Here is a 57671-nt window from a genome sequence, read left to right on the forward strand (position 1 = left end):
CGCATCGGTGCCGGTCGGACGACGTGACAGCACCACCACCTCGTTGCCCGCCGCGGCGAGTTCGGTGGCGAGATGGTGGACGTGTCTGCCCAGGCCGCCGACGACGACGGGTGGGTACTCCCATGAGACGAGCAGGATCTTCATCGCGGGCCTCCGTGGCGTCCGGGCAGTCGTCGGGCGTCGAGTCCTGGGAAGAGATTGTCGGCGCGGTTCCATCCGTCGGCCAGACGCTGTGCCGTCTCGGTGCGTCCGGAGTCGACCGCCTCGGCGATCTCACGCAGGGCATGGGCGTGTTTGTGCGCGCGGTCGCGGGCGTAGGCGGCGGCGGTGTCCTTGCTGACCATGAACGCCCAGTCGCTGGAGACCGTCAGCAGTGCTTCGCGCAGCATTTGGTCGTGCACGCGGTTACGGAGCGCGACCGACGACGTGCTCTGTTCGCGGGACTTGTCGATGCTGTCGAGGGTCGTGCGCACCACTTCGTCGTTGAGACGCACGAGATCGGCGACCTGGTCGCCGGCCCAGACCCGCCAGTCCTTGCCCGAACCCCACGACGAGTTCTCGAGATCGACGGAGGCGCCGACGTATCCGCGGTCGCGGGCATCGGCGAGGGTTCCCACCTCGATGCCGGCCTCGGGAAGAGCGCGGAGCAGTCGTTCGAGGAAGAGCGGTCCTTCGAACCACCAGTGGCCGAACAGTTCCGTGTCGAAGGCTGCGACGACGAGTGCGTCCCGGCCGATGCGGTCGGATTCGCTGCGCAGTCGCTGCCGGACGGTCTCGACGAAGTCGGCGACGTGCCGGTCGACGGCCTGCGACGCGAGTTCGGGATCGTAGGGGGCCTTCTCGTGGGAGGGCACCGTGCGGCCCGTGACGCGGGACGGCTTGAGTCCGGTGTCGTGGCAGTAGGTGTGGAAGTCGCGGTAGGCGGAGTGGCCGGGGTAGCCGGACTTCGGCGACCACACCCGGTACGAGACCTGCAGGTCGCGGCCGAAGCACACGACGTCGGAGTCGCGGACCGTGCGGCCGAGCGAGGTGTCGCCGCGCAGTGCGGGACCGTCGACCATGAAGTGCTCGACTCCCGCTGCGGCGTAACCGTTCTCCATGCCCGGCGTGTAACCGCACTCCGGACCCCAGATGCCGCGCGGGTGATGGTTCCAGCGGGCGTGGGCGTCGGCGAGGCCCTCGGACAGCGAGAAGGCGCGTAGTCGCGGGTCGAGGAGAGGCTGGAACGGATGGGCGAGAGGCCCACCGAGCAGTTCGATCGCGTCGGCGTCGATCAACTGCCGCACGACGGGGGATCCGCCGTGGCGCCAATGCGTTTCGAAGTCCTCCAGTGCCGCGGTGGCGGCGCGGTGCTCGCGGGCGCCGAGCGCGCGGTAGGACTCCTCCCGCATGCCGGCGGCCTCGTGCGCGCGCAGCTGCCAGTTGCCGAGCCAGTGGTGCATCCCGGCGAGGCAGTGCGGGTCGTCGAGTTGCGCGGCCAGTACCGGGGTGATGCCGAGTGTGAGCATCCGGGTCCGGCCTTCGGCGGCGAGTCGCCGCAGCACGTCGGTGACGGGCAGATAGGTCGCTGCCCACGACTGGTAGAGCCATTCCTCGCCGACGGGCCACCGGCCGTGATGGGCGAGCCAGGGGAGGTGGGAGTGGAGGACGAGCGCGAACATGCCGGGCTCACGGGACGATGCGGCACTCACGGCGCGGTGTCCTTCGCTGCGGGGTCCTTCACGGCGATCGCGACGAGATCGAGGCTCGCATCGATGCTCTCGGGGACGATGGTGAAGTCGTCGGTGGAGACCATGGCGACGTCGGCGGTGAGGTCGTCCGGCCACGGCTGCCCGGCGAGGGCGCGCTCGATCTGGGCGTCGATGAACGATCCGCCGTGCTTGGCATCGAGTGCGCGCAGCGCGGGGCCGTGGTGCACGCCGGTCATGAGTTCGACGCGGAAGCCGGCGTCCTCGAGAAGTTCGGCCAGTTCGGCGGCGTTCAGCTCGCGGGTGTGGAAGGGATTGAGCGGGGTGTCGCGGCCGGGGGAGAAGGTGATGCGGTTGGGGGTACTGATGAGCAACTCGCCGCCGGGAGTGAGAACGCGGTGACATTCACGTAGGAACTGTGTCTGATCCCACAGATGCTCGATCACCTGGAAGTTCACGACCGTATCGACCGAATCGTCCTCGAGGGGAAGCTCGGCGAGATTTCCGTGCCGCATGTCGACGCGGGGGTAGCGCGCGCGGATGTGTGCGACGGCGCTCTCGTCGTAGTCGAGGCCGATCACGCGCGTCGCGACGTCGGCGATCATGTCGGCTCCGTAGCCTTCGCCGGCACCGGCCTCGAGCACGGTCCGGTTCTCGCAACGGGGGAGAAAGTGCTGGTAGACGACCTCGTGACGTCGGAACCAATAGTTCTCCTCGGCGATGCCGGGGACCGTCCGTTCGCCGGTGAGGGGGAGGGTGTGCGCGTCGTCGGCGCGGGCGGGGGTGTCGCTCACCGCCACGACATTAGACCTCTCCCCGGAGGGGTGGTCTCCGGTGTTCCAGATCACAGGTTTCGTCGTCCTTCCGTACGGCTATGGTGAACCGGGAATCCCGTCAAGTTACTGACTGGTAACTTAGCGGCTGATAATCTATCGCACACGCCGTGCGAAAGACACGAGTGCTCGGTTCAGGCAGCGCCTTGCCGACCAAAGGCAGCTACACACAGGAGGTCGACGCAGACCCATGACGAACATCGTCGTTTTGATCAAGCAGGTCCCCGACACGTGGTCCGAGCGCAAGCTCAGCGACGGCGACTACACGCTCGACCGTGAGGCCGCCGACGCCGTGCTCGACGAGATCAACGAGCGCGCCGTCGAGGAAGCTCTGCTCATCAAGGAGCGCGACGGCGGCGAGGTCACCGTTCTGACCGCCGGCCCGGACCGCGCCACCGACGCCATCCGCAAGGCGCTGTCCATGGGCGCCGACAAGGCGATCCACCTCAACGATCCGGCCATGCACGGCTCGGACTCGATCCAGACCGCGTACGCGATCGCCGCTGCTCTCGGCCAGATCGAGGGTGTCGAGCTGGTCATCGCCGGTAACGAGGCCACCGATGGTCGCGTGGGCGCCGTGCCCGCGATCATCGCCGAGTACCTGGGCCTGCCCCACCTGACGCACCTGCGCAAGCTCACGATCGCGGACGGCAAGGCCACCGGCGAGCGCGAGACCGACGAGGGTGTCTTCGGCATCGAGGCTCCGCTCCCCGCCATCGTCTCGGTCACCGAGAAGATCAACGAGCCCCGCTTCCCCTCCTTCAAGGGCATCATGGCCGCCAAGAAGAAGGAAGTTCAGACCCTCACCCTCGCCGAGATCGGTCTCGATCCCGAGATCTTCGGTGTTGCCAACGCCGCGTCCACCGTCACCGGTGTGACCCCGAAGCCCCCGCGCACCGCGGGTGAGCGCGTCACCGACGAGGGCGACGGCGGCAGCAAGATCGCTCAGTACCTGGTCGGCCAGAAGATCATCTGATCGCGCCCCGCGACAACATCTGACATATCTAGGAGAGAAGTAGTAATGGCAGAAGTACTCGTGCTCGTCGAGCATGCCGAGGGCGCGCTCAAGAAGGTCAGCACCGAACTCATCACCGCCGCGCGTGTGCTCGGCGAGCCCTCCGCCGTCGTCGCGGGTGCCCCCGGCACCGCCGACGCGCTGCAGGACGCACTCGCCGCCGCCGGTGCGGTCAAGGTCTACGCCGCCGAGTCCGAAGACGTCGACAACTACCTGGTGACCCCGAAGGTCGACGTCCTCGCGTCGCTCGTCGAGTCCACCAGCCCCGCCGCCGTCATCACCGCCGCGTCCGTCGAGGGCAAGGAGGTGTCGGGCCGCCTCGCCGCCCGCATCGGCTCCGGTCTGCTCGTCGACGTCGTCGACGTCAAGGCCGACGGCTCCGCCGTGCACTCGATCTTCGGTGGCGCGTTCACCGTCGACGCCAAGGCCAACGGTGAGGTCCCCGTGATCTCCGTCCGCCCGGGCGCCATCGAGGCCAAGCCCGAGGCTGCGGCCGCCGAGCGCGTGGCCGTCGAGGTTCCGGCCCAGGAAGAGAACGCCGTGAAGATCGTCTCGCGCGATCCGATCGTCGGTGGCGACCGTCCGGAGCTCACCGAGGCGTCGATCGTCGTCTCCGGTGGCCGCGGTGTCGGTTCGGCCGACAAGTTCTCCGTCGTCGAGGAGCTCGCCGACTCGCTCGGTGCCGCCGTCGGTGCTTCCCGTGCCGCCGTCGACTCCGGCTACTACCCGGGCCAGTTCCAGGTCGGTCAGACCGGTAAGACGGTCTCCCCGCAGCTGTACGTCGCGCTCGGCATCTCCGGCGCCATCCAGCACCGCGCCGGCATGCAGACGTCGAAGACCATCGTCGCCGTCAACAAGGACGAAGAGGCCCCGATCTTCGAGATCGCGGACTACGGCGTCGTCGGCGACCTGTTCAACGTCGCTCCGCAGCTGACCGAAGAGGTCAAGAAGCACAAGGGCTGATCCGCTCCGGCAGATCGATCCCTGCGCGGCCCCGCTCCTTCGAAAGGAGCGGGGCCGCGTGCGTTCGGTGGGGTGTCCACCCGCTCGACCTGGGGTGTGCCGGATCTCGCCCGTTCGCCGACCCCCTGAGCGCGACGGGCACCTGCGTCGACCCGCTATCCTGGATCGGTCATGACCTCGCCCGCCGCCGGTCCCTCCGGTACCTCCACGACCGTCTACCTCGATCACGCCGCGACGACGCCGATGCTTCCTGCGGCCGTCGAGGCGATGACGTCGGTCCTCACCACCGTCGGAAACGCGTCCTCCCTGCACGGATCGGGGCGCGCAGCGCGCCGGCGCATCGAGGAGTCGCGGGAGTCGATCGCGGCCGCCCTCGGCGCCCGACCTTCCGAGGTGATCTTCGTCTCCGGTGGTACCGAGGGCGACAACCTCGCCGTCAAGGGCATCTACTGGGGCCGCCGCGCCCAGGATCCCCGGCGCCGCCGGATCCTCGCGAGCGCGGTCGAACACCACGCCGTGCTCGACGCCGTCGAATGGCTCGTCGAGCACGAGGACGCCCAGGTGACGTGGCTGCCGGTCGACGGGTCCGGCCGCGTCGATCCCACCACGCTCCGTGAGGAACTCACGCGCCACGCCGACGAGGTCGCCCTCGTGTCCGTGATGTGGGCGAACAACGAGGTCGGCACCGTCATGCCGATCGCCGAACTCGCTGCGGTCGCCGCCGAGTTCGACGTCCCGATGCACAGCGACGCCGTGCAGGCGGTCGCGCATCTGCCGGTCGACTTCACCGCGAGCGGACTGTCGGCTCTGACCCTGGCCGCCCACAAGTTCGGTGGGCCGCAGGGAGTGGGAGCGCTGCTGCTCGGCAGGCAGGTGCCGTGCGTGCCGCTCGCCCACGGCGGAGGCCACGAACGCGACGTGCGGTCCGGGACGCAGGACACCGCGTCCATCGTGGCGATGGCCGCCGCGCTGCGCGAGGTCACCTCGGATCTGCCCGGCCGCACCGCCGAACTCGCGCGCCTGCGCGATCTTCTCGTCGAGGGTGTCGAGGCGGCGATCCCCGATGCGATCCTCAACGGTCCTCGCGAGGCGGGGCGACTGCCCAACAACGCGCACTTCACCTTCCCCGGATGCGAAGGGGATTCGCTGCTGATGTTGCTCGACGCGGCCGGTATCGAATGCTCGACCGGGTCGGCGTGCACCGCCGGGGTCGCGCGGGCGAGTCACGTGCTCGTCGCGATGGGGGCGGACCCGATCACGGCACGCGGTTCGCTCCGATTTTCGTTGGGGCACACCACAACCCGTGATGACATCGAAAAACTGATCGAAACTCTCCCTTCCGTGGTGGACAGGGCTCGCGCCGCCGGACTGGCGAGCGCCGGTGGACGAGGAGGTGACCGGAGATGAGGATTCTTGCGGCAATGAGCGGCGGTGTGGACTCGGCGGTCGCCGCCGCCCGCATGGTCGAGGCCGGACACGACGTGGTGGGAGTGCATCTCGCGTTGTCGACCGCGCCGGGCACGCTGCGTACCGGTTCGCGCGGATGCTGCTCGAAGGAGGACGCCGGCGACGCCCGCCGCGCCGCCGACGTGCTCGGAATCCCGTTCTACGTCTGGGATTTCGCAGACCGCTTCAAGGAGGACGTGATCGACGACTTCGTCGCGTCCTACGCCGCGGGTGAGACCCCGAATCCGTGCCTGCGCTGCAACGAGAAGATCAAGTTCTCGGCGTTGGCCGACCGTGCCGTTGCGCTCGGCTTCGACGCCGTTGCCACCGGTCACTACGCGCAATTGAACGACGGAGTGCTGCGCCGCGCCGTCGACGCCGACAAGGACCAGTCGTACGTGCTGGCCGTGCTCACCGCGCAACAGTTGTCGCGTGCGGTGTTCCCCGTCGGCGACACCCCCAAGAGCCGGATCCGCGAGGAGGCCGCCGAACGCGGACTCGCCGTGGCGAACAAGCCCGACAGTCACGACATCTGCTTCATCCCGTCGGGCGACACCCGCGCCTTCCTCGGCGCCCGCATCGGTTTGCGTCCCGGCGCCGTCGTGGACGACCGTTCGGGTGAGGTGCTCGCGCAGCACGAGGGCGTGCACGGTTTCACCATCGGTCAGCGCAAGGGACTCGGCATCGCCGGGCCCGGACCGGACGGCCGCCCCCGCTACGTCACCGCGATCGAACCCGAGAGCGGCATCGTGCGGGTCGGCAGCGCCGAACAGCTGAAGGTCGAGTCGATCCGGGCCGAGCGTGCCGTGTGGACCTCCGGCACGGCCCCCGTCGGACCGATCGAGTGCGTCGTCCAGGTCCGCGCCCACGGTGGCCTGGCTCCGGCCGTCGCCGAAGCGGTGGGTTCGGGCATCGAGATCTCGCTGCGCGAACCGCTCACCGGTGTCGCCGCCGGTCAGGCCGCCGTGCTGTACCGGCCCGACGCTGCGGGCGACATCGTCCTCGGCAGCGGCACCATCACGGCAGGGGACCGGTGACGGCACCTGCCACCGGCCGCGAAGTGTGGTCCGGTCTCGCGACAGGCATCGGTTCGTGGCCCGGAACGGACCCGCGCGAAGCCGCGGCGGTCGTCCTCGGCGAACTCACCGACCTGCCCCACCTCGTCGAACTGCCGGCGCGCGGCCTCGGTGCCGACATGATCGGGCGGGTCAGCGCCCTGCTCGTCGACATGTACCTCGACACCTCCACCACCGGCTACCGCCTCGTGTCGCGACGCGGCGGCGTGGCCGCCCGGGCACGCGACCTGCTCGCCCAGGACCTCGATGCTCTCGAGGAGGCCTGGGAACGCGCCGGGCTGGACGCCGACCGTCCCGTGAAGGTGCAGGCCGCCGGACCGCTCACCCTCGCGGCCCACGTCGAACTCGCCACCGGACGACGGGTGCTCACCGACCGCGGCGCCGTCCGCGACCTGGCCGAATCGCTCGCGGAGGGCCTGGCACGACACGCCGCCGAGATCACCCGCCGGCTCGGGGTCCGGGTCGTCGCGCAACTCGACGAACCGTCGCTGCCGGACGTGCTCGCCGGAACGCTGAAGGGCCGGACCGTCCTCGAGACCGTCCCGGCCGTGCCGGACCCGGAAGCACTGGACGTGCTCGACACGACGATCCGTGGCACCGGGCTCTCCGTCGCCGTGCACTGCTGCGCGGGGACCTTCCCGGCCGACTTCCTGCGGCGCAGCGCTGCCGATGCGGTCGCCTTCGACGTCGGACGCGTACGACGCTCCGATCTGGACGGACTCGGCGAACTGTTCGACTCCGGCACGGTCCCGATCCTGGGACTCGTGCCCGCCACCGCGTCGGCCTCGACGGGCTGGCGCGAGTACGCGGCACCGGCCGTCGAGCTGATCGATCGGCTCGGGTTCCCTCGGAAGGTGCTGCAATCGGTGGCGGTGAGCCCGGTCTGCGGGCTGGCCTCGGCCTCCACGGAGAAAGCACGGGCCGCTCTGCGTTCGCTGCGCGACGTCGCGTCGGCCTTCGCCGAGGAAGCCGACACACTCTGAGCATTCCGGTCGGTCCCCTCGACTAGGCTTGCAGGCTGTGAGTGAACCGACGGACGCACCCATCACCGCTCCTCCGGAGGCGCGTGAGCGCTGGCAGGATCTCGCCGAACAGGTGCGCGAGCATCAGTTCCGCTACTACGTGCGCGACGCCCCCATCATCTCCGACGGTCAGTTCGATGCGCTTCTCGGCGAACTGCAGGCACTCGAGGAGCAGTACACCGAACTCCGCACGCCGGATTCGCCCACCCAGCTGGTCGGCGGCGGCTTCGCCACCGAGTTCGGTGCCGTCGCGCATCTCGAACGCATGCTCAGCCTCGACAACGTCTTCGACGAGGACGAACTGCGCGCGTGGCTCTCGCGCGCGGAGGTCGAGACCGGCACCCACCCAGATTATCTGTGCGAGGTGAAGATCGACGGTGTGGCACTGAGTCTCGTCTACGAGAACGGCAAACTCGTCCGCGCGGCCACCCGCGGCGACGGTCGCACGGGCGAGGACGTCACCCTCAACGCCCGCACGATCGACGACGTTCCCGAAAAGCTCACCGGCAGCGACGAATACCCGATTCCGACGTTGCTCGAAGTGCGCGGTGAGGTGTTCTTCCGGCTCGAGGACTTCCAGACCCTCAACGCCGGGCTGGTGGCCGAAGGCAAGCCGCCCTTCGCGAATCCCCGCAATTCCGCCGCGGGTTCCCTCCGGCAGAAGAACCCGGCCGTCACCGCGCGCCGGCGTCTGCGCATGTACTGCCACGGCTACGGTCGCATGGAGGGCTTCGAACCCCGCTCGCAGTCCGACGCCTACGCGGCCTTCGCGGCCTGGGGCCTGCCCGTCTCCCCGCACACCGTTCGCGTGCAGGGCGCCGAGGCGGTCGTCGAGCGGATGCGCTACTGGGGCGAACACCGCCACGACATCGAACACGAGATCGACGGCCTGGTGGTCAAGATCGACGACATGGGGCTGCACCGCCGCCTCGGTGCCACGTCCCGCGCCCCGCGGTGGGCGATCGCCTACAAGTATCCGCCGGAGGAGGTCACCACCAAGCTCCTCGACATCCGCGTCAGCGTCGGGCGCACGGGGCGCGTGACACCCTTCGCCTACATGGAACCGGTCACCGTCGCCGGGTCCACCGTCTCGCTGGCGACGCTCCACAATGCGTCCGAGGTCGAGCGCAAGGGCGTGCTCATCGGCGACACCGTGGTCATCCGCAAGGCCGGCGACGTGATCCCGGAAGTGCTCGGCCCGGTCGTCGACCTGCGCGACGGCTCCGAGTACGCCTTCGAGATGCCTTCGCAGTGCCCCGAATGCGGTACCACCCTCGCCCCGGCGAAGGAGGGCGACGTCGACCTGCGCTGCCCCAACTCGCAGTCGTGCCCGGCGCAATTGCGCGAACGGGTCTTCCACGTCGCGGGCCGGGGAGCGTTCGACATCGAAGCGCTCGGCTACGAGGCGGCCACGGCACTGCTCGAGGGGAAGATCATCGTCGACGAGGGCGACCTGTTCTCGCTCACGAAGGACGACCTCGAACGCATCCCGTTCTTCCGCACCACCAAGGGCGTGCTGTCGAAGAACGGCGAACGCCTGCTGCAGAACCTCGACAAGGCGAAGGAACAACCGCTCTGGCGCGTGCTCGTCGCCCTGTCCATCCGGCACGTCGGACCGACCGCTGCGCGTGCGCTGGCCACCGAGTTCGGCAGCCTCGACCGGATCCGGGCCGCGTCCGTCGACGAGCTCGCGGCCGTCGAGGGCGTCGGACCGACGATCGCCGCGGCGGTCACCGACTGGTTCACCGTCGATTGGCACGTCGCCATCGTCGACAAGTGGGCGACAGCGGGCGTGCGCATGGCCGACGAACGCGACGAATCCATTCCGCGGACCCTCGAAGGACTGTCGATCGTGGTCACGGGCACGCTCGCGGGATTCTCCCGCGATCAGGCCAAGGAGGCCGTCCTCGCGCGTGGAGGCAAGGCCGCCGGATCGGTGTCGAAGAAGACGGCTTTCGTCGTCATCGGCGACAATCCGGGTTCGAAGGCCGACAAGGCCGCCGATCTCGGAGTACCCGTGCTCGACGAGGACGGTTTCCGGATCCTGCTCGACGAGGGGCCCGACGCCGCTCGCGCCTATCTCGAAGGGCGCGAAGGGGAGAACTGAGACGCTCTCCGCCGGCAGGTGCCCTGCCGGCGGATTCTCAGGAGGCTGTTGCGGATTCGCGTTCCTCGGCGCTGCGCCTGCCGAGGAACACCGCCGCGGCGAGCAGGAAGCAGATCGCGCCGACGAACGTGCCGGTGTTGGCAAGGCTCGGATCGAGAGTGTTTCCGTCGTCGAGGACGAACGAACCGACGGCGGAGACCCCGAAAGCGATCGACCCGAGCATGTTCAGCCACCCGCTGATCCAGTCCTTCGAGCGCGGCGCCCAATGCGAGCCCGCTCGCCAGAGGACTGCACACGCGATCGCGCTCGACACCAGGAAGCACAGGGACCCTTCGAGATTGGGGTTCCACACCAGGTGCTTCTCACCCTTGACGGTGTGGGCGTGCAGTGCGGCTCCCGTGCTGACGTTGAACAGCAGCGTACCGATGAACTGGATCAGCGACGCGAGCCAGTCGGCGCGGATCGCCGGGCTGCCCTTGTCCGTGACGGTGGCCGGCCCACTGAGCATCAATTGGACGAATGCTGCACCCGTGAAGAACCAGGAACCCACGAAGAACGAAGTATTTGCACCGGCGGTGCCGAGAAGCCTCGCAATTCCGGGCGCCGAACCCAATGCGAACAGGACGGCCCCGATGACGAATCCCCAGGACTGCATGCGCAATGTCGGGTGAATCAGCATTGGCGCAGTATAAGTCCGAGATTGGAAATTTGTGCGTTTTCGGAAGAAACTGTCCGATCAGATAGGTGCAGGTCAGAGTATATTTCATAAAAAGGGTGAATGGCCGGGGTGAATTGGACCGGAAACTTGTCGGTTGGTAAGAAACCGTGTTCGATGCGCGTTAGCGTCCCAGCCATGACGGAGACCGGTAAGTCCACACATCGCCTCCTTTTTCGTAATGTGCGAGTTTTCGACGGAATTTCCGGAGAACTCGTCACCGGCGACGTACTGATCGACGGAGACCGCATCCTGGCCGTGTCCGCATCGCCGATCGGCGACGAACCCGGCCGCGAAACCGACGTGATCGACGGTGGCGGGCGGGTTCTCATGCCCGGCATGTCCGACGCGCACGTCCACCTCGTCGGCAACGCGAACTCCTATATCGACATGGTGATGGGCAGCGAAGCGCACATTGCGCTCAACGGCCTCGCGGAGGCCCGCAACATGCTGCTGCGCGGTTTCACCGCCGTCCGCGACATGGCCGGCGACACCGGCAGCATCAAGTCGGTGATCGACCGAGGACTGTTCGACGGACCCCGGATCTACCCGTCCCAGGCCGCGATCTCGCAGACGGCCGGGCACGGCGACTTCGGCTTCGTCTACGAATGCCCCACAGCCCTCGGTGGGGATCAGGCCCGCGCCGAACAGATCGGCTTCATGCGGGTCGCCGACGGTGAGGACCGGGTCCTCGCAGCCGTGCGCGAGCAGCTCAAGAAGGGCGCATCGCAGATCAAGCTGATGGTCGGCGGCGGAGCCGCGTCCATGTACGACCCGCTGTACACCGTCCAGTTCATCGACAAGGAACTGCGGGCCGCGGTCCAGGCGGCGTCCGACTACGGCACCTATGTGGCCACCCACGTCTACAACGTCACCGGGATCCGCCGCGCGGTCGCGGCCGGGGTGAAGTCGATCGAGCACGGCCACCTCGCCGACGAAGAGACCGTCGCGTTGCTCGCGGAGAAGGAGGTGTGGTTGTCGATGCAGCCCTTCGCGCTCGGCGATCACCACTATCCCGATCCGGACCGTGCGGAGAAGGACAAGCAGATCTGCACCGGCACCGACCACGTCTACGAGTGGGCACAGAAGCACGGCGTGAAGACGGCCTGGGGAACCGATCTGCTGCTCGAACCGCAGATCGCGCCACGGCAGAGCGAGATGGCCGCGCGGCTCGGCGACCACTACAGCAACCTCGACGCGCTGCGGATGCTCACCTCCGGCAACGCCGAACTGTTCCGGCTCGCCGGCGAACGCGATCCCTACCGGCAGGCCCGATGGGGTGTGATCGACAAGGGCGCCTGGGCGGACGTGCTCCTCGTCGATGGCAACCCGCTCGAGGACCTGAGCCTGATCGCCGATCCGGCAAAGAACCTGTCGGTCATCGTGAAGAACGGCCACGTCGTCAAGAACAGCCTGTGACCGTGGCGGCGCAGCGGACACGACACCACGCCCTACTCGTTCGGCGCAAGGACGGTCGGTGACTCACTACGGACAGCACAGCGACGCAGAAGCATGGGACGAGTTGTCGGACGAGCAACTCGAGGAGCCCTTCGTCGCGGACGGAAACTACGACGGAACACCGCTGGACACAGTCGAACCGGACGATCTCGAAACTCCGCCGTACGGCACTCCGGTCGTGCAGCAGGCAGTTGCCCGGCAGACCCCGGGCTCGCTCGTGTCGGCACGCGGAATCGAACTCCACGGGCCCTGGGGGCATGTCTTCGGCCCACTCGACCTGGATCTCGACGCCGGGGGAGTGACGGTCCTGGCCGCGCAGGCCGGTGCCGCGCGGACCGCGTTGCTCATGGCTCTGTGCGGTCGGATGCGGCTGACCCGGGGGTCGCTGACGGTTCTCGGCGAGGACAGGCCGCAGAAGATCATCGCGCGGTCGGCGATCGCCTGCATGAACGAGCTCGACGAGGTACGCCCCTCGGTCACCGTGCGCGACCTCGTCACCGAGCAGAAGCGGTGGGATTCCCCGTGGTACAAGTTCGTTCCGCGGGTCCGTGAGGACGGTGTCGCCGAGATGTGCGAGGAGATCTTCGGCGACGTACCGCTGCCACCGCTCGAGGCGTTCGTCGACGACCTCCCCGAACTCCAACAACTGCTGCTGCGGATCTCGGTGGCGAACACCCGGCGTCCTCCATTGCTGGTGGTGGGCCGGATCGATCGGATCGCCGACGACGTCGAACGCGCCACGCTTCTCGACCGGCTCGTCGCGCTCGGTGAGAACCAGTCGGTGATCATCGGCGACGTGAACCCCGTCGACCCCGGCATCGGGGTACGGGCCGTGGTGGACATGCACGATCTGCTCGGACCCGGTGACATCGGCGTCCTGACGAAGAGGAAGTGACGAGTGCTCGCAGGCGTCTCTCTCGGTAGCGACTCGAAGCGATACTTCCGCGGCACGATGCCGCGCATCGCGATCGCAACGATCATCCTCATGCCGTTGCTGTACGGCGCCATGTACCTGTGGGCCTTCTGGAATCCGTTCGGGGCGGTGAACAAGATCCCCGCGGCGATCGTCAACAACGACACCGGACGTTCGTCGACGGGGGAACAGGTCGATGCCGGCGATCAGGTCGTGAAGTCTCTCATCGCATCCGGTCAGCTCGATCTGGCAGAGGTGTCGGAGGAGGATGCCGTCTCGGGTCTGGCCGACGGAAAGTACTACTACACCATCACGATTCCGGAGAATTTCACCGAAGCGGTCGAATCCCCCAACGGTGACAACCCGGAGAAGGCGAATCTGGTCTTCACCTTCAACGACGCGAACAACTATCTCGCGACGATCATCGGGCAGGATGCGTCCGAACAGGTGATCGGGCAGGTGAACTCCACGATCGGGGCCCAAGGTGTCGGGACCGTGCTCACGGGTCTCGAGAGTGCCGGCTCGGGTCTGAAGCAGGCCGCCGACGGTGCCGGGCAACTTGCCGACGGCATCGACACGGCCAAGAGCGGAGCGGACCAGCTCGCCTCGGGATCGCAGGAGCTCGCGACGAACATGGTCACGGCGCGGGACGGGTCGGCGCAGCTCGCCGCCGGCGCGAACGAACTCGCGACCGCGATCGACGGCGTGACCGGTCCGCTGCTCAGCGCGCTCGACAGTGGTGCCCTCTCGGGTGTCGCGGGGCAGGCGGCGGAGCTGCGGGCCTCGCTCGACGCTCTCGAATCCCGGGTCCCGCAGACCACGCAGTCGACGGTGAACCAGGCCGTGCAGCAGGTCGTCGACATCCTGAACCGGAGTTCCGATCCGGTCGTGCAGCAGGCGATCACCGCGTTGACACCGCTGACGGCGCAGCAGGCGGCCTCCGATGCCGACGCCCTGCGCGCAGAGATCGTGCGTCTGCAGGCCGACGCCGAACAACTCGAATATCAACTCGGTAATCCGAACAGTCCGCTGCAGGGCGCCCTGGCGACGTTGTCGAGCGGCGGTCTGGCGGCGGAGGTGAACCAACTCCGCAGCGGTGTCGACGAACTGAGCTCCGGTGCCGCCACGTTGAACTCCGGTCTCGTCCAACTCACCGACGGTAGTTTCCAGCTGGCCGACGGGGCGGGAGAACTGTCCTCGGGCATGGTCGAGTTGCAATCGGGTTCGCAGGAACTCGCGCAGGCCTTGAGCCAGGGCGCCACCCAGGTGCCGAGCTGGACGGACGAACAGCGCACCGCCACCGCCGAGACGTTGTCGACTCCGGTTGCACTGCAACAGAACTACACCAACGAGGCGCCCACCTTCGGTACCGGTTTCGCGCCGTTCTTCCTGTCGCTCGCCCTGTTCGTCGGCGGCATCATCACCTGGATGCTGCTCACCCCGCTGCAGTCGCGGCCCACCGTCGCGGGACTGGGCGCCTACCGTACGGTCCTCGCGTCGTACTGGCCGGCGCTGCTGGTGGGCATCCTGCAGGTGGTCGTGATGTACACGGTCGTCCATTTCGGTGTCGGACTGGACGTGAAGCATGTGGTAGGGACGATCCTGTTCCTGATGTTGATCTCCGCGACGTATCTGGCCATGATCCAGGCGTTCAACGCGATCTTCGGTGTCGCCGTCGGCCGTGTGGTGACCTTGGCCTTCCTGATGCTGCAACTGGTCTCGGCGGGCGGTATCTACCCCGTGCCGACCACCGCCAAGCCGTTCCAGTACATCCATCCGTTCGACCCGATGACCTACACCGTCAACGGTCTGCGGCAGCTCACCGTCGCCGGGCACATCGATTCGCGGTTGTGGATCGCAATCGCTGTCCTGGCCGGAATCCTGCTCGTATCGTTGACTCTGAGTGCCCTGTCGGTCCGGCGCAACCGCCGCTACACGATGGAGAGGCTGTACCCGCCGATCGAGGTGTGAGAACCGCCCCGTATGTCCCGATGTCACCGGATCGACGAGTGTTCGATGCGGGAAATGGAGGAAACCATGTCAGAGTCCGACGCTCCAGGCGAGACACTCGCACCTGCCTTCACCGGCAGGCTCGGTACCGAACCGATTCCTGCTCTGCGGCTTCCCAAGTCGGAGACCGATCCGGAGGCGACCTACCAGTTCATCCACGACGAGCTGATGCTCGACGGCAGCTCGCGGCTCAACCTGGCGACCTTCGTCACCACGTGGATGGATCCGCAGGCGGGCCGAATCATGGCCGAGACATTCGACAAGAACATGATCGACAAGGACGAGTACCCCGCCACGGCGGAGATCGAGACCCGCTGCGTCAACATGGTCGCCGACCTGTTCAACGCGGACGACCTCGATCCGGCCGATCCGTCCTCGGCCACCGGTGTCTCGACGATCGGTTCGTCCGAGGCCGTCATGCTCGGTGGGCTCGCGCTCAAGTGGCGCTGGCGTGAGGCCCGCAAGGCCGCCGGCAAGGACGCGTCGAAGCCGAACCTGGTGCTCGGCAGCAACGTGCAGGTGGTGTGGGAGAAGTTCTGCCGCTACTTCGACGTCGAGCCGAAGTACCTGCCGATGGAGCCCGGCCGTTACGTCATCACCCCCGAGCAGGTCCGTGACGCGGTCGACGAGAACACCATCGGCGTCGTCGCGATCCTCGGCACCACCTTCACCGGTGAACTCGAGCCCGTCGCGGAGATCGCCGCCGCGCTCGACGAGCTCGCGGCCTCCGGCGGTCCCGACGTCCCGTTGCACGTCGACGCCGCCTCCGGTGGCTTCGTGGTGCCCTTCCTCCATCCGGACCTCGAATGGGACTTCCGTGTGCCGCGGGTCGTGTCCATCAACGTCAGTGGTCACAAGTACGGCATGACCTATCCGGGCATCGGTTTCGTCGTCTGGCGTTCGAAGGAACATCTGCCCGAGGACCTGGTCTTCCGGGTCAACTACCTCGGTGGCGACATGCCGACGTTCACACTGAACTTCTCGCGTCCTGGTAACCAGGTCATCGGCCAGTACTACAACTTCATCCGGCTCGGTGTCGCCGGCTACACGCAGATCATGGAGACCCTGCGCGACACCGCACTCATGCTGTCGAAGCAGATCTCCGAGATCGAGAACATGGCGATCATCACGGACGGCTCCGCCATCCCGGTCATCTCCTTCGAGGTGACGGGCGACCCCGGCTTCACGGTGTTCGACATCTCCCACGAATTGCGGGCCCGCGGATTCCAGGTTCCGGCCTACACGATGCCGGCCGACGCGGAGGACGTCGCGGTCCTGCGAATCGTGCTTCGCGAGGGCTTCAGCCGGGACATCGCCCACAAGCTCGGTGAAGACATCGCCGATGTAGTCGGATATCTCCGCGAGGGTGTCGGTCGCGGCCACACCGACCAGGCATTCGCACACTGAACGAAGTCGCAGCGGGGGAGAAGCTCACGGAGTTTCTCCCCCGCCGGCGTGAGATCCGTTCGTGGACCGTGTGAATGGAGGTGCGGAATTACTCCGATGTGATTCTCGACGCGTAATCGGAATTCCGGTGAAATCCGTCATTTCCCCCGCAGGCTGCTAATATTTGCACATATTTGTGAGTCCGTTTCGGGGACGATGCTGCCCGGATGCGAAAGGGATAGTGGACGTGCCGAGAACGCTGCCTTTGTCTCGTCGCCGATTGTTCTCCGTTCTGTCTGCACATTCCGAACTCGCCGTGATCCTCGGCGGCCCCTTCTCCGGCAAGACGACCCTCGTCGACACGTGGCTGGCGACCGACCCGTGCCCCGAGATGGTGCCGGTCGTGGTTCCCGAACCCGCGCACGATGTCGCACCCGAGACGTACTGGGCGACGGTGGCGTCGTCGCTGTGCAACTCCCTCGGCCTCGACGAACCCGTTGCGACGGAAGGCTCCTTCGACGCGATGTGTTCGGTGCTGGTCCGGCACGCCCGACCGGTGATGTTCGTGCTCGACGGTGTCCGGTCGGTCGAGGCGATCGAGGACCGGGTCGGGCAGTTGCTGCAGATCGGGCAGCAGGTGCGGGTCGTGGTGACCAGCAGGGCTGCGGGGTCGTGGGCCGAACATGTCGACGGACACCCGCGCAGGACGATCGTGGGCGCCGACGACCTCGCGTTCAGCGTGGACGAGACCGCTGCACTGTGCCGCCTCTTCGGACTCGCACGGGACGAACGCACCATCGAGTGGATCACCCGCCGCACCGAAGGATTCGCCGCTTTCGTCGCGGCCGTGTGCGCGACGCTGCGCGCCGAGAAGCCGCACCGGGCCCACGGTGCCGACGCCCTCGACGTCCTCGTCGACTCGGCCGTCGATCTCGTCGTCATGCACGTCGTGGCTGCGGATCCCTCTCTGGCACTGTCCTCCCGTTCGGTCCTCGTCTCCGCCGCACCGAACATGGTGACGGAGTCGTCGATCTCGGCCCTGCCGCACATCGACGACGGCGAGGCCTTTCTCTCCGCGCTGGCCGAGTCGGGACTGATCGAGGCCTGTTCGACGGACGAGGACTCGGCGGACGGCGAGCCCGCCTGGTGCTATCCCGAAGTCGTCCGCAGATCACTCCTGCGGGTCGGTGGCGCGGAATACCCGGAGGAGTTGTGGGATGCGCGGTCGGCTCTCATCGACTACTGGTTGCAGCGCTCGCGTCCGGACATCGCCCTCGAACATGCCGTGGAGCGGCGCGACTGGCGATGCGCGATCGACATCGTCGAGAAGAACTGGGTGGCACTGTACGGGAGCGGATCGCTCCGCGCCCTGGGGATCGTGCTGCTCGAGTTGCTCCCCGACGACATGGCGACCGACGATCGCACCGTCGCGTCGCTGCGGACGATCACCCGGGCCCGGAACGAGTCGGAAGAGCCGGGGGAGTGGTCCTTCCCGCAATCCTTCGAGACGGTCCTCCGCCTCGGAAGTCTGCGGATGCAGGGTGCCTACGACGAGGCGATGGAGGTGTGCGACGGCCTCGCCACCGAACCCGTGCCGGATTTCGAGACGCTGGACAGCACGACCCGGCACGCCCACGGGCTGAAATACCTCAACTTCGGCACCGTCTACCTCCTCGGCGGACGCACCACCGACGCCGGAACGATGCTGCGCCATGCCCACACGGCGGGTCGCGGTGTGTTCGTCGAGCGGGAGGCCGCAGGCAAACTCGCGCTCCTCGAAGCGCTCCGGGGCCGGACCCACGAGGCGACCCGGTGGATCGAGGAGGAACGCCGGCATCCACCGATCCTGGGAGAGGCCGAGGCCCTCGTCCGTACGGCGGGTCTGGCGGCCACCGCGCTCGTGGCACTCGATCGGCTCGACACCGGCACGGCCTTCCGTGCGCTCTCCGAACTCGGCACGCCCCGCCACACGGAGGAGCTGTGGGCGGCCGTCATGTACGTGCGGGGACGACTGGCGCTGTTGAGCGGTGTGCCTGCCGACGGCCTCCTGTACATCGATTCGGAATTGCAGCACTTCTCCCATCGCCTCACCGGTATCTCCGCGGTGCTGGTCGATGCCGCGCGTGCCGATCTGCACCTCGCGCTCGGCGAGGCCCGCGCGGCGCGCGAGTTGCTCGACGGCTCGACGCACCCCCTCACGGCTCCGGCCCGTGCGCGATTGCGTCTGCTCGGCGGCGATCCCGGAGGTGCCGAGGTGATCGTGCACCGCGGGGACGCCGCCCGTGAGCACTGTCCGGCCGTCGGTGCGGAACTCGCCCTGATCGGATCGGTGGCGGCGCTGCGACTCGGTCGCCGCACCGACGCGCGACGGCATCTCCAGCGGGCCGTGGTGCTGGCGGAACATGCCGGAGTGACGCGGCCGTTCGTCGGTGTCCCCCCGTCGGCCGTGCGCGACATCCTGTCCCTGGGTGTCGAACTGCCGATCGATCTCGACTCGGCGATGGCCGAGTACGGCATCTTCCGCGAGATCCGTGTCGTCGTACGACTGACCCCGCGCGAGCGCGCGGTCCTCGACGCATTGCTCGCCGGTGGCACGGCGAGCACGATCGCCAAGGAACAGTTCGTCACCCTCAACACCGTCAAGACCCAGTTGCGTTCCCTCTACAGGAAACTGGGCGTGCATTCACGGGAGGAAGCGATCGCGCAGGCACAGAGGCTCGTCGTCGGCTGAGGCCTGCGTCCGAGCGTCGGGGACTACCGGAGGACGGTGCCGACGATGCCCGCGAAGTAACCGACGCGTGCGATCTCGGAGGGACGGAACTCCGGTCCGCCGGGACGGCCGAGGACGAGGACGCGTTCGGGCGAGCCGAGGGGTGCGGCCGCGAGCATCGTGTCCATGTCGCGCCAGAGTTGCGGCACCCACTCACCGTCGTGGTCGAGCAGGGTGGCCTCGGCGAGCGGCATCCAGGGCACGCCGTTGAGGTGGGTCTCCGGCGAACCGGGGCTCCCCGCGATGCGGAAGATGCCGTTCGGGCCGACCCCGAGCACGGTCGCCCAACCCACCCGGAGCACCCGGGGAGCGCCGTCGACGAGGATCTGGATGCGGTCGTCGCGGGCGGCGGCGACGTGATCGATCAGTTCGAGTTCGCGATGGGTGTCGAGGATTCCGGCGTAGGGCCGGATGGAGTCGACCGTCACACCGGGCAGTGCCTCGGCCGCGGTGAGGAGCGTGTCGGGGAGCTTGCCCGGTTCGACGTCGACGACGAGATCGTCGATCGCGAAGTCCGTGCCGCGTTCGACGACGTCGAGCGACAGGATGTCGGCGCCGACCGAACCGAGCGCCAGGGCGAGCGAGCCGAGGCTACCGGGACGATCGGGGAGCCTGACACGCAAGAGGTACGACACGTGAGTCCTTTCCCCAGTCGGTTTCGTGCCGTCGACGAACGCCGCGTCGACGGCACGTGGTGCGCCGGCATCCGCATGCCGGCCCAGGGGCCCGTGTCGACCTCTGGCAGACCACATCCTTGCACCTCGTCGACGGCGTCAGGGACGGTGCAGACCCGAAAATATGCCGACCCCACCGAAAATCCCCGGTCGCGACGGGGCATGTCACACGAACGCAACACAGCGTTGCGAAGCTCGCAACATCGGCGGGTGGACGCGACGCCGACCGGGCGACGAGTGATGTCACCGAACCGCGTGCGCCGTCGCTTCCAGGACGCATTACCCTGGACAGGACGTTCACTCACCATCGGAAAGGGGCCATTCACGGTGCCTGCCATCTCCCGTGACGAGGTCGCGCATCTCGCCCGGTTGTCCCGGCTTGCGCTGACCGATGCCGAACTCGACGAGTTCGCCGGTCAGTTGGATTCGATCCTCAACCACGTCAAGGCGGTGTCGGAGGTGGCCGCGGACGATGTGGCTCCCATGGCGAACCCGAACGCCGTCACCAACGTGACGCGACCCGACGTCGTCGTCCCCGGTCTCACGCCCGAGCAGGCGCTCTCCGGTGCGCCGGCCGTCGAGGAGGACCGCTTCTCGGTCCCGCAGATCCTGGGAGAGGGCGAATGAGCACGGATACGACACGCCTCGACGCCGCGACCCTGGCGTCGAAGATCCACGCCGGCGAGCTGTCCTCGGTGGAGGTCACCCAGGCCCACCTCGATCGCATCGCCGAGGTCGACGGCGAGTACAACGCCTTCCTGCACGTCGCATCCGAGCAGGCGCTCGCCGCCGCGGCCGAGGTCGACCGGGCCGTCGCCGCGGGCGAGAAGCCGGCTTCGGCGCTCGCCGGTGTGCCGCTCGCGCTCAAGGACGTGTTCACCACCACGGACATGCCCACCACGTGCGGTTCGAAGATCCTCGAGGGTTGGGTCTCGCCCTACGACGCGACGCTCACCACGAAGCTGCGCGAGGCCGGCATCCCCATCCTCGGCAAGACCAACATGGACGAGTTCGCGATGGGGTCGTCCACCGAGAACTCGGCATACGGCCCCACCCGCAACCCGTGGGACACCAGCCGCATCCCGGGTGGCTCCGGTGGCGGTTCCGCTGCGGCGCTCGCGTCGTACCAGGCACCGCTCGCGATCGGCACCGATACCGGTGGCTCGATCCGCCAGCCCGCCGCCGTCACCGCCACCGTCGGCACCAAGCCCACCTACGGCACGGTCTCGCGGTACGGCCTGGTCGCCTGCGCGTCGTCGCTCGACCAGGGTGGCCCCTGCGGCCGCACCGTCCTCGACACGGCACTGCTGCACGAGGTCATCGCCGGGCACGACCCGCGCGACTCGACGTCGGTGAACGCCGCCGTGCGTCCCGTCGTGGAGGCGGCGCGCCAGGGTGCGGCCGGCGACCTGAAGGGCCTGAAGGTCGGCGTCGTCAAGGAGCTGCACTCCGACAGCTACCAGCCCGGCGTGCTCTCGTCGTTCGATGCCGCCGTCGAGACGCTCACGAAGCTCGGCGCGGAGGTCGTCGAGGTCTCGTGCCCGCACTTCGAATACGCACTCGCCTCGTACTATCTGATCCTGCCGTCGGAGGTCTCCTCCAACCTGGCCCGCTTCGACGCGATGCGGTACGGCATGCGCGTCGACGACGGCACGATGAGCGCCGAGCAGGTCATGGCCGCGACCCGCGCCGCCGGTTTCGGCAAGGAGGTCAAGCGCCGCATCATGATCGGCACCTACGCGCTGTCCTCCGGCTACTACGAGGCCTACTACGGTCAGGCCCTCAAGGTCCGGACCCTCATCGCGCAGGACTTCGACAAGGCCTACGAGCAGGTCGACGTGCTCGTCTCGCCCACGAGCCCGTTCACGCCGTGGAAGCTCGGCGAGAAGGTCGACGATCCGCTCGCGATGTACCTGTCCGATCTGTGCACGCTCCCGACCAACCTCGCGGGGCACTGCGCGATGTCCGTGCCGTCCGGCCTCTCGGCGGACGACGGTCTCCCCGTCGGCCTGCAGATCATGGCCCCGGCTCTCGCCGACGAGCGTCTGTACCGGGTGGGTGCGGCCTTCGAGGCGGCACGAGGACCCATCGTCGCCTGATCCCTTCCCACACCGCGACCCGTCGTGCCGTTCGTCGGCCGGCGGGTCGCGGTGTATCCGGGCGCCGATCCGTGTGGGCGCGATCTACCCGTCGGCGGAGGTGCACCGCGCCTGGTCGTCGCCGTAGCGATGGCCGTGACCGGGTGCCGCCTCGAGCGAGGTGAGCAGGTCGACCGTCGTGTTCACGAACGACACCAGCGGCAGCCACGGTGGGGTGGGGGCATCGGCGCGCGCATGCGACAGATCCGGTGGCGACCACAGCAGCGACGGCTGCCACCACACGACAGGGTCGGAGGTGTTCGCCCGGACACTCGCACCGTCGGTGCGGACCCCCGCGGGTGGCCCCGCGAGGAACAGTGCACACGGCTCCGGTTCGTCGTCGAAGACGGCGCTCGCGCCGGTCGCGCCCAGGGACTGCCCGTAGACGTGCAGAGCGGGGCGTCGCTCGTCGGGCAGCGTGGACAGGTGCGCTCGCAGTGCGGTGACCAGGGCGCGGGCCTCCTCCTCCGCGGCACCGCGGTCGAGGACGAAGGTCGCCCAGCTCGGCATGTCCGAGTACTGCTGGGCGACGATGGCGACGTCGTCACCCCACCGGTTCTCGAAACCGCGGACCGCAGCGGCATCGACCCAGCCCGAACCGGTCGGCTCGGCCACCACGAGATGCGGTCGATCGAAGGCTCTCGCCCGGCGGAGTTCGTCCACCGCGAACTCGGCGCGCGCAGACGGATCCGGTGCGGCCGACAACGGCACGTAGATCCGGATCGGTGACCCCTCGGCAGGCAGGGACACGAACTTCTGCCCCTCGCGGCCCAACCGGTTCCACGCCACCGCCGATCCCGCGCCCCCCGACAATCCCGCCGAGAGCGCGGTGGGGGAGGCGACCGTGTCGATCGTTCCTCCGGGTGAGGAGGCCACCGTGGCGGTGCCGATCCCGACCGTGACGCCGATCCCCAGCGTCGCGGCGACGGCCATTGCTACCCCGCGTCGCGACAGGAGATGCACGAGGCGCGGAACGGCGAGCAGCGCCGCGACCACCACGATCGCGACCGCCAGTGCCTCGAGCCACCAGCGCACATCCACAGCGGGGACCGACATCGCCTCCCGCAGACCGTTCTGCCACCGATGTGCACCGGCCGCCGCGATCAGCACGACGGACCCGCCGACGAGCGCGACCGGCACACGCAGTTCCGGCCTCGCGGGCCGTGGAGGTCGCCCGGTCCGCCGTCGCGCGACCACGACGAGACGGAGCACCGTCAGCGCGATCACGACGAACAAACCTGTGACGACACCCTGCACGACCGACTGCCGCGGCAGCAGGGGAGGGGCGAGGGAGATCACCGTCGCGAGAACCACCATGAGGACCGTCATCGCCGCACCTTTCGTGCCGTGAAACCCAGGGCTACCGACCCCGCAGCGACGGCCAAGGCCCACGGCGATTCCGCGACAGGCGTCCGGTGACCCTGTCGCCACGAGTTGAATTGCACTGCTGCAGAAGAGATCCCTGCGACCGGCGTGCACGACGTGATCTCGGGTTCGGAACGGCAGACGGTGTCGAGATGTCGCGCGAACAACCCGTCGAGGTCGCGCCGGGCATCGGTGCCCAGCTCGCCGCCGGTGGTGTGGGCGTACCGCAGGAGGTCGTACCCGAGATCGTGCACCCGGCATGCCGATTCGAACGCTGCCGGCAGCGGCACCGGGGTGGAGCAGTCGCCCTCCGGATCGGCGAGGACGGTCGTCCCGTCCGCCCACTGCTCGACGATCGGCGCGTACCCCATCACGGCGGCGAAATCGGCCGGCAGGGACGACAGCGCTCGCTCAGGGTCGTCGGCGACGAGCGCCGTCACCGTCGCCGCGGCCGCGGCGTCCTCCGTCGTGGTCGAGGCGGAACGGGCGAGCGCCCCCGGCACAGCGGCATATGCTGCGGTGGCGAGGAAGACGACCGACGCGACTCGGACCGCTGCGGATTTCACTGTCATGCCGGCGACGCTAGGAACGCACAGCCCTGCACCGGACCCCGCGACGGAGCGATCTCGCGGAGGCCGACACCACCTGCAGAGCCAGGCGGATCTCACCCTCAGGTATGAGGACAGTCGAGACCGGGGCTCCTAGCGTGGGTGAGGTGAAAGAGCTTGCGAAGTCCGGCGTGAGAACCGCGGGACGCCTGGGACGGGGACGGTGGAGCGTCGTCACCGTGGTCACCGTGACGTTGATCCTCTATGCGATCGCGTGGCCGACGCTGCCCCTGACCCACGACATCTCCCCGCCGCTGTTGCCGCTGATCTCGGGGATGGCGGTGTTCCCGTTCCTTTTCGTGCTCGTCCGGCCGGCTCTCGGGTGGGCGGTGGCCGCGGCGGCCGGACTCGTCATCCCGATAGCGTTCGACCTCGTTCCCGGCTACGACTATCCGTGGCAGGTCGTGCACATCCTGGTGATGCTCGCGCTGGTGTTCGCCGTTGCGATCCGCGAGGAGATCCGCCTCGTGCTGGTCGTGTGGATCGCGACCGTCCTGTTGTTCGCGGCATTCGTTCCCGGCCGCAACGGCTGGGGATGGGGCATCGGCATCACCGCCGTCGTCGTCTTCGGGTTGCTGGTGCGCTGGCTGCTGATCTCCCGACGGCAACTCGCCCAGGAGGAGGAGGTCAGCGAGCTCGAACGTGCGCGTCGCGCCATCCTCGAGGAGAAGGCGCACATCGCACGCGACCTGCACGACATCGTCGCCCACCACATGTCGATGATCGTCGTCCAGGCGCAGAGCGCTCCCTATCGGCTTCCGGACGTGAACGACGACGTGCGCGCCGAATTCGACGCCCTCGGTGCGACCGCACGGGAAGCGCTGAACGAGGTCCGCACCCTGCTCGGCGTGCTCCGCAGCGACGGGCAACTCCCCGAACACGAACCGCAGCCCGGCATCGACCGCATCGGCGAACTGTTCGAGTCGTCCCGCCGAGCCGGTATGACGCTCGAGACGGAGACGGTCGGCGTCCCCACACCTGTCTCCGACGGTGTCGGACTCACCGTCTACCGGATCCTGCAGGAGTCCCTGGCGAACGCGGCCCGGCACGCACCCGGTGCCCGCGTGTGCGCACGGCTGCAGTGGGAGCCGGCGAGCGTCACGGTGGAGGTGACCAACGGGCCGGCCTCGGCCGGTCAGGTCGACACCACCGTTCGGCCGTCGGACCGCAGCGGCGGCAACGGAATCCTCGGCATGGTCGAACGCGCGTCCGTCGTGGGCGGGCAGCTCGTCGCCCATCCCCGCCCCGGCGGCGGTTTCGAGGTCCGAGCGGTTCTCCCGGTGCTGACCGGGGCCTAAGGTGGGTGCCGATGACCGAACCGCACCCTCCCATCACCGTGTTCATCGCCGACGACCAGGCCATGGTCCGGCAAGGCTTCGGAGCGCTGCTCGGAGCCCAGCCCGACATCAGCGTCGTCGGCGATGCCCCCGACGGTCGAGCGGCCGTCTCGGAGGTCGCGCGACTGCGGCCCGACGTCGTCCTCATGGACGTGCGCATGCCCGAGATGAACGGCCTCGACGCGGCGCGGCACATCCTTGCCGACACCCGTGAGCCGCGGTCGAAGGTGCTCATGCTCACCACCTTCGACCTCGACGACTACGTCTACGAAGCGCTCGGGATGGGAGCGAGCGGGTTTCTGCTCAAGGACGCCCCCGCCGACGAACTCGTGCGAGCCGTGAGGGTGGTCGCCGATGGTCAGGCACTGCTCGCGCCGACCGTCACCCGCCGCCTGATCGCCGACGTCACCAGCCGACGCCGGCCGGCAAGAGGGCGCGACCGCGTCCTCGATCCGCTCACCCCACGCGAACGCGAGGTGCTCGAACTGATCGCGCACGGCCTGTCGAACACCGAGATCGCAGAACGATTGTTCGTCGCCGAGCAGACCGTGAAGACCCACGTCGGCAAGGTTCTCGCAAAACTGCACCTGCGCGACCGGGCACAGGCCGTGGTGCTCGCCTACGAGTCCGGTCTCGTCACACCCGGCTAGAGACATCGATACAGGTCGGTCGACATGGAGTGAAGACTCGATGATGTAGGTGTGCCTGTCAGGATTCGTCGTCGATCTTGTGGTGTATCAAGAGGTATGGCACGACGACGTGGGTTCTTCGCCGAACTCCAGCATCAACAGCGGCTGGCTGCGCAGCGACAAGCGCAACAGCAGAGGGCAGCAGTCCGGGAGCACAACCGGACCGTTGCTGCCATGCAACGAGCCGCACGTGAGCGAGAACGCGCCGAGGCAGCAGCACAGCGTGCGGCAGCTGCCGATCGTGCCAGGTTGGAGAAGGAAGCGAAGGCCGCATACGTAGCGCAGCGAGAGGCGGAGGCAGCCCAGGAGAACGCACTGATCGCCACGCAACTCCAGGACATCGAGGACTTGCTGGCAGCCACCCTCGACGTGGACGATTGGGTCGATCTCGAAGCGCTGAAACAGTCGGTCGAAAGGCGAAGCTTTCACCCTCCGGGCGAATTGCAGACGCCCACGCAGCAACCTCAGTACTTCGCACTACCCGATCAACCGCGCTTCGTGCCGCCGAGCAAGCCGTCGGGACTCGGCGCCGCGTTGGGAGGAAATCGCCGATACAACGCTGAACTCTCCGCGGCTGCAGAAGTCCACAGGGAGCACATGCGTGGCTGGTGGGATGCCTTCCAGGAGACATTCCGACAGAACGCAGTTCTACGTGACCGCTGGCGCACCTACGAACGCGAACGCTACCGGCGGCTCGAACAGTCGATGCGCGTGCACGAGGCCGCAGAAGAACGCCGTCTACGCGATGTGGAGGTTGCCAACGAGAAACTCGACAGATTGATCGCCGGGTTGCGCCGTCGCGAACCTGCCGCGCTGGAGGAGTACGTCGGTATCGTTCTGGCGAATTCGGCTTATCCCGAATGCTTCGACGTAGTGCACGAGTACAGCTACAACTCCGAGGATCGGGAACTGAAGGTTTCGGTTGCCGTTCCTGCACCTGAGGAGTTTCCGTCCACCAAATCGGTTCGATATGTGAAGGCGAGCGACGAGATCGTTCGGACTCCGCTCTCCGCGACCGACCTGAAGCGGCGGTACAACAACGCGGTGAATCAAGTGGCGCTGCGAACCGCACACGAAGTGGTCGAGGCAGACCGTGAAGCCGTGATCGACGCCGTGTCGCTCACCGTTGTGGCGGATGCCGTGGACCCCGCTACCGGGCGTGATGCCACAGTGGCACTCCTGCAATTGGCTGTGGACCGAGAAACGTTCATGGCTCTGGATCTGTCACGCGTGGAGCCCGCCCAGACGTTGAAGCATCTGTCTGCCGCAGTGTCGAAGAATCCGTACGGGCTGGTGCCCTTGGCCGGGACAGGAGTTCGAGGATGACCGACGCTCAGGAAACGATCACTGCTCTCCGTCGCACGTTGATCGCCAAGGAGCGGGAGGCGGCCGAACTCGTCGACCGGGTGGCGGAGTTGACCGCTCAATTGTCGGCGCGGCCCATTTCCCCACCACAAGGCGCACCGGTCGGAAGGGATCTTCCCTCGGACGATCGGTTGATCACCGTCGAAGACGCCCTCGTGCTTCAGGAGGTCGGTCTCTACGAATATCACCACCCATTGGAGAACGCCGCTGCCTACCAGGAGCGATTGAAGGATCTGCGGGACGAGATCCGGTCGTCGATCACAGACGGTCGTGCCATCGAGGTGGGCAAACAGTTCAGCTTCAACAATTCCCTCGCAGAAGGCCGTCGCCTCACTCGTGATCTCGGCAAGTTGATGCTGCGCGCATACAACGCAGAGGCCGAGAACTGTGTCCGCGCGATCCGGGCGGGGAATCTGCAGACCGCGATCAAGCGCCTGGACAAGGCCGCTACCGATATCGAGAAGTTGGGCGCCTCGATGCAGATGCGGATCGACCCGGCATATCACCGTCTCCGCATCACCGAGATCGAACTGACGGCCGACCATCAGATGAGACTCAGCGAGGAACGCGAGGCCGCACGAGAAGAGCGCGAACGACTTCGCGAAGAACGCAAGGTCGAGCAGGAACTCGCTCGCAGGAGGCAGGAACTCGACAAGGAGCGGGAACACTATCGAAACGTGCTTGCTCGCATCCAGGATCCGGCCCAGCGTGCCGATGCCGAGCGAGAGATCGCCCGGCTGGACGCAGCGATAGCCGACAACGACTACCGCGCGGCGAATATCCGGGCCGGCTATGTGTACGTGATCTCGAACATCGGTGCTTTCGGACGAAACGTCGTCAAGATCGGACTCACGCGTCGGCTCGACCCCATCGACAGAATCCGAGAACTGAGCGGTGCCTCGGTACCGTTTCCGTTCGATGTACACGCTCTGTACTTCTCGGACGATGCCGTCGCGTTGGAGAACGAACTCCACAAGGAGTTCTCGAAGTACCGGGTCAACCATGCGAATGTGCGCCGCGAGTTCTTCTTCGCGAGCCCGGAACAAGTCCGCGATGTACTCGCGACCAAGGTCGGTAACCTGCTCGAGTACACCACCGAACCCGAAGCAACCCAGTACTTCCAATCCGTGCGATATTGGCCCGAGTCTCCACTGCGGTCCTAGCTCTCGAAAGGCAGGATTGGCACCGGCACGAAGTCGAGTCCATGGAGGTATGGATGACGAGGATCGGAATTCTCACCAGTGGCGGGGACTGCCCCGGTCTCAACGCGGTCATCCGCGGTGCGGTGCTCAAGGGGACCGAGGTCCACGGACAGGAGTTCGTCGGATTCCTCGACGGCTGGCGCGGTCTCGTCGAGGGCGATGTGATCCCGTTGGACCGCAGCCGTGTTCGCGGTCTCGCCCAACAGGGTGGCACGATCCTCGGTACGAGCCGGTTCGGTCCGTACCAGGGACCCGACGGTGGGGCGCAGAACATCCAGAAGACCCTCGACCGCCTCGGGATCGACGCCGTGATCGCCATCGGGGGCGAGGGCACCGCTGCCGCCTCGAAGCGACTGTTCGGTGAAGGGATCCGCATCGTCGGTGTGCCGAAGACGATCGACAACGACCTCAGCCACACCGACTACACCTTCGGTTTCGACACGGCCGTCGAGATCGCGACGGTGGCGATCGACCGCCTCCGGACCACCGGCAACTCCCACAAACGCTGCATGGTGCTCGAGGTCATGGGCCGGCACGCCGGATGGATCGCGCTGCACGCCGGTACCGCCGGCGGCGCACACGCCATCCTCATCCCCGAGCACCCCGAGAGCCTCGAACAGATCTGCGAGTGGGTGACGAGTGTCCGCAACCGCGGACGTTCGCCGATGGTCGTCGTCGCGGAGGGCTTCACGCTCCCCGAGATGGAGGAGGCGTACTCCACCAAGGGACTCGATGGATTCGACCGGCCGCGCCTCGGCGGGATCGCGGAGGTGCTCGCGCCGCTCATCGAGAAGCACACCGGTGTCGAGGCCCGCGCGACGGTGCTCGGCCACATCCAACGGGGCGGTGTCCCCACGGCATTCGACCGGGTACTCGCCACGCGACTGGGTATGGCGGTGACCGATCTCGTCGCCGAGGAGGACTGGGGGCACATGGTCGCGCTGCACGGCACCGACATCGCCCGGGTCGATTTCGACGAGCTCGCCGAACCGAAGTACGTGCCCGACGAGCGCTATCAGGAGATGCGGATCCTATTCGGGTGAGGCCGCGCGGCGGCACTGTCGGCGCCGTCTAAAATCGACACCATGACTGCCTCCGTGTCCGCTGACCTGCTCGCCTACGACGACGTGCTCGCGAAGTTCGAGCCCGTGATGGGCATGGAGGTGCACGTCGAGCTGCACACCGCCACCAAGATGTTCTGCGGCTGCCCGACGGCTTTCGGCGCCGAGCCCAACACGCAGGTGTGCCCGGTCTGCCTCGGTCTGCCGGGGGCACTGCCCGTCGTCAACCAGGCCGCGGTCGAGTCCGCGATCCGCATCGGCCTCGCGCTGAACTGCTCGATCACCCCGTGGGGTCGCTTCGCGCGGAAGAACTACTTCTACCCCGATCAGCCGAAGAACTACCAGATCTCGCAGTACGACGAGCCGATCGCCACCGACGGATATCTCGACGTCGTGCTCGACGACGGCACCACCTGGCGGGTCGACATCGAGCGCGCGCACATGGAGGAGGACACCGGCAAGTCGCTGCACGTCGGTGGCGCCACCGGTCGCATCCACGGTGCGAGCCACTCGCTGCTCGACTACAACCGTGCCGGGGTTCCGCTCGTCGAGATCGTCACCAAGCCGATCGTCGGTGCCGGCGAGCGTGCCCCCGAGGTCGCCCGCGCCTACGTCACCGCCCTGCGCGACCTGCTCAAGGCCCTCGACGTCTCCGACGTCCGCATGGACCAGGGCTCGATGCGGTGCGACGCGAACATCTCGCTGATGCCCATCGGCGCGAAGGAGTTCGGTACCCGCACCGAGACGAAGAACGTCAACTCCCTCAAGTCCGTCGAGGTCGCGGTCCGCTACGAGATGCGGCGCCAGGCTGCCGTGCTGGTCTCCGGTGGTGAGGTGATCCAGGAGACCCGGCACTTCCAGGAGGCCGACGGCACCACCTCGCCCGGTCGCCGCAAGGAAACCGCCGAGGACTACCGGTACTTCCCGGAGCCCGACCTCGAGCCGATCGCGCCCGACGCCGCCTGGGTCGAGGAGCTGCGCGCGACGCTGCCCGAGCTGCCGTGGCTGCGTCGCGCCCGCATCCAGGCCGACTGGGGTGTCTCCGACGAGGAGATGCGCGACCTCGTCAACGCCGGTGCGCTCGATCTCGTCATCGCGACCACCGAGGCCGGCGCTCCCGCCTCGGAGGCCCGCTCGTGGTGGGTCGCCTACCTGGCCCAGCAGGCCAACACCCGCGGTGTCGAACTCGTCGAACTGCCCATCACACCCGAGCAGGTCGCTCGCGTCATCGCGCTGGTGGCCGACGGCAAGCTGACGAACAAGCTGGCCCGTCAGGTCGTCGACGGTGTGCTCGCCGGTGAGGGCGAGCCCGACGAAGTGGTCGCCGCGCGTGGTCTCGAGGTCGTGCGCGACGATTCGGCGCTGCAGGCCGCGGTCGACGCCGCTCTGGCCGCCAACCCCGACATCGCCGACAAGATCCGCTCCGGCAAGGTCCAGGCGGCCGGCAAGATCGTCGGCGACGTCATGAAGGCCACTCGCGGACAGGCCGATCCGGCGCGCGTGAAGGAACTCGTCATCGCCGCGTGCAGTTGATCTTGCGCGGCTAGAGTAGCGGCGATGGACGCTGCTGTAGCCACCTCGCTGTTCTGGATCGCCGTCGCGGCGGTGCTGGCACCGCTGATCGCCGGCGCCGTTCCGCGACGGCTGGTCCCCGAGGTCGTGCTGCTGCTGGTGGCCGGTGTCCTCATCGGCCCCTACGCGCTCGACCTCGCGGAGACGGGCAGCGAGATCGGCATCCTGCGCGAACTCGGCCTGGGGATGCTCTTCCTGCTCGCCGGATACGAGATCGACCCGGCCGAGTTGCGCGGGCGGGGTGGGCGCCGCGCGATGCTCACCTGGTGCGTGTGCATGCTGCTGGCGCTCGGCACCGTCGCCGCGCTCGGAGCTGCAGGTCAGGTGCACGCCGAGATCGCCGTGGCGATCGCCCTGACGTCCACCGCGCTGGGGACGCTCCTGCCGATCCTTGCCGACCGCGGGCTCGTCGCGACCCCACTCGGACGCTCGGTGCTCAACCACGGTGCGTTCGGCGAGCTGTTGCCCGTCGTGGCCATGGCGACCCTGCTCGGTGCACGCGGCGCACTCGGCTCGCTGATCGTCCTGCTGGCGTTCGCGGTCGTGGCCGTCGTCGTCGCCGTGCTGCCGACCTGGATCCTGCGGGAAGGTTCACGGTTCACCCAGTTCGTCCGGCTCGGCTCCGACACCACCGCCCAGGTGCCGGTGCGACTGACGATGCTGTTGCTCGTCGGACTCATCGCCGTCGCCGCCGTCTTCGACCTCGACATCATCCTCGGTGCCTTCGCGGCCGGCTTCATCCTGCGTCGCACGATCCCGGCGGGCGACGAGCGGCTCGAGAAGAAGCTCGACGGTCTCGGATACGGCTTCCTCATCCCGATCTTCTTCGTCACCTCGGGCATGGCGATCGACGTCGGTGCCGTGGTGAGCGCACCGGGGATCCTGCTGGCATTCCTCGGACTGCTCGTCCTGGTACGGGGTGTGCCGGTGTTCGTCGCGTCGCGCCTCGAACGCGACGAGACAGGGAACCGGATGTTCGGAACCTCCGAACAGGTGCAGATCGCCCTGTACTCGACGACGGGTCTGCCCCTGATCGTCGCGGTCACGGGCGTCGCGGTGAGTGCCGATCAGATGACGAACGCGAGCGCGTCGATCCTCGTGGCGGCGGGTGCCGTCACCGTCCTCGTGCTCCCGATGCTCGCGGGACTGCTCCACCGCACCGAACCGGCGGAGACGCCGGAGCGGGCGTGATCAGTCGAATCCGCCGCCACCGGCCGGGAACTGGATGCGGACGACGCGGTCGTCGTTCGGTCCCGGTTCGGAACCGGACTTGTTGACCGTCGAGACCCACAGCAGTCCGTCGGGCGACGAAGCGGCGCCGCGCAGCATGCCGTAGCGGTCCTCCGCCGCGAGGACGGGCGACGCCGTGACCGCTCCGGTGCCCGGGTCGGTGGCGACGACCGCGACGGCCTTCGCGTCAGTGAGCGAGATCGCGATCCCGTCGGGAGCTGCTGCGCACCCGGCGACACCGGGCCGCTCGGGCCACGTCCAGGCCGGGCCGGTGCCGGTCGAGCCGTCGACCCCGACCCGCTGGAGCCGGTCCTCGAGGGGAGTGCGGTCGGTGACCCACAGATTGCCGTTCGGATCGCGGCACACATCGCCTGCGGTGCCGATGCCCGACAGCATCACCGAGGGAGCGGGTGCCGCGCCGGGTGCCGGGAGCGGCAGGTTCAGGAGCTTGCCGGACAGGGCGTTCGGATCGTTTGCGGCCGCTGCGTTTCCGGCGTCGCCGGTCAGGACGGCGAGTTCGGTGGGCGAAACGAACTCGATGGCGCCGGAATTGCCCGTCGCGCCGCGGGGGATCCCCGTCAGCACATCCTTGGGCGTGTCACCCGCGGCGATGCGGACGACGCGGTTGTCGGAAGCCGTGGTGATGTAGGCGTAGAGCAGCCGATCCTCGGCGAAGGTGGGGGAGAGCGCCACATCGAGCAGCCCACCGTCCCCGGAACCGTCGACGGGGATGGTCGCGATCTCCACCGGTTCGGTCTCCGGCGCGACCTGCAGTATCCGACCCGTCCGACGCTCGGTGACGAGCGCGGAGTTGCCGTCGGGCATCGTCACCAGGCCGCCGGTGACGTCGAGGCAGGTCGCGATCACGGACGGATCCGGATCGACACACGGCCCCGGTGGCTTGGGGGAGGCGCTCGGCGTCGTCGTCTCGGTGGGGTCCTGGGGGCCGACGCCCGGTCCCGGATCGAAGGTGGGTTCGGGGGTGAACGGGGTCGACGCGGAGTCGTCGAAGCGGGCGCAGGAGGGAACGGCGAGAACTCCGACGGCGAGCGCCGTCGCTGCCGCCCGTACGCCCCACGAACCGGTCCACCGCGCACCCCGTGTCATGCCGCAAACGTTACCGGCACGACGCGCGCACCCGCGGATGCCGGGTACGGGGGCGGTCCCGGGCCTAGGCTGGGGGCGTGGCCGACAACAAGAACGGTGGCATACCGGACGCGGGTTCGAATCCCTACGGCGACCAGCCCGACGAACGCACACTCGAGATGCGCCGACCACGTGAGTCGTATCTCGGATCCGACGACGACTTCAGCGCGAGCGGAACCCCCCTCGGCAGCGACGCCTACGCCGCTCCCACCGAGCAGATGTACCGGCCGGAACCGGTCTACGGTGCGGATGCGGGCGGCGCGGTGGCCGTCGGTGAGCAGACCCCGAAGGTGCGCCGCGGAACCCTCGACCTCGGTCTGTTCGTCCTGCGGGCGGCGGTCGGGGCGATCCTCGTCGCCCACGGACTGCAGAAACTGGTGGGCCTGTGGAACGGACCGGGTCTCGACGGTTTCGAGTCGTTGCTCCGCGATGCGGGATACCAGCAGCCCGCCGTGCTCGCGATCGTCGGCGCGGTCGGTGAGATCGCGGCCGGAGGACTGCTCGTCCTGGGTCTGCTCACCCCGTTCGCCGCTGCCGCGGTCGTCGCGATCATGGTCAACGCGGTGTTGTTCAAACACGAACTCGAACCGGGCGTCCAGTTCTTCGCAGCCGAATCGTCGGGCTTCGAGTTCGAGGCGCTCCTCGTCGCCTGCGCGGTGGCGATCACCCTCACCGGACCGGGACGCATCGCGATCGACGGGCGACGAGGCTGGGCGACACGTCCGTTCCTGGGCTCGTTCGTCGTGCTGCTGCTGGGTGTGGCGGCCGGCGTGTGCCTGTGGATCTTCGGACGCTGACATACGTAAGAACGGACAACGGGCGAGGGCCCCGCGATCGGGATGATCGCGGGGCCCTCGCTCCTGTTGTCGTGAGGTGTTACGGCAGGCGCCGCACGGCACCCTTGTCGGCGGAGGTCGCCAGAGCGGCGTAGGCGCGCAGTGCCTTCGAGACCGTGCGCTCACGGTCGACGGGCTGCCACGGACGCTCGGAGGCCTCCATCTTCGCGCGACGATCGGCGAGCACCTCGTCGTCGACGAGCACCTCGAGGGTGCGGGTCGCGACGTCGATGCGGATCCGGTCGCCCTGTTCGATCAGGCCGATCACACCACCGGACGCGGCCTCGGGGGAGACGTGCCCGATGGACAGACCGGACGTGCCGCCGGAGAAGCGGCCGTCGGTGATCAGGGCGCACACCTTGCCCAGGCCGATGCCCTTGAGGAAGGAGGTGGGGTGCAGCATCTCCTGCATGCCGGGGCCGCCGGCGGGGCCCTCGTAGCGGACGACGACGACGTCGCCGGCCTTGATCTTCTTGCCGAGGATGACCGAGACGGCCTCTTCCTGGGACTCGACGACATAGGCCGGGCCCTCGAAGTGGAACAGGTCCTCGTCGATACCGGCGGTCTTGAGGATCGCGCCGTCCGGTGCGAGATTGCCGCGCAGCACGCACAGGCCGCCCTCGACGGTGTAGGCGTGCTCGATGTCGCGGATGCAGCCGTTCGCGGCATCGGTGTCGAGCGACGACCAGCGGTTGTCGGTCGAGAACGGTTCGGTGGTGCGCACACCGCCCGGGGCGGCGTGGAACAGCTCGAGGGCCGTCTCGGACGCCTTGCCGGAACGGATGTCCCAGGTGTCGAGCCACTCGTCGAAGCTCTTCGTGTGGACCGTCGAGACGTCGGTCTCGAGCAGGCCACCGCGGCGCAGCTCGCCGAGGATCGCGGGGATGCCACCGGCGCGGTGCACGTCCTCCATGTGGTAGTCGGAGTTCGGGGAGACCTTCGCCAGGCAGGGCACCCGGCGGCTGATCTCGTCGATGGTGGTCAGGTCGAAGTCGACCTCACCCTCCTGTGCGGCCGCGAGGGTGTGCAGCACGGTGTTGGTGGAACCACCCATCGCGACGTCGAGCGCCATCGCGTTGCGGAAGGCGGCCGGGGTGGCGATGTTGCGCGGCAGCACCGACTCGTCGTCGTCGCGGTAGTAGCGCAGGGCCGCTTCGACGATGGTCGTGCCGGCGGTCTCGAACAGTGCGCGTCGCGCCTCGTGGGTGGCGAGGGTCGAACCGTTGCCGGGCAGCGCGAGACCGAGGGCCTCGGTGAGGCAGTTCATCGAGTTGGCGGTGAACATGCCCGAGCACGAACCGCAGGTCGGGCACGCGCTGCGCTCGACCTCGTCGAGACCCGCGTCGTCGACGGCCTCGCTGGCGGAGGCCGAGATGGCGGTGATGAGGTCGGTGGGCGCGTGGGCGACACCGTTGACGACGACGGCCTTGCCGGCCTCCATCGGACCGCCGGAGACGAAGATCGTCGGGATGTTCAGGCGCATCGCGGCATTGAGCATGCCGGGCGTGATCTTGTCGCAGTTCGAGATGCACACCAGCGCGTCGGCGGTGTGCGCGTTGACCATGTATTCGACGGAGTCGGCGATGATCTCGCGGCTCGGCAGCGAGTAGAGCATGCCGCCGTGGCCCATGGCGATGCCGTCGTCGACGGCGATGGTGTGGAACTCGCGCGCCACGCCGCCTGCTTCGCGCACGGCCTTCGCGACGATCTCACCAACGTCCTTGAGGTGGACGTGACCCGGTACGAACTGCGTGTAGGAGTTCGCGATCGCGACGATCGGCTTGCCGAAGTCGGAATCGGTCAGGCCGGTGGCGCGCCACAGGGAGCGCGCTCCCGCGGCGTTTCGTCCGACGGTGGTGGTGCGTGACCTCAACGGGGGCATGGGCTGACTTCCTTGACGGTGGCTGTGTGCGCAATCGGCCGGGCCGCGTCCGGTCGCCGGGCTGTGCGGATCCGGGCAACGGCACCGACGAATCTACTCGCGTGCTTCCGGATGCACCTATTCGCACCCGGTCGCGAGGATCAGGAGGAGCGGTCGTCCTTCTTCTCGACGGTGATTGCGTCCTCGGTGGTTTCGGCGTCCGAACCGGCTTCGGCGGCCGCCTCCTCGCGGTGTGCCTTCTCCTCCGCGCGCTGTGCTGCCGCGTACGGATCGGGGATGCGGCCTCCGCTTGCTTCCGACAGTTGCGGCAGCCGGCCGAAGGTGACGACCGGCAGTGCGACCTCGCTGCCGTCGGTGAGCCGTGCGCGGGCCCAGCCCCGCTTCGGGAACCGGAGGCCGTCGAGCTGATCCCACTCGAGACTCGTGGTCTTGAAGGTCGCCCGCGCGACGATGCCCTCGGGGCCGACGACGGTGCGTACCCGCACGATCCAGGCGGCGACGAGGAACGGAATGATCAGCGTCCATGCGAAGGCCTCCGGCCACGCCAGCGCGGGGGAGGCGAGGGCGAGGAGGAGCAGAGCGCACGCGAGGAACGACAGTCGCGAGATCTGGATGACCTGCGTCGCCGAATCGGGCGTGTGGGATGATGGAATCGGTGGCACGGGCTGCTGGGAAGATGACACCTCTACATCTTCGCACTGCAGCCGCGGCATCTCACATTCTGGGACAGTGGACCGCACCAAGTTGACTGTCTGGACACCATGCGCCTACCGTCGAGCGCGTGAATCAGAATGGGTTGCTCGTAATCGGCCGGCGCGTCGTCGCCTGAGCCGCATTTCGCAACTCGCCCACGACGCGCCACCCTCGTACAGCAGACTTGCTGACGAGGGTTTTTTGTTGCCCGGAGCCAGAATCAGAGGAATTCGCAGTGAGCGCACCAACCGCACGGCCTCAACCCTCGCCGCGAAAGCCGGGGTCCGCCACCCCGACTCCCGCAGCTGCCGCAACGCAGCCCGCCAACCGACGCCAGGTCGCCCCCGAGCGGGTCACCGGCGCCCAGTCGGTGGTCCGCGCACTCGAGGAACTCGAGGTCGACACGGTATTCGGCATTCCAGGCGGCGCGATCCTGCCCGTCTACGACCCGCTCTTCGATTCGCGACGCGTGCGCCACGTGCTCGTCCGTCACGAGCAGGGCGCCGGGCACGCTGCCACCGGTTACGCCCAGGCCACCGGCAAGGTCGGCGTCTGCATGGCCACCTCGGGTCCGGGCGCGACGAACCTCGTCACCCCGCTCGCCGACGCGCAGATGGACTCCGTGCCCGTCGTCGCGATCACCGGCCAGGTCGGTCGCCCGCTCATCGGCACCGACGCCTTCCAGGAAGCCGACATCTCCGGCATCACGATGCCGATCACGAAGCACAACTTCCTGGTCACCGACGGCGCCGACATCCCGCGCATCCTGGCCGAGGCGTTCTACCTCGCCTCCTCGGGCCGCCCGGGCGCGGTCCTCGTCGACATCCCCAAGGACATCCTCCAGACTCAGACCACCTTCAGCTGGCCGCCGGAGATGCACCTGCCCGGCTACCGCCCGGTGACGAAGCCGCACGGCAAGCAGGTCCGCGAGGCCGCGCGACTGATCGCCGACGCGAAGAACCCCGTCCTGTACGTCGGCGGCGGTGTCATCAAGGCCGAGGCGTCGGCCGAGCTGCTCGAGCTCGCCGAGCTGACCGGCATCCCGGTCGTCACGACGCTCATGGCCCGCGGCGCGTTCCCCGACAGCCACAACCTGCACTGCGGCATGCCCGGCATGCACGGCAACGTCGCCGCGGTGGCCGCCCTGCAGAAGAGCGACCTGCTCGTCACCCTCGGTGCCCGCTTCGACGACCGCGTCACCGGTCAGCTCGACTCCTTCGCGCCCGACGCCAAGGTCATCCACGCCGACATCGACCCGGCGGAGATCGGCAAGAACCGGCACGCCGACGTGCCGATCGTCGGTGACTGCAAAGAGGTCATCGTCGAGCTGCTCGAGGCCATCCGCGCCGACCTGGCGACCGGCACGAAGCTCGACTACTCGGCATGGTGGGCCTACCTCGACGACATCCGTCGCACCTACCCGCTGAGCTACGACCGTCCCACCGACGACACCCTGTCGCCGCAGTACGTCATCCAGGCCGTCGGCAAGCTCGCCGGTCCCGACGCGATCTACTGCGCGGGCGTCGGTCAGCACCAGATGTGGGCGGCGCAGTTCGTCGACTACGAGAAGCCCCGCACGTGGCTCAACTCGGGTGGTCTCGGCACCATGGGCTACGCGGTGCCCGCGGCTCTGGGCGCCAAGATGGGTTGCCCCGACACCGAGGTGTGGGCCATCGACGGCGACGGCTGCTTCCAGATGACCAACCAGGAACTCGCGACGTGTGCCGTCGAGGGTGTGCCGATCAAGGTCGCGCTCATCAACAACGGCAATCTCGGCATGGTCCGGCAGTGGCAGACCCTCTTCTACGAGGAGCGGTACTCGAACACCGACCTGGCGACGCACTCGCTGCGCATCCCCGACTTCGTCAAGCTCGCCGAGGCCCTCGGCTGCGTGGGCATCCGCGTCGAGCGCGAGGAGGACGTCGAGCCGGCAATCCGCCGGGCGCAGGAGATCAACGACCGTCCCGTGGTGATCGACTTCATCGTCGGCAAGGACGCGCAGGTGTGGCCGATGGTCGCCGCCGGCACGAGCAACGACGAGATCATGGCGGCCCGCGACATCCGGCCGCTGTTCGACGACGACGCCGCTGCCGACGACCCCGCCGTCATCCACGAGACCATCGACGCGCTCGAAGCCCGCAGCGAGAACGCCGCGGCCGAGGAGGAGACCAAGTGAGCACGAGCCACACCCTCAGTGTTCTCGTCGAGGACAAGCCGGGCGTGCTCGCCCGGGTCGCATCGCTGTTCTCGCGACGCGGCTTCAACATCGAATCCCTTGCCGTCGGTGGCACCGAGGTGCCCGACATCTCGCGGATGACGATCGTGGTGACCGTCGACGAGTTCCCGCTCGAGCAGGTCACCAAGCAGCTCAACAAGCTCGTCAACGTCATCAAGATCGTCGAGCAGGAGGACGAGGCGTCCGTCGCCCGCGAACTCGTGCTCATCAAGGTGCGTGCCGACGCAAGCGTGCGCACCCAGGTCATCGAGACGGTGAATCTGTTCCGCGCCAAGGTGATCGACGTCTCGCCCGAGTCGCTGACCATCGAGGCGACCGGTACGCGGTCCAAGCTCGACGCGCTGCTGCGCATGCTCGAACCGTACGGAATCCGCGAGATCGTCCAGTCCGGTGTCGTCGCCGTCGGACGCGGTCCGAAGTCCATCACGGCTACCCGTTAGCCTTAACACACCCATACTTGCTGAAAGAGGTAATCACTGTGGCAGTCGAGATGTTCTACGACGACGATGCCGACCTGTCGATCATCCAGGGTCGTAAGGTCGCCGTCATCGGCTACGGCAGTCAGGGACACGCGCACTCGCTGAGCCTGCGCGACTCGGGCGTCGACGTTCGCATCGGTCTGAAGGAGGGCTCGAAGTCGCGGGCCAAGGCCGAGGAAGCCGGTCTCACCGTCGGCACCCCCGCCGAGGTCTCCGAGTGGGCCGACGTCATCATGGTCCTCGCTCCCGATACCGCCCAGGCGTCGATCTTCACCAACGACATCGAGCCCAACCTGAAGGACGGCGACGCGCTGTTCTTCGGCCACGGCCTCAACATCCACTTCGGTCTCATCACGGCTCCCGAGAACGTGACCGTCGCGATGGTCGCCCCCAAGGGCCCCGGCCACCTCGTGCGTCGTCAGTTCGTCGACGGCAAGGGCGTTCCCGCACTCATCGCCGTCCACCAGGATCCCAAGGGTGAGGGCCAGGCGCTCGCGCTGTCCTACGCCAAGGGCATCGGCGGCACCCGCGCCGGCGTCATCAAGACCACCTTCAAGGAAGAGACCGAGACCGACCTCTTCGGCGAGCAGGCCGTGCTCTGTGGTGGCACCGAGGAACTCGTCAAGACCGGCTTCGACGTCATGGTCGAGGCGGGCTACGCCCCCGAGATGGCCTACTTCGAGGTTCTCCACGAGCTCAAGCTCATCGTCGACCTCATGTACGAGGGTGGCATCGCCCGCATGAACTACTCGGTGTCCGACACCGCGGAGTTCGGCGGCTACCTCTCCGGCCCGCGCGTCATCGACGCCGGCACCAAGGAGCGCATGAAGGAGATCCTGAAGGACATCCAGGACGGCACCTTCGTCAAGCGTCTCGTCGCCAACGTCGAGGGCGGCAACAAGGAGCTCGAGGGTCTGCGCAAGCAGAACGCCGAGCACGGCATCGAGGTCGTCGGCAAGCAGCTGCGCGACCTGATGAGCTGGGTCGATCGCCCCATCACCGAGACGGCCTGATAATCACCTGATCCGGTCACGGCGGCCCGGTACCCCTACGGGGGTGCCGGGCCGCCGTCGTCGGTGCGGCGTGAGCGATGTCGCATCCACGAGCCGAGGCCGCGGAGGATACTTGGCTGATGTGGCCACTCGCCGCGTTCGGGCGGCTCCCGGGTGTCGCCACCGCCCGGTCCTACCGGCGGGGGTGGCTGCGGAGCGACGTCACGGCGGGCCTCGCGCTCAGTGCACTGCTCGTCCCCACCGGCATGGGATACGCCCAGGCCGCGGGACTGCCGCCCTACACCGGTCTCTACGCGACCGTCGTGCCGATGCTCGTGTACGCGGTGGTCGGTCCGTCCCGGATCCTCGTGCTCGGACCGGATTCCGCGCTCGCCCCGCTCATCGCGGCCGCGGTGATCCCGCTCGCCGCCGACGGTGATCCGCAGCGCGCGGTCGCCCTCGCCGGTGTGCTCGCGCTCCTCGTCGGAGCCATCCTTCTCGTCGGCGGAATACTCCGCCTCGGATTCCTGACCTATCTGCTCTCCACACCGATCCGGCTCGGTTTCCTCAACGCGATCGCGATCATCGTCATCGTCGGGCAGCTTCCGCTCCTGCTCGGCACGTCGGCCGACGAATCCGGTGTCGTCGCCGAGGTTCTCGACATCGTCGACGACGTCTTCGAGGACGGTGTCGAGCCGGCCGGATTCCTCGTCGGCGTCGGCACCCTCGCCCTCATCCTCGTGCTGCAGAAGGTCGTTCCCCGCATACCCGCGGTGCTCGTCGCGGTGATCGCCGCCTCCGCGGCGGTCGCGGTGTTCGGGCTCACCGAGCACGTGGAGATGGTGGGGGCGTTGCCCTCCGGGATCCCCGCACCCGTTCTCGGTGGGATCGAACGCGGAGACGTGATCGAACTGCTCGCACCCGCCGTCGCCGTCGCCGTCATCGCGTTCGCCGACACCGCGGTGCTGTCGCGCTCGTTCGCGCTGCGACGGGGCGAGGACGTGGACGGCAGCTCCGAGATGCGTGCCCTCGGTGTGGTGAACATCGCAGCCGGTGCCACGGGCGGATTCCCGATCTGCGGCAGCGGCAGTCGCACGCCCGTCCTCGAACAGGCCGGAGCGCGTACCCAGCTCGCGGGCGCCGTCGGAGCGGTGACGGTCGCGATCTTCCTGCTGGTGGCCCCGGGAGCGACGGCGTACCTGCCGCAGGCGGCGCTCGGTGCCGTCGTGATCGTCGCGGCGAGTGCCCTCGTCGACGTGAGGGCGCTCGGTCGCCTGTGGCGGGTCAACAAGATCGAATTCTGTTTGTCCTTCGCCGCATTCGTGGCGGTCGGCCTCGCGGGTGTGCTGAAGGGTGTGCTCGTCGCGATCGCGTTGTCGCTGGCCGCCGTCGTCGTACGCGCCTGGCAACCCCACCGGACCGAACTCGTCGAACTCGAGGACGTCGCCGGATATCACGACCGGGAACGGCATCCCGAGGGCCACCGGATCCCGGGTCTCGTGCTCGTGCGGTTCGACGCCCCGCTGTTCTTCGCGAACGGCGTGATCCTCACGAAGTTCGTCCGCGAACTCGTCCGCGAACGCGAGGACCGCATCGAGTGGGTGGTCCTCGCGGCCGAACCGATCACGGACCTCGACATCAGCGCCGTCGAGGAGATCGAACGTCTCGACGACTATCTCGCCCACCGGGGGATACGGCTCGCCTTCGCCGCGATGAAGGGTCCGGTCAAGGACAAGCTGCACCGGATGCAGACCGGGAATCGCTTCCGGGACGGTCGATTCCACCCGACCGTCCGCACCGCCGTGGTGGCCTTCCGGCACCGGAACCAGCCCGGCATCGAGCGCAGTGTGCTCGACGCACCCCCGCGGGACGTCGTCCCGCCCCCGCGGAAGGATGGGCCCGCGCCACCGTGATCCCGATCCCGGTGGCCCCGCGGGAAGGGCTGGGGCACTAAACTGTGGGCGGTCGCGGGTGCCCACGCATGCTGTCGGGCGCGAGCGCCGTCGACCACTCACACATTCACGACACAGGGAGTCCGCACGTGAGCCAGAATGGCCGTCCAGTAGTCCTGATCGCCGACAAGCTTGCGCAGTCGACCGTCGACGCGCTCGGTGACGGTGTCGAGGTGCGCTGGGTGGACGGCCCCGACCGCCCCGCCCTGCTCGCGGCCGTGCCCGAGGCCCAGGCGCTGCTGGTCCGCTCCGCGACCACCGTCGACGCCGAGGTGCTCGCTGCGGCGCCCAACCTCAAGATCGTCGGTCGCGCCGGTGTCGGCCTCGACAACGTCGACATCGCCGCTGCCACCGAGCGCGGCGTGATGGTCGTCAACGCGCCCACCTCCAACATCCACTCCGCCGCCGAGCACGCGGTCGCGCTCCTCATGTCCGCGGCGCGTCAGGTCCCCGCCGCCGACCGCACCCTGCGTGAGCGCACCTGGAAGCGGTCGAGCTTCAACGGCACCGAGATCCTCGGCAAGACCGTCGGCGTCGTCGGCCTCGGCCGCATCGGCCAGCTGTTCGCCCAGCGTCTCGCGGCGTTCGAGACCCACGTCATCGCGTACGACCCCTACCTGCCGGCCGCCCGCGCCGCACAGCTCGGCATCGAGCTCGTCGACATCGACGAGCTGGTCGCCCGCGCCGACTTCATCTCGGTGCACCTGCCCAAGACCAAGGAGACCGCCGGCCTGATCAACGCCGAGCGTCTGTCCAAGGCCAAGGACGGCGTCATCATCGTCAACGCCGCCCGCGGTGGCCTGATCGACGAGGACGCGCTCTACGACGCACTCGTCGAGGGCAAGGTCCACGCCGCCGGCCTCGACGTCTTCGAGACCGAGCCGTGCACCGATTCGAAGCTGTTCGACCTCGACAACGTCGTCGTCACCCCGCACCTCGGTGCATCCACCGCCGAGGCCCAGGACCGCGCCGGCACCGACGTCGCCAAGAGCGTGCTGCTCGCCCTCGCCGGTGAGTTCGTGCCCGACGCCGTCAACGTCTCCGGTGGCCCCGTCGGCGAGGAGGTCGCACCGTGGCTCGAGCTCGTCCGCAAGCTCGGTCTGCTCGCCGGCACCCTCTCGCCCGAGGCCGTGCAGAACGTGCAGGTCGTCGTCAGCGGTGAGCTCTCGGCCGAGAACACCGACATCCTCGGCCTGGCCGCCCTCCGCGGCCTGTTCTCGGCGAGCAGCGACGAGCCCGTCACCTTCGTCAACGCCCCCAAGCTCGCGGAGCAGCGCGGCGTGACCGTCGAGGTCGAGAAGGTCAGCGAGGCCACCACGCACCGCAGCGCCGTCGAGGTCCGCGCGGTGGCGCCGGACGGACACGTCACCTCCGTCGCAGGTGCGCTCACCGGCCTGCAGCAGGTCGAGAAGATCGTCAACATCAACAGCCGCAGCTTCGATCTCCGCGCCGAGGGCCACAACCTGATCGTCCACTACCAGGACCGTCCGGGTGTCCTCGGAACGCTCGGCACCGTGCTCGGCAACGCGAGCATCGACATCCAGGCCGCGGCGCTGAGCCAGGACGCGGAGGGCCCCGGCGCCACTGTGATCCTGCGTGTCGACCGCGTCGTCGGCGACGCCGAGGTCGGACAGATCACCGAGGCGCTCGACGCGCGCGTCGCCCAGGTCGACCTGTCCTGATCCTTCGGTTCTCCATCATCCGGTGGCCGCGACCGTCTGCACGGTCGCGGCCACCGTCGCACAGGAAGTGAGTAGTGCTCATGAAACTTGCGGTCATCCCCGGTGACGGCATCGGTGTCGAGGTCACGGCGGAAGCGCTCAAGGTGCTCCGTGCCCTCGTCCCGGATCTCGAGACGACCGAGTACGACCTCGGGGCCCGCCGGTACAACGCGACCGGCGAACTCCTGCCCGATGCCGATCTCGCCGCGATCCGCGAGCACGACGCGATCCTCCTCGGCGCCATCGGCGATCCGTCGGTCACGCCCGGCGTCCTCGAACGCGGTCTCCTCCTGAACATGCGGTTCGCGCTCGACCACCACGTCAACCTGCGTCCGTCGCGCCTGTACCCGGGCGCGAAGTCGCCGCTCGCCGCCGACCACGACATCGACTTCGTCGTCGTCCGCGAGGGCACCGAGGGCCCGTACACCGGCAACGGGGGAGCGATCCGCGTCGGCACCCCGCACGAGATCGCCACCGAGGTCTCGGTGAACACCTGGTTCGGCGCCGAGCGCGTGGTCCGCTACGCCTTCGAGCTCGCGCAGACCCGCCGCAAGCACGTCACGCTCATCCACAAGACGAACGTGCTATCGAACGCCGGCGCCATCTGGACCCGCGCCGTCGAGACCGTGGGCAAGGAGTTCCCCGAGGTCACCACGGCCTACTGCCACATCGACGCCGCGACCATCTACATGGTCGACGACCCGTCGCGCTTCGACGTCATCGTCACCGACAACCTGTTCGGCGACATCATCACCGACCTCGCCGGCGCCGTGACCGGTGGTATCGGCCTGGCGGCGAGCGGCAACATCGACGCCTCGGGCACCAACCCGTCGATGTTCGAGCCCGTCCACGGCTCGGCGCCGGACATCGCCGGCAAGGGCATCGCCGACCCCACCGCGGCGATCCTGTCCACCGCCCTGTTGCTGCGCCATCTCGGGCGCGAGGAGGACGCTGCACGCGTCGAGCGGGCCGTCGAGGCCGACCTCGCCAACCGTGGCACCGGTCCGATCGTGACCACCGAGATCGGCGATCGGATCGCTGCTTCTCTCTGAGCACGGAGTTCTTCGGCGCAGAACGCGCGTGGCGCCGGCGGGTACGTCCCGTCCGGCGCCACGCGCGTTTCGCGTATCAGTCCTTCGGCACCACCGGGACCGCCGCGGCGGGAGCGATCGCGGCCAGGGCGAAGGCCGCGGGGAATCCGACCGCGGCGATGAGCCCGCCGAAGACCGGTCCGACGGCCGCGGCGAACACGAACTGCCCGGTGTTCTGGATGCCGAGTGCGCGACCACCCCAGAACGGGCCCGCGATCTCCGCGACGGCGGTGAACGCCAACCCGTTCGGCGCCGAGGTCAGGATCGACGCGACGAGCAGAACACCCACCGCGATCGTCGAATCCGTCCACGCGGTGACGGACAGCGCGACCATCGAGACGACGACAGATACGGCGACGACGCGCATCGGTCCCAGCCGGCTGCCCACCCGATCGGACCAGGCCCCGGTGACGACACGTCCGAGGGCGCCGAGGATCTGGGCGGCGGTGATGACGAGACCGGCACCGACCTCGTCCCAGCCGCGGTCGGCGATGAGCCACACCAGGGCGTAGGTCCACACGACGTACTGCGGCACCACGAGCAGGATCGACGCGAGATGGATCCGCGTGAGCGACATCGAACTCCGGTAGGGATTGCCGAGCACGCCCGCGCGCTCGGCCTCCGCCCGTCCGGGTCGCGGCGGATCCACCACCCCGACCGCGCAGGCGACCGCTGCCAGCCCGCACGCGAGCATGGGAAACGCGAGTGCCCAGGCGATCCCGTGGTCGCCCGCGAGCGTCGGGATGACGAGTGCGCCCGCGGCGACACCCAGCGGCACCGACATCTGCCGGATGCCCATCGCGAGGCCGCGCTGGTGCGGCGGGAACCATCCGACCACCACGCGTCCGCTCGCCGAGTTGGCGCTCACGGCGCCGGCTCCCGCACACATCAGCAACAGGCCGAGCAGTGCGGCGGAGGCGGTGGGGGACAGGTCCAGCGAGGTGGTCGCGCTCGCGAGCCCCATCGCGACGGCCGCGATTCCGAGCCCGGCAGCCAGCGCGAGACGTTCGCCGAACCGGTCGGCGATCGCGCCCCACACGACGAGCGTGAACACGCCGCCGAGGATCGGTGCGCCGGCGAGGGTTCCGGCCTGGGCGAGGGTGAAACCGCCCTCCTGGTTCAGCGTCGGGATGAGGAAGGCGATGCCGTTGATGACGGTGGCCTGGGAGGCCTGTGCGACGACGCCGAGGGCCAGGATCAACCATCGACGCCGACCGATGTCCGGAGTGTCCATGAGTCCCACTATCTGAGAAAGTCGTACCGTTATGTGAAATCCCAGTCGGACTCTATACCCGCGGCACCCGGGCGTCGATCGCAGTGAGCGCGCACCGTTAGACTCCGGACATGCGCCTTGGTCGAATTGCCAGCCCGGATGGTGTCGCGTTCGTGAGCATCGAAGGGGAGGGGGAGTCCGCGACGGCGAAGGAGATCGCCGAGCATCCCTTCGGGAACCCCACCTTCACAGGTCGCAGCTGGCCCCTCGCCGACGTGCGGATTCTCGCTCCGATCCTCGCCACCAAGGTGATCGCGGTGGGCCGCAACTACGCCGCCCACGCCGCCGAGTCGGGCAACGAGGTCCCCGACGAGCCGATGATCTTCCTCAAGCCCAATACGTCGATCGTGGGCCCGGGCGCTCCCATCGTGATTCCGCCCACCACCTCGCTCGTCCACCACGAGGCCGAACTCGCCGTGGTCATCGGACGCCCCTGCAAGGACGTCCCCGCCGCGAAGGCCCGGGAGGCGATCCTCGGCTACACGATCGCCAACGACGTGTCCGCGCGCGACCACCAGCGCAAGGACGGTCAGTGGGGACGGGCCAAGGGCCACGACACCTTCTGCCCGCTCGGACCGTGGATCGAAACCGACATCGACGCTTCCGATCTCGAGATCTCGGCGGAGGTCGACGGACAGACCCGTCAGCGCAGCCGCACCTCGAAGATGGTGCACGACATCCCGAAGCTCGTCGAGTGGATCTCCGGTGTCATGACGCTGCTGCCGGGCGACATCATCCTCACCGGCACCCCCGAGGGTGTCGGGCCGATCGAGCCGGGCAACACCGTCTCGATCACCGTCGAGGGCATCGGAACGCTCACGAACCCCGTCGTCGCCAAGGGATCCTGACCGGAGCTCGCAGCGGGGCGGATAGCCTGGGATGGTCTCCCGTCGATCCTCAACCCTGAGCGAGTCATGACCACCAGCGAAGTACGCGTACGTTTCTGCCCGTCACCGACCGGAACCCCGCACGTGGGTCTGGTGCGCACCGCCCTGTTCAACTGGGCTTTCGCGCGTCATCACGGCGGCACCTTCGTGTTCCGCATCGAAGACACCGACGCCGCACGCGACACCGAGGAGTCGTACCAGGCGATCCTCGACGCCCTCCGGTGGCTGGGTCTCGAATGGGACGAGGGTCCGGAGGTCGGCGGACCGTACGAGCCGTACCGGCAGTCGCAGCGACGCGACCTGCACCTCGAGGTCGTGCAGAAGCTCGTCGACGCCGGTGAGGCCTACGAGTCGTTCTCGACGCCGGAGGAGGTCGAGGAGCGCCACAAGGCCGCCGGTCGCGACCCGAAGCTCGGCTACGACAACTTCGACCGCGACCTCACTCCGGAGCAGCGGCAGGCCTTCCTCGACGAGGGCCGCAAGCCGGTCGTGCGACTGCGCATGCCCGACGAGGACCTCACCTGGAACGACCTCGTCCGCGGCGAGACCACCTTCAAGGCGGGCTCGGTGCCCGACTTCGCGCTCACCCGCGGCAACGGCATCCCGCTCTACACGCTCGTCAATCCCGTCGACGACGCGTTGATGAAGATCACACACGTCCTGCGCGGTGAGGACCTGCTGTCGTCGACCCCGCGTCAGCTCGCGCTGTATGCGGCGCTGCAGCGCATCGGCGTCACCGATTTCACGCCCGAGTTCGGCCACCTGCCGTTCGTGATGGGACAGGGCAACAAGAAGCTCTCCAAGCGCGACCCGGAGTCGAACCTCTTCCTGCACCGCGATCGAGGGTTCATCCCCGAGGGCCTGCTCAACTATCTTGCCCTGCTCGGCTGGGGTCTCGCCGACGACCGCGACGTGTTCTCCCTCGACGAGATGGTCTCGGCCTTCGAGATCTCCAAGGTCAACTCGAACCCGGCCCGGTTCGACCAGAAGAAGGCCGACGCCATCAACGCCGAGCACATCCGCCTGCTCGAGCCGGCCGAGTTCGCGACCCGGCTGAAGGCGTACCTCGTCGAGCACGGCCGGATCGGGGACGACGTCGACGAGGCGCTCTTCCGGACGGCCGCCGACCTCGTGCAGACCCGCATCGTCGTCCTCGGGGACGCGTGGGATCTGCTGAAGTTCCTGTTCGTCGATGATGCCGACTTCACGCTCGACGAGGCGTCCGCGGCGAAGAACCTCAAGGAGGATGCCGCGCCCGTGCTCGACGCGTCCGTCGCCGTCCTCGAGGGCCTGGACGAGTGGACCACGCCGTCGATCGAGGAGGCGCTCAAGAGCGCGCTGATCGAGGGGCTCGAACTCAAGCCGAGGAAGGCCTTCGCTCCCGTGCGGGTCGCGGTGACGGGCTCGCACATCAGCCCGCCGCTCTACGAGTCGATGGAACTGCTCGGCCGTGAGCGCACCCTCGCGCGACTGCGTGCCGGGCGGGCGCGTATCGCCTGACCCTTCGCCGGTCGCTCTCGGCCCGTCGTCGGCATCCGCCGGTGACGGGCCGAGCTCGATTTCAGACCCGCCGAGCTCGTCCCGAACTCGATTTCATGCTTCTGACCAGCCGATTTGTAGTTGGTGGCGGGGTTGGTGCTAATCTTCTTCTCGGTTCGGAACGGAGGCCACAACGCCCGCAGGGCAGGCCGAAGGAACAAACCATTGGGGTATGGTGTAATTGGCAACACAGCTGATTCTGGTTCAGCCATTCTAGGTTCGAGTCCTGGTACCCCAGCTGAGACGCGGCGGTTTGCCCGCAACGTCTCAGCCAGCTATGCTGGCTGAGCTTCCTTCGGGAAGCGAAGAGAAGAAGTTCCATAGGCCCCCGTCGTCTAGCGGCCTAGGACGCCGCCCTCTCACGGCGGTAGCGTGGGTTCGAATCCCATCGGGGGTACAACGGACTACCCATCGATCTCCGGGTCGGTGGGTGTTCTTCTCTCGGAGGCATCGACTCGTCGATTCCTCGGAAAGTTCCAGGCCCCCGTCGTCTAGCGGCCTAGGACGCCGCCCTCTCACGGCGGTAGCGTGGGTTCGAATCCCATCGGGGGTACAACAACGAAGGCGCTCCGATCCTCGATCGGAGCGCCTTTCGCGTATGTGCGGTCAGTGCGCGGCGGACGGAAGGTAGGCGGCCGTCGTGCCGCCGATCTCCATGGCGGGCATCCCGAGCTTGCGGTGATCCCACGAACGCACCCGGACGGGCACCACGCGGACGGCCACCCGCTTGTGCATCATCTGCTCCACCGCAGGGAGCGCCTCGTCGGTGTACGGGGCGGTGTACCGCTCCCACACGTCTCGGCAGACCTCGAACAGGCGGTCGTGGTCGTCCAGGATCTCCGCGCGCCCCTCGATCGAGACGCCCCGCAACTGGTCGTAGGTGTCGCCGGCCTCGACGAGGACGGTCACGCGATCGTCGCGCCGGAGGTTGACGACCTTCTGTGATTTCGCTTTCGTCTCGAACCAGATCTCCCCGTCGAGCACGGCGTACCACATGGCGACGAGATGCGGGGTGCCCGTCGGTCCGAGGGTCGCCAGGTTCGCGACCCGGCTGCGGCGGAGGAACTCGTCGATTTCCGAGTCCGTCATCGTGATGTCTGCGCGGCGGTTGGTTCCCATGCGAAGCACTCTGGCACAGCGTGGGACCGCGCCGCTGTGTTCCTCCCGCCGCCCTGCGTGCAGTCGGCTCAGAGACGCTTCTGGAGCGCTTCTGCGGCGGCGAGGAGGTCGGCGGCCCAGCGGGCGCCCGGTCGGCGGCCCATGCGGTCGATGGGACCCGATACGGAGATGGCGGCGATCACGGCACCGGTGCTGTCGCGCACGGGTGCGGCGACCGACGCCACACCGGGTTCGCGTTCGGCGGCGCTCTGCGCCCAGCCGCGGCGGCGGACCTCGACGAGCACGCGTTCACCGAAGGCGGCGTCGGGAAGGATGGCGCGCTGGGTCGCCGTATCGGCCCACGCGAGCAGAACTTTCGCGCCGGAGCCGGCCGTCATCGGAAGGCGCGCGCCGACGAGGACGGTATCGCGCAGACCGGTCGGCGGTTCGAGAGCCGCGACGCAGACCCGCTGGGTGCCCTCGCGGCGGTACAACTGCACGCTCTCGCCGGTGATTTCGCGCAGGCGGGGGAGGACGAGCGAGGCGGCCTCGACGAGGGTGTCGCCTGCGCCCGCGGACAATTCGGCCAGACCGGGGCCGGGACGCCACTGTCCGTCGCTGTCGCGCATGAGGAGACGGTGGACCTCGAGGCCCACGGCGAGACGGTGCGCCGTGGCGCGGGGCAGGCCGGTCCGCGCGCACAACTCGTTGAGGTTGCACGGCTGTTCGGCAACCGCATGGAGGACTGTCATCGCTTTGTCCAGCACTCCGATCCCGCTATGCTGTCTCATAGGTCGATACCTCCGTCTCGCATAATGGGAAGCATATCGCATGCCGAGAACGGTGGGGACGACGCCATACGCGGCCGGACAGCCCCCGGGATCCCGCGTTCGTCACGTACGACAAGGTGGAGAAGATGGCTGGAAAGACTCTGGCGGAAAAGGTGTGGGACCAGCACGTGGTCGTGCGCGGTGAAGGACAGGGATCGGCGCGACAGCCGGACCTGATCTACATCGACCTGCATCTCGTACACGAGGTGACCAGCCCGCAGGCCTTCGACGGTCTGCGGCTGGCCGGACGCCGGCTGCGGCGTCCCGATCTCACGATCGCCACCGAGGACCACAACGTCCCCACGGTGGACATCGACAAGCCGATCGCCGACCCGGTCTCGCGCACGCAGGTCGAGACCCTGCGCCGCAACTGCGAGGAGTTCGGTGTCCGTCTGCACCCCATGGGCGATCTCGATCAGGGCATCGTCCACGTGGTCGGCCCGCAGCTCGGTCTCACGCAGCCCGGCATGACGGTGGTGTGCGGCGACAGCCACACCTCCACCCACGGCGCCTTCGGTGCGCTGGCGATGGGCATCGGTACCAGTGAGGTCGAACACGTCATGGCGACGCAGACGTTGTCGCTGCGGCCCTTCAAGACGATGGCCATCAACGTCGACGGCACTCTCGCGCCGGGAGTGACGAGCAAGGACCTCATCCTCGCCATCATCGCGAAGATCGGCACCGGCGGCGGACAGGGCTACGTCCTCGAATACCGCGGGGAGGCGATCCGCGCGCTGTCGATGGAAGCGCGGATGACCATCTGCAACATGTCGATCGAGGCGGGCGCCCGCGCCGGCATGATCGCCCCCGACGAGACCACCTACGAGTTCATCGAGGGTCGCCCGCACGCCCCGAAGGGCGCCGACTGGGACGCCGCCGTGGAGGCCTGGGAGCAGCTGAAGACCGACGACGACGCGGTTTTCGACGCCGAGGTCCACATCGACGGCAGCGCTCTGACGCCCTTCGTCACGTGGGGCACCAACCCGGGCCAGGGCGCTCCGCTCGGGGCCAGGGTTCCGGTACCCGCGGAGATCGCCGACGAAACCGAGCGGTCTGCAGCGGAGAAGGCGTTGCGCTACATGGATCTCGAACCGGGCATGCCGCTGCGCGATGTGAAGATCGACACCGTCTTCGTCGGCTCGTGCACCAACGGCCGCATCGAGGATCTGCGCGCCGTGGCGGATGTCCTGAAGGGCCGCAAGGTCGCCGACGGCGTCCGGATGCTCGTCGTGCCGGGTTCGATGCGGGTGCGCGCGCAGGCGGAGGACGAGGGTCTCGGCGAGATCTTCACCGCCGCAGGCGCCGAGTGGCGTCAGGCCGGGTGCTCGATGTGCCTGGGCATGAACCCCGACCAGTTGGCGCCGGGCGAACGCTCCGCGTCGACCTCCAACCGGAATTTCGAAGGACGGCAGGGCAAGGGCGGACGGACGCATCTCGTCTCGCCGGCCGTGGCCGCCGCAACCGCGGTGCGGGGAACGCTTTCCGCACCGGCGGATCTGGACTAGACCACAGGACCGACGAGGAGAATTTTCGATGGAAGCCTTCACCACTCACAAGGGCATCGGCGTCCCGCTGCGCCGCTCCAATGTCGACACGGACCAGATCATCCCGGCCGTGTACCTGAAGCGCGTCACCCGTACGGGATTCGAGGACGGTCTGTTCGCCGCATGGCGCAACGACCCGTCCTTCGTCCTCAACACTCCGCCCTTCGACCGCGGCAGCGTTCTCGTCGCCGGACCGGATTTCGGCACCGGCTCCTCGCGTGAGCACGCCGTGTGGGCGTTGTCGGATTACGGATTCCGGGTCGTGATCTCGTCCCGTTTCGCCGACATCTTCCGCGGCAACGCCGGAAAGGCCGGTCTGCTCGCCGCTCAGGTCTCGCAGGACGACGTCGAACTGCTGTGGAAGCTCATCGAGCAGCAGCCCGGACTCGAACTGGAAGTGGATCTCGAGAACCGGACGGTGACCGCCGGAACCACCGTGGTGCCGTTCACCATTGACGACTACACGAGGTGGCGTCTTCTGGAGGGTCTCGACGACATCGGATTGACATTGCGCCAGGTAGACGCGATTTCCGAGTACGAAAAGTCAAGGCCGTCATGGAAACCGAGTACCCTTCCGGCGCCCTGAAAACACCCCTCGAACGCGCCTTCTCCGGGCCCGGTCCGACGCTCCCGTCGGGCCGGGCCCGGAGGTTATTTGCATGAGAATCCGCGTGGCACATAGACTCTTGCCCGTTTGCGGGTCTACCGTGGACTGGAGTCGGTCTGACGGTGGACCGTGTATGTGCGGAGGAAATCAATGAACAAGGCAGAACTGATCGACGTTCTGACCGAGAAACTCGGTTCGGACAGGCGCACCGCCACCGCGGCCGTCGAGCACATCGTGGACGCGATCGTTCGCGCCGTGCACGACGGTAAGAGCGTCACCATCACCGGATTCGGTGTCTTCGAGAAGCGTCGCCGGGCCGCTCGTGTCGCGCGGAACCCGCGCACGGGTGAGACGGTCAAGGTCAAGCCGACCTCGGTGCCGGCCTTCCGTCCCGGCCAGTCCTTCAAGAACATCATCGCGGGCACCCAGAAGCTTCCGGCTTCGGGTCCGGCCGTGAAGCGCGGTGCAGCCGCAGCGGCCAAGAAGACCGCGGCAGCGAAGAAGGCGGCCAAGAAGACTGCGGCGAAGAAGACCACAGCGACCAAGTCGACCGCGGCGAAGAAGACCACCGCAGCGAAGAAGACCACGGCGGCGAAGAAGACCACGGCGACCAAGTCGACTCCGGCGAAGAAGACCACGGCAGCCAAGAAGACCACGGCGGCCAAGTCGACTCCGGCGAAGAAGACCACCGCCACCAAGTCGACCGCGGCGAAGAAGACCACCGCGGCCAAGAAGACCACGGCGGCCAAGTCGACTCCGGCGAAGAAGACCACCGCCACCAAGTCGACCGCGGCGAAGAAGACCACCGCGGCGAAGAAGAGCCCGGCCAAGAAGACCACGGCCCGCAAGAGCACCAAGAAGTAACACCCACCCGCGATGCGGCTCGCCACGTGCGAGCCGCACAGGTGAGACGACGGCGGCCACCGGACATCCGGTGGCCGCCGTCGTGCGTACTCGGGTCAGATGCTCTCGTCGTCCGCCGGCGGACGGCCCGTGGGAAGAGGGCTGTCGATGTGGTCGGCCGCGATGAGGCGATCGCCGCGCAGCGACAACACCCACATGCTCGCCTTCCGGTTCCGCGCCGGAGGCAGCACGAGACCGTCGCGCTCGGCCCACCATTCCAGCAGCGGCGGGATCACCTTGCCCTGACTGGAGATCACGGGAGTGCCGGGACCCGACGCGATCTCCAGCGCCCGCTTGCGGCCGCGGTCCGGATCGGCCCGGTACTCCTCCTCCGACAGCGACGGCTCGATCGCGATCTCGAGCCCGTGCCGGGAGGCGAAGGGCTCGACCGTCGCGATGCACCGCGTGCGGTCGGCGGACACCACACTGTCGCCGCCGAACGCCGTCAACTGCGGAACGAGAGCCTCCGCCTGCGCCCGTCCGGACGCATCGAGGGGCCGGTAACGGTCGTCGCCCTTGTACTTCTTCCGACTACCCGCCTTGGCGTGCCGCACGATCAGCGCCGTGGTCGTGTCCAGCGGCACCCGGCGGAAGCGGCGGAGGACACTGCGGTCCATCGGATAGGACAACAGGTCGAATGCCTCTTCGGGGGACACCCAACGCAATTCGTCCACTTCGTCGTTGGGCGCGAACTGCCCGTCGAGGCACCGCGCGGCCCAGTAGTCCACCCGCTTGAGTTTGCGGTGACCCGGAACGGGGTAGACGACCTTCCCGAGACTGCTGCCGAGCGCGGCGCGGAATCCGGTCTCCTCCTCGATCTCCCGCACCGCGGCGACCACCGCCGTCTCACCCGGGTCGAGTTTGCCCTTCGGAAAGGACCAGTCGTCGTAGCGCGGACGATGCACGAGCGCGACCTGCGCATCGTGCGGAGCGTCGTCGGCCGCAGGGCGCCACAGGACGGCGCCCGCCGCGAAGATGTTGGCCTTCACGGGCTTGTCGCGTGATTCGGTCAACGTTCCCTCCACCTCAGGACGCGCGGCTACGCATGAGTTCGACCTGGTGGTCGCGGGCAGCGGTTCCCGGCTCGGGGGACGCCGTCCACGTGCCGTCGCCCTCGAGCGTCCAGCAGCGGGTGACCGGGTCGAGCGCGGAATCGAAGATGCGGTCCAACTGCGCTGCGAGCCGGGTGTTCTTCACCTGCACCATCACCTCGACGCGACGGTCGAGGTTCCGGTGCATCATGTCGGCGCTGCCGATCCAGTACTCGTCGCTGCCCCGGAAATGGAACAGCCGCGAGTGTTCGAGGAACCGCCCCAGAATCGAGCGCACCGTGATGTTCTCGCTCAGCCCGGGCACGCCGGGTTTGAGGGCGCAGATCCCGCGCACGACCACCTCGGTGCGCACCCCCGCCCGCGACGCGCGGTAGAGCGCGTCGATCACCTGCTCGTCGACGAGGGCGTTGGCCTTGAGCCGGATCCCGCTGGGGCGACCGGCCTCGTGGTGCTCGATCTCACGCTCGACGCGTTCGATGATGCCCTTGCGGACTCCGTGCGGCGCGACGAGCAGATTGCGGTACTGCGCCTTCCGGGAGTACCCGGTGAGGGTGTTGAACAGGTCGGTGAGGTCGGCGCCGATCTCGGGCGACGACGTGAGCAGGCCGACGTCCTCGTAGAGACGAGCGGTCTTCGGGTTGTAGTTTCCGGTGCCGATGTGGCAGTAGCGCCGGATCGTCGAACCCTCGCGCCGCACGACCAGACAGGTCTTGCAGTGCGTCTTGAGACCCACGAGTCCGTATACGACGTGGACACCGGCCTGTTCGAGTTTGCGTGCCCACTTGATGTTGGCCTGCTCGTCGAAGCGCGCCTTGATCTCCACGAGCGCGACGACCTGCTTGCCCGCTTCGGCAGCAGCAATCAGAGCGTTGACGATGGGGGAGTCGCCCGACGTCCGGTACAGCGTCTGCTTGATGGCGAGGACCTGACTGTCGGCGGCGGCCTGCTCGATGAACCGTTGCACGCTCGTCGAGAACGAGTCGTACGGATGGTGGACGAGGATGTCGCCCTCGCGCAGAGTGGAGAACACGCTCTTCGGTGTCTCGCGCTCGCCGAAGGCGGGATGGGTCGCCGGCACGAACGGGGCGTCCTTCAGATCCGGACGGTCGACGGCGTGCACCTGCCACAGCGACGACAGATCGAGCAGGCCGGGCAACTGGACGACGTCGACCCGGTCGACGTCGAGTTCGCGCAACAGCAGGTCGAGCATGTGCTCGGTCATGTCGTCCGACACCTCGAGCCGCACGGGAGAACCGAAGCGCCGCCGGGCGAGTTCGCGTTCGAGGGCCTGGAGGAGATCCTCGTCGCGGTCCTCCTCGACCTCGAAGTCGGCGTTGCGGGTGACGCGGAAGGCGTGGTGCTCGACGATCTCCATGCCCGGGAACAACACGTCGAGGTGGGCGGCGATCAGTTCCTCGAGCGGGAGGAAGGCCGGCAGTCCGTGCGACGAACCCGCGCGATCGACCCGGACGAACCGTTCGACGTTGTCGGGCACCTTCACGCGCGCGAAGTGCTCACCGGACGACTGCGAATCCTTGACCGTGACAGCGAGGTTGAGGGACAGGCCGCTGATGTAGGGGAAGGGGTGTGCGGGATCGACCGCGAGCGGCGTCAGGACCGGGAAGACCTGGTCGGCGAAATACTGTGTCAGTCGTCGGCGTTCGTCCTCCGTCAGATCCGCCCATCGGATGATCGAGATGCCTTCGTCCGCCAGGGCCGGCATGACCGAGTCGAGGAAGACCTGCGCCTGGCGACCGGCGAGTTCGCGCGTGCTCGACGCGATGAGCGCGAGCTGGGCACGCGGGGTCAGTCCGTCCGCGGACCGGACCGACAATCCCGTCTCGGCGCGACGTTTCAGCCCGGCGACCCGCACCATGTAGAACTCGTCGAGATTCGACGCGAAGATCGCGAGGAACTTGGCGCGTTCGAGCAACGGCTGCGAGGTGTCCTCCGCGAGCGCGAGAACGCGGGCGTTGAAATCGAGCCAGCTCTGTTCGCGATTGAGGTAGCGGTCGACGGGAAGCGTGTTGTCGTGATCGGTCCTCGACTGCAGTCCCGTCGCGGCCGGAGGCGCGCTGGTGGCGGTCGCCACGCGACCGGCAGGTCGGGCGACGCCGGACGGTGCCGCGTGCTCGGAACTCATGGGATCGGGGGAATCGCCGTTGGTCACCAGTTCATTGTGGCAGAGCGACGGCTCCCTGCAGCGCTGTCGCACCGGTGGCGCAGCGGGAACTCGACCGTGTCGAGCACGGCCGCGGTGGCCGGTC

The 57671-nt window shown here is 68.1% G+C and carries 48 protein-coding genes and 3 tRNA genes (2 of these 51 cut by a window edge); 35 read left to right on the forward strand and 16 right to left on the reverse strand.

Translation table 11 applies throughout. From position 1 onward, the window contains the following. The 3 genes in view from B9C99_RS05210 to B9C99_RS05220 are tightly spaced (at most 26 nt apart) and all read right to left on the reverse strand, a layout consistent with a single transcriptional unit that may run on beyond the window. Nucleotides 1-144, reverse strand: partial view of a glycosyltransferase family 4 protein gene (locus tag B9C99_RS05210; protein ID WP_088897164.1) — the 5' portion only. It extends 1104 nt beyond the left edge of the window; the window shows 144 of its 1248 coding nt (coding positions 1-144); its start codon is at nucleotides 142-144; its stop codon lies beyond the left edge, outside the window. Continuing rightward, nucleotides 141-1661 (reverse strand): glycoside hydrolase family 57 protein, encoded by a 1521-nt coding sequence (locus tag B9C99_RS05215; protein ID WP_088897288.1) that lies wholly within the window; start codon nucleotides 1659-1661, stop codon nucleotides 141-143. Before B9C99_RS05215 ends, B9C99_RS05210 begins: the two co-directional genes overlap by 4 nt. Before the next feature lie 26 nt (nucleotides 1662-1687). Continuing rightward, nucleotides 1688-2488 (reverse strand): bifunctional 2-polyprenyl-6-hydroxyphenol methylase/3-demethylubiquinol 3-O-methyltransferase UbiG, encoded by an 801-nt coding sequence (locus B9C99_RS05220; protein ID WP_088897165.1) that lies wholly within the window; start codon nucleotides 2486-2488, stop codon nucleotides 1688-1690. Nucleotides 2489-2711: 223 nt separating this feature from the next. Here B9C99_RS05220 and B9C99_RS05225 point away from each other — a divergent pair, with 223 nt between their 5' ends. From B9C99_RS05225 to ligA, 6 genes are all read left to right on the forward strand, one after another. Continuing rightward, the gene (locus B9C99_RS05225) at nucleotides 2712-3497 is read left to right on the forward strand and encodes an electron transfer flavoprotein subunit beta/FixA family protein (RefSeq protein ID WP_016696287.1); all 786 of its coding nucleotides are present in this window, start codon (nucleotides 2712-2714) and stop codon (nucleotides 3495-3497) included. Between the two features lie 45 nt (nucleotides 3498-3542). After that, the gene (locus B9C99_RS05230) at nucleotides 3543-4499 is read left to right on the forward strand and encodes an electron transfer flavoprotein subunit alpha/FixB family protein (RefSeq protein ID WP_016696288.1); all 957 of its coding nucleotides are present in this window, start codon (nucleotides 3543-3545) and stop codon (nucleotides 4497-4499) included. A 171-nt stretch (nucleotides 4500-4670) separates the two neighbouring features. After that, nucleotides 4671-5906 (forward strand): cysteine desulfurase family protein, encoded by a 1236-nt coding sequence (locus B9C99_RS05235; RefSeq protein ID WP_088897166.1) that lies wholly within the window; start codon nucleotides 4671-4673, stop codon nucleotides 5904-5906. Next, nucleotides 5903-6982, forward strand: coding sequence for a tRNA 2-thiouridine(34) synthase MnmA (gene mnmA, locus B9C99_RS05240; protein ID WP_088897167.1), 1080 nt, complete (start codon nucleotides 5903-5905; stop codon nucleotides 6980-6982). The genes B9C99_RS05235 and mnmA overlap by 4 nt, the downstream gene beginning before the upstream one ends. Beyond that, nucleotides 6979-8004: a methionine synthase gene (locus B9C99_RS05245; protein WP_016696291.1), complete on the forward strand. Its 1026-nt coding sequence runs from the start codon at nucleotides 6979-6981 to the stop codon at nucleotides 8002-8004. Before mnmA ends, B9C99_RS05245 begins: the two co-directional genes overlap by 4 nt. Nucleotides 8005-8041: 37 nt before the next feature. Then, on the forward strand, nucleotides 8042-10150 hold the full coding sequence (ligA, locus tag B9C99_RS05250) for an NAD-dependent DNA ligase LigA (RefSeq protein WP_016696292.1): 2109 nt from the start codon (nucleotides 8042-8044) through the stop codon (nucleotides 10148-10150). Between the two features lie 37 nt (nucleotides 10151-10187). On the opposite strand, the gene B9C99_RS05255 is transcribed toward ligA, so the two are convergent. After that, nucleotides 10188-10829 (reverse strand): hypothetical protein, encoded by a 642-nt coding sequence (locus B9C99_RS05255; protein WP_088897168.1) that lies wholly within the window; start codon nucleotides 10827-10829, stop codon nucleotides 10188-10190. 174 nt (nucleotides 10830-11003) lie between these two features. On the opposite strand from B9C99_RS05255, the gene B9C99_RS05260 reads away from it, so the two are divergent. From B9C99_RS05260 to B9C99_RS05280, 5 genes are all read left to right on the forward strand, one after another. Next, the gene (locus B9C99_RS05260; RefSeq protein WP_088897169.1) at nucleotides 11004-12284 is read left to right on the forward strand and encodes an amidohydrolase family protein; all 1281 of its coding nucleotides are present in this window, start codon (nucleotides 11004-11006) and stop codon (nucleotides 12282-12284) included. Nucleotides 12285-12342: 58 nt separating this feature from the next. Beyond that, nucleotides 12343-13218, forward strand: a complete 876-nt coding sequence (locus B9C99_RS05265; protein WP_088897170.1) for a hypothetical protein — start codon at nucleotides 12343-12345, stop codon at nucleotides 13216-13218. Between the two features lie 3 nt (nucleotides 13219-13221). Next, nucleotides 13222-15207 (forward strand): YhgE/Pip domain-containing protein, encoded by a 1986-nt coding sequence (locus tag B9C99_RS05270; RefSeq protein WP_088897171.1) that lies wholly within the window; start codon nucleotides 13222-13224, stop codon nucleotides 15205-15207. Between the two features lie 66 nt (nucleotides 15208-15273). Next, nucleotides 15274-16653, forward strand: a complete 1380-nt coding sequence (locus B9C99_RS05275; RefSeq protein WP_229565124.1) for a glutamate decarboxylase — start codon at nucleotides 15274-15276, stop codon at nucleotides 16651-16653. Nucleotides 16654-16912: 259 nt separating this feature from the next. Continuing rightward, nucleotides 16913-19363: a LuxR C-terminal-related transcriptional regulator gene (locus B9C99_RS05280; RefSeq protein ID WP_232622080.1), complete on the forward strand. Its 2451-nt coding sequence runs from the start codon at nucleotides 16913-16915 to the stop codon at nucleotides 19361-19363. A gap of 23 nt (nucleotides 19364-19386) precedes the next feature. On the opposite strand, the gene B9C99_RS05285 is transcribed toward B9C99_RS05280, so the two are convergent. Then, complete coding sequence (locus B9C99_RS05285; RefSeq protein ID WP_088897173.1) at nucleotides 19387-20037, reverse strand: amino acid-binding protein; 651 nt, start codon at nucleotides 20035-20037, stop codon at nucleotides 19387-19389. Between the two features lie 366 nt (nucleotides 20038-20403). On the opposite strand from B9C99_RS05285, the gene gatC reads away from it, so the two are divergent. Both gatC and gatA read left to right on the forward strand, forming a co-directional pair. Further along, nucleotides 20404-20703 (forward strand): Asp-tRNA(Asn)/Glu-tRNA(Gln) amidotransferase subunit GatC, encoded by a 300-nt coding sequence (gene gatC / locus B9C99_RS05290; protein WP_006554549.1) that lies wholly within the window; start codon nucleotides 20404-20406, stop codon nucleotides 20701-20703. Further along, nucleotides 20700-22175 (forward strand): Asp-tRNA(Asn)/Glu-tRNA(Gln) amidotransferase subunit GatA, encoded by a 1476-nt coding sequence (gene gatA / locus B9C99_RS05295; protein WP_088897174.1) that lies wholly within the window; start codon nucleotides 20700-20702, stop codon nucleotides 22173-22175. The genes gatC and gatA overlap by 4 nt, the downstream gene beginning before the upstream one ends. A gap of 84 nt (nucleotides 22176-22259) precedes the next feature. Here the strand turns inward: gatA and B9C99_RS05300 are convergent, their stop codons facing one another. After that, nucleotides 22260-23543: an alpha/beta-hydrolase family protein gene (locus tag B9C99_RS05300; RefSeq protein WP_088897175.1), complete on the reverse strand. Its 1284-nt coding sequence runs from the start codon at nucleotides 23541-23543 to the stop codon at nucleotides 22260-22262. Beyond that, nucleotides 23540-24151 carry a hypothetical protein gene (locus tag B9C99_RS05305; protein WP_016691185.1) on the reverse strand — a complete coding sequence of 204 codons (612 nt, stop codon included), beginning with the start codon at nucleotides 24149-24151 and terminating at the stop codon, nucleotides 23540-23542. The genes B9C99_RS05300 and B9C99_RS05305 overlap by 4 nt, the downstream gene beginning before the upstream one ends. A gap of 134 nt (nucleotides 24152-24285) precedes the next feature. Between B9C99_RS05305 and B9C99_RS05310 the strand changes: the two genes are divergently transcribed. The 7 genes from B9C99_RS05310 (at nucleotide 24286) to B9C99_RS05340 (ending at nucleotide 32604) form a co-directional block, all read left to right on the forward strand. Next, complete coding sequence (locus B9C99_RS05310) at nucleotides 24286-25485, forward strand: sensor histidine kinase (RefSeq protein ID WP_088897176.1); 1200 nt, start codon at nucleotides 24286-24288, stop codon at nucleotides 25483-25485. 11 nt (nucleotides 25486-25496) lie between these two features. Beyond that, complete coding sequence (locus B9C99_RS05315; RefSeq protein WP_088897177.1) at nucleotides 25497-26174, forward strand: response regulator transcription factor; 678 nt, start codon at nucleotides 25497-25499, stop codon at nucleotides 26172-26174. A 96-nt stretch (nucleotides 26175-26270) separates the two neighbouring features. Then, on the forward strand, nucleotides 26271-27539 hold the full coding sequence (locus B9C99_RS26085) for a hypothetical protein (RefSeq protein ID WP_143543544.1): 1269 nt from the start codon (nucleotides 26271-26273) through the stop codon (nucleotides 27537-27539). Next, entirely contained in the window at nucleotides 27536-28741 is a 1206-nt protein-coding gene (locus B9C99_RS05325; RefSeq protein WP_088897179.1) for a DUF4041 domain-containing protein, read from the forward strand. The genes B9C99_RS26085 and B9C99_RS05325 overlap by 4 nt, the downstream gene beginning before the upstream one ends. Nucleotides 28742-28794: 53 nt before the next feature. Next, a complete protein-coding gene (locus tag B9C99_RS05330) occupies nucleotides 28795-29823 on the forward strand; it encodes a 6-phosphofructokinase (RefSeq protein WP_019288390.1) in 1029 nt (342 codons plus the stop codon). Nucleotides 29824-29865: 42 nt separating this feature from the next. Next, entirely contained in the window at nucleotides 29866-31374 is a 1509-nt protein-coding gene (gene gatB / locus B9C99_RS05335; protein WP_088897180.1) for an Asp-tRNA(Asn)/Glu-tRNA(Gln) amidotransferase subunit GatB, read from the forward strand. 24 nt (nucleotides 31375-31398) lie between these two features. After that, nucleotides 31399-32604 (forward strand): cation:proton antiporter, encoded by a 1206-nt coding sequence (locus B9C99_RS05340; RefSeq protein ID WP_016691192.1) that lies wholly within the window; start codon nucleotides 31399-31401, stop codon nucleotides 32602-32604. Here the strand turns inward: B9C99_RS05340 and B9C99_RS05345 are convergent, their stop codons facing one another. After that, the gene (locus tag B9C99_RS05345) at nucleotides 32605-33750 is read right to left on the reverse strand and encodes a PQQ-dependent sugar dehydrogenase (protein ID WP_088897181.1); all 1146 of its coding nucleotides are present in this window, start codon (nucleotides 33748-33750) and stop codon (nucleotides 32605-32607) included. It lies immediately after the preceding gene. Between the two features lie 77 nt (nucleotides 33751-33827). Between B9C99_RS05345 and B9C99_RS05350 the strand changes: the two genes are divergently transcribed. After that, complete coding sequence (locus tag B9C99_RS05350) at nucleotides 33828-34586, forward strand: DoxX family protein (protein ID WP_016691194.1); 759 nt, start codon at nucleotides 33828-33830, stop codon at nucleotides 34584-34586. A 79-nt stretch (nucleotides 34587-34665) separates the two neighbouring features. On the opposite strand, the gene ilvD is transcribed toward B9C99_RS05350, so the two are convergent. Together ilvD and B9C99_RS05360 are read right to left on the reverse strand one after the other, a co-directional pair. Further along, nucleotides 34666-36507 carry a dihydroxy-acid dehydratase gene (gene ilvD / locus B9C99_RS05355; protein ID WP_016691195.1) on the reverse strand — a complete coding sequence of 614 codons (1842 nt, stop codon included), beginning with the start codon at nucleotides 36505-36507 and terminating at the stop codon, nucleotides 34666-34668. A 140-nt stretch (nucleotides 36508-36647) separates the two neighbouring features. Beyond that, a complete protein-coding gene (locus B9C99_RS05360; protein ID WP_088897182.1) occupies nucleotides 36648-37169 on the reverse strand; it encodes a PH domain-containing protein in 522 nt (173 codons plus the stop codon). A gap of 266 nt (nucleotides 37170-37435) precedes the next feature. Between B9C99_RS05360 and B9C99_RS05365 the strand changes: the two genes are divergently transcribed. The 6 genes from B9C99_RS05365 (at nucleotide 37436) to B9C99_RS05390 (ending at nucleotide 45632) form a co-directional block, all read left to right on the forward strand. Beyond that, nucleotides 37436-39376: an acetolactate synthase large subunit gene (locus B9C99_RS05365; RefSeq protein ID WP_088897183.1), complete on the forward strand. Its 1941-nt coding sequence runs from the start codon at nucleotides 37436-37438 to the stop codon at nucleotides 39374-39376. After that, entirely contained in the window at nucleotides 39373-39876 is a 504-nt protein-coding gene (gene ilvN / locus B9C99_RS05370) for an acetolactate synthase small subunit (protein ID WP_006554535.1), read from the forward strand. Before B9C99_RS05365 ends, ilvN begins: the two co-directional genes overlap by 4 nt. 50 nt (nucleotides 39877-39926) lie before the next feature. Further along, a complete protein-coding gene (gene ilvC, locus B9C99_RS05375) occupies nucleotides 39927-40928 on the forward strand; it encodes a ketol-acid reductoisomerase (RefSeq protein ID WP_016691198.1) in 1002 nt (333 codons plus the stop codon). A gap of 119 nt (nucleotides 40929-41047) precedes the next feature. After that, nucleotides 41048-42820 (forward strand): SulP family inorganic anion transporter, encoded by a 1773-nt coding sequence (locus tag B9C99_RS05380; protein ID WP_088897184.1) that lies wholly within the window; start codon nucleotides 41048-41050, stop codon nucleotides 42818-42820. A 128-nt stretch (nucleotides 42821-42948) separates the two neighbouring features. Further along, entirely contained in the window at nucleotides 42949-44541 is a 1593-nt protein-coding gene (gene serA / locus B9C99_RS05385; RefSeq protein WP_088897185.1) for a phosphoglycerate dehydrogenase, read from the forward strand. A gap of 80 nt (nucleotides 44542-44621) precedes the next feature. After that, entirely contained in the window at nucleotides 44622-45632 is a 1011-nt protein-coding gene (locus tag B9C99_RS05390; protein WP_026061914.1) for a 3-isopropylmalate dehydrogenase, read from the forward strand. A gap of 76 nt (nucleotides 45633-45708) precedes the next feature. Here the strand turns inward: B9C99_RS05390 and B9C99_RS05395 are convergent, their stop codons facing one another. Beyond that, nucleotides 45709-46905, reverse strand: coding sequence for an MFS transporter (locus B9C99_RS05395; RefSeq protein WP_088897186.1), 1197 nt, complete (start codon nucleotides 46903-46905; stop codon nucleotides 45709-45711). 110 nt (nucleotides 46906-47015) lie between these two features. Between B9C99_RS05395 and B9C99_RS05400 the strand changes: the two genes are divergently transcribed. The 5 genes from B9C99_RS05400 (at nucleotide 47016) to B9C99_RS05420 (ending at nucleotide 49923) form a co-directional block, all read left to right on the forward strand. Continuing rightward, on the forward strand, nucleotides 47016-47792 hold the full coding sequence (locus B9C99_RS05400) for a fumarylacetoacetate hydrolase family protein (protein ID WP_060651453.1): 777 nt from the start codon (nucleotides 47016-47018) through the stop codon (nucleotides 47790-47792). Between the two features lie 66 nt (nucleotides 47793-47858). Further along, nucleotides 47859-49331 (forward strand): glutamate--tRNA ligase, encoded by a 1473-nt coding sequence (gene gltX / locus B9C99_RS05405; protein WP_088897187.1) that lies wholly within the window; start codon nucleotides 47859-47861, stop codon nucleotides 49329-49331. A gap of 205 nt (nucleotides 49332-49536) precedes the next feature. After that, a tRNA-Gln gene (locus tag B9C99_RS05410) sits at nucleotides 49537-49608 on the forward strand. A gap of 86 nt (nucleotides 49609-49694) precedes the next feature. Then, nucleotides 49695-49767, forward strand: a tRNA-Glu gene (locus tag B9C99_RS05415). Nucleotides 49768-49850: 83 nt separating this feature from the next. Next, nucleotides 49851-49923: transfer RNA gene (locus tag B9C99_RS05420), tRNA-Glu, on the forward strand. 53 nt (nucleotides 49924-49976) lie between these two features. On the opposite strand, the gene B9C99_RS05425 is transcribed toward B9C99_RS05420, so the two are convergent. Continuing rightward, complete coding sequence (locus B9C99_RS05425) at nucleotides 49977-50489, reverse strand: pyridoxamine 5'-phosphate oxidase family protein (protein ID WP_088897289.1); 513 nt, start codon at nucleotides 50487-50489, stop codon at nucleotides 49977-49979. 68 nt (nucleotides 50490-50557) lie between these two features. After that, complete coding sequence (locus tag B9C99_RS05430; RefSeq protein ID WP_026061810.1) at nucleotides 50558-51259, reverse strand: IclR family transcriptional regulator; 702 nt, start codon at nucleotides 51257-51259, stop codon at nucleotides 50558-50560. Between the two features lie 125 nt (nucleotides 51260-51384). Here B9C99_RS05430 and leuC point away from each other — a divergent pair, with 125 nt between their 5' ends. From leuC to B9C99_RS05445, 3 genes are all read left to right on the forward strand, one after another. Continuing rightward, nucleotides 51385-52803, forward strand: a complete 1419-nt coding sequence (gene leuC, locus B9C99_RS05435) for a 3-isopropylmalate dehydratase large subunit (RefSeq protein ID WP_172414871.1) — start codon at nucleotides 51385-51387, stop codon at nucleotides 52801-52803. 28 nt (nucleotides 52804-52831) lie between these two features. Further along, a complete protein-coding gene (gene leuD / locus B9C99_RS05440) occupies nucleotides 52832-53428 on the forward strand; it encodes a 3-isopropylmalate dehydratase small subunit (RefSeq protein WP_016935315.1) in 597 nt (198 codons plus the stop codon). 171 nt (nucleotides 53429-53599) lie between these two features. Next, complete coding sequence (locus B9C99_RS05445) at nucleotides 53600-54313, forward strand: HU family DNA-binding protein (protein ID WP_088897189.1); 714 nt, start codon at nucleotides 53600-53602, stop codon at nucleotides 54311-54313. 95 nt (nucleotides 54314-54408) lie between these two features. On the opposite strand, the gene B9C99_RS05450 is transcribed toward B9C99_RS05445, so the two are convergent. The 3 genes in view from B9C99_RS05450 to cofC are tightly spaced (at most 23 nt apart) and all read right to left on the reverse strand, a layout consistent with a single transcriptional unit that may run on beyond the window. Further along, on the reverse strand, nucleotides 54409-55365 hold the full coding sequence (locus B9C99_RS05450; protein ID WP_026061542.1) for a bifunctional NUDIX hydrolase/histidine phosphatase family protein: 957 nt from the start codon (nucleotides 55363-55365) through the stop codon (nucleotides 54409-54411). Between the two features lie 13 nt (nucleotides 55366-55378). Next, nucleotides 55379-57547: an RNA degradosome polyphosphate kinase gene (locus B9C99_RS05455; RefSeq protein ID WP_202399896.1), complete on the reverse strand. Its 2169-nt coding sequence runs from the start codon at nucleotides 57545-57547 to the stop codon at nucleotides 55379-55381. Between the two features lie 23 nt (nucleotides 57548-57570). Further along, a protein-coding gene (gene cofC / locus B9C99_RS05460) for a 2-phospho-L-lactate guanylyltransferase (protein WP_088897191.1) crosses the window boundary here: on the reverse strand, nucleotides 57571-57671 show its 3' portion. Its footprint extends 601 nt past the window's final position; only the last 101 of its 702 coding nucleotides appear in the window; its start codon lies off the right edge, out of view; the stop codon is at nucleotides 57571-57573.

The organism is Rhodococcus sp. BUPNP1 (genome assembly GCF_002215235.1).
Classification (GTDB): domain Bacteria; phylum Actinomycetota; class Actinomycetes; order Mycobacteriales; family Mycobacteriaceae; genus Rhodococcus.

Coding starts and splice junctions, on each gene's coding strand:
- B9C99_RS05215 (WP_088897288.1), bottom strand. CDS start 1,661: ATGTTCGCGCTCGTCCTCCACTCCCACCTCCCCTGGCTCGCCCATCAC.
- B9C99_RS05225 (WP_016696287.1), top strand. CDS start 2,712: ATGACGAACATCGTCGTTTTGATCAAGCAGGTCCCCGACACGTGGTCC.
- B9C99_RS05230 (WP_016696288.1), top strand. CDS start 3,543: ATGGCAGAAGTACTCGTGCTCGTCGAGCATGCCGAGGGCGCGCTCAAG.
- B9C99_RS05235 (WP_088897166.1), top strand. CDS start 4,671: ATGACCTCGCCCGCCGCCGGTCCCTCCGGTACCTCCACGACCGTCTAC.
- mnmA (WP_088897167.1), top strand. CDS start 5,903: ATGAGGATTCTTGCGGCAATGAGCGGCGGTGTGGACTCGGCGGTCGCC.
- B9C99_RS05255 (WP_088897168.1), bottom strand. CDS start 10,829: ATGCTGATTCACCCGACATTGCGCATGCAGTCCTGGGGATTCGTCATC.
- B9C99_RS05260 (WP_088897169.1), top strand. CDS start 11,004: ATGACGGAGACCGGTAAGTCCACACATCGCCTCCTTTTTCGTAATGTG.
- B9C99_RS05275 (WP_229565124.1), top strand. CDS start 15,274: ATGTCAGAGTCCGACGCTCCAGGCGAGACACTCGCACCTGCCTTCACC.
- gatA (WP_088897174.1), top strand. CDS start 20,700: ATGAGCACGGATACGACACGCCTCGACGCCGCGACCCTGGCGTCGAAG.
- B9C99_RS05300 (WP_088897175.1), bottom strand. CDS start 23,543: ATGACGGTCCTCATGGTGGTTCTCGCGACGGTGATCTCCCTCGCCCCT.
- B9C99_RS05305 (WP_016691185.1), bottom strand. CDS start 24,151: ATGACAGTGAAATCCGCAGCGGTCCGAGTCGCGTCGGTCGTCTTCCTC.
- B9C99_RS05315 (WP_088897177.1), top strand. CDS start 25,497: ATGACCGAACCGCACCCTCCCATCACCGTGTTCATCGCCGACGACCAG.
- B9C99_RS26085 (WP_143543544.1), top strand. CDS start 26,271: ATGGCACGACGACGTGGGTTCTTCGCCGAACTCCAGCATCAACAGCGG.
- B9C99_RS05325 (WP_088897179.1), top strand. CDS start 27,536: ATGACCGACGCTCAGGAAACGATCACTGCTCTCCGTCGCACGTTGATC.
- B9C99_RS05330 (WP_019288390.1), top strand. CDS start 28,795: ATGACGAGGATCGGAATTCTCACCAGTGGCGGGGACTGCCCCGGTCTC.
- gatB (WP_088897180.1), top strand. CDS start 29,866: ATGACTGCCTCCGTGTCCGCTGACCTGCTCGCCTACGACGACGTGCTC.
- B9C99_RS05340 (WP_016691192.1), top strand. CDS start 31,399: ATGGACGCTGCTGTAGCCACCTCGCTGTTCTGGATCGCCGTCGCGGCG.
- B9C99_RS05345 (WP_088897181.1), bottom strand. CDS start 33,750: ATGACACGGGGTGCGCGGTGGACCGGTTCGTGGGGCGTACGGGCGGCA.
- ilvD (WP_016691195.1), bottom strand. CDS start 36,507: ATGCCCCCGTTGAGGTCACGCACCACCACCGTCGGACGAAACGCCGCG.
- ilvC (WP_016691198.1), top strand. CDS start 39,927: ATGTTCTACGACGACGATGCCGACCTGTCGATCATCCAGGGTCGTAAG.
- B9C99_RS05380 (WP_088897184.1), top strand. CDS start 41,048: ATGTGGCCACTCGCCGCGTTCGGGCGGCTCCCGGGTGTCGCCACCGCC.
- B9C99_RS05390 (WP_026061914.1), top strand. CDS start 44,622: ATGAAACTTGCGGTCATCCCCGGTGACGGCATCGGTGTCGAGGTCACG.
- B9C99_RS05395 (WP_088897186.1), bottom strand. CDS start 46,905: ATGGACACTCCGGACATCGGTCGGCGTCGATGGTTGATCCTGGCCCTC.
- B9C99_RS05400 (WP_060651453.1), top strand. CDS start 47,016: ATGCGCCTTGGTCGAATTGCCAGCCCGGATGGTGTCGCGTTCGTGAGC.
- gltX (WP_088897187.1), top strand. CDS start 47,859: ATGACCACCAGCGAAGTACGCGTACGTTTCTGCCCGTCACCGACCGGA.
- B9C99_RS05425 (WP_088897289.1), bottom strand. CDS start 50,489: ATGGGAACCAACCGCCGCGCAGACATCACGATGACGGACTCGGAAATC.
- B9C99_RS05430 (WP_026061810.1), bottom strand. CDS start 51,259: ATGAGACAGCATAGCGGGATCGGAGTGCTGGACAAAGCGATGACAGTC.
- leuC (WP_172414871.1), top strand. CDS start 51,385: ATGGCTGGAAAGACTCTGGCGGAAAAGGTGTGGGACCAGCACGTGGTC.
- leuD (WP_016935315.1), top strand. CDS start 52,832: ATGGAAGCCTTCACCACTCACAAGGGCATCGGCGTCCCGCTGCGCCGC.
- B9C99_RS05445 (WP_088897189.1), top strand. CDS start 53,600: ATGAACAAGGCAGAACTGATCGACGTTCTGACCGAGAAACTCGGTTCG.
- B9C99_RS05455 (WP_202399896.1), bottom strand. CDS start 57,547: ATGAGTTCCGAGCACGCGGCACCGTCCGGCGTCGCCCGACCTGCCGGT.